At 48.6% G+C, this 57671-nt stretch carries 55 protein-coding genes and 2 pseudogenes (2 of these 57 running past the window's edge); 33 read left to right on the top strand and 24 right to left on the bottom strand.

Annotated elements, in window-relative coordinates; all coding sequences use genetic code 11:
• The 6 genes from RUDLU_RS0124405 to RUDLU_RS28155 all read left to right on the top strand — a co-directional run.
• Positions 1 to 130: the 3' portion of an ISAs1 family transposase gene (locus tag RUDLU_RS0124405; RefSeq protein ID WP_169578073.1), read on the top strand. It extends 968 nt beyond the left edge of the window; only the last 130 of its 1098 coding nucleotides appear in the window; its start codon lies off the left edge, out of view; the stop codon is at positions 128 to 130.
• Positions 131 to 1205: 1075 nt separating this feature from the next.
• Positions 1206 to 1613: a hypothetical protein gene (locus tag RUDLU_RS0124400; RefSeq protein ID WP_044129685.1), complete on the top strand. Its 408-nt coding sequence runs from the start codon at positions 1206 to 1208 to the stop codon at positions 1611 to 1613.
• Between the two features lie 259 nt (positions 1614 to 1872).
• Positions 1873 to 2310 (top strand): response regulator, encoded by a 438-nt coding sequence (locus RUDLU_RS0124395; RefSeq protein ID WP_019991073.1) that lies wholly within the window; start codon positions 1873 to 1875, stop codon positions 2308 to 2310.
• Positions 2311 to 3640: 1330 nt separating this feature from the next.
• The gene (locus RUDLU_RS0124380) at positions 3641 to 7969 is read left to right on the top strand and encodes a PAS domain-containing protein (protein ID WP_019991070.1); all 4329 of its coding nucleotides are present in this window, start codon (positions 3641 to 3643) and stop codon (positions 7967 to 7969) included.
• Positions 7970 to 8405: 436 nt separating this feature from the next.
• Positions 8406 to 8567, top strand: a complete 162-nt coding sequence (locus RUDLU_RS29410; RefSeq protein ID WP_019991069.1) for a transposase — start codon at positions 8406 to 8408, stop codon at positions 8565 to 8567.
• 151 nt (positions 8568 to 8718) lie between these two features.
• Positions 8719 to 9012, top strand: coding sequence for a hypothetical protein (locus RUDLU_RS28155; protein WP_157580420.1), 294 nt, complete (start codon positions 8719 to 8721; stop codon positions 9010 to 9012).
• On the opposite strand, the pseudogene RUDLU_RS30645 reads toward RUDLU_RS28155, so the two are convergent.
• Positions 8990 to 10223 (bottom strand): annotated as a pseudogene (locus tag RUDLU_RS30645) (IS256 family transposase). The gene RUDLU_RS28155 and the pseudogene RUDLU_RS30645 overlap by 23 nt on opposite strands.
• A 53-nt stretch (positions 10224 to 10276) precedes the next feature.
• Between RUDLU_RS30645 and RUDLU_RS29810 the strand changes: the two are divergent.
• Positions 10277 to 10420 (top strand): annotated as a pseudogene (locus tag RUDLU_RS29810) (IS5-like element ISCaa9 family transposase); the annotation flags it as partial.
• Between the two features lie 413 nt (positions 10421 to 10833).
• Here the strand turns inward: RUDLU_RS29810 and RUDLU_RS0124360 are convergent.
• From RUDLU_RS0124360 to RUDLU_RS0124345, 5 genes are all read right to left on the bottom strand, one after another.
• Positions 10834 to 11631 carry a hypothetical protein gene (locus RUDLU_RS0124360; protein ID WP_019991067.1) on the bottom strand — a complete coding sequence of 266 codons (798 nt, stop codon included), beginning with the start codon at positions 11629 to 11631 and terminating at the stop codon, positions 10834 to 10836.
• A 452-nt stretch (positions 11632 to 12083) separates the two neighbouring features.
• Entirely contained in the window at positions 12084 to 12275 is a 192-nt protein-coding gene (locus RUDLU_RS29805; RefSeq protein WP_152127065.1) for a hypothetical protein, read from the bottom strand.
• 131 nt (positions 12276 to 12406) lie between these two features.
• Positions 12407 to 12775 (bottom strand): DUF3846 domain-containing protein, encoded by a 369-nt coding sequence (locus tag RUDLU_RS0124355; protein WP_019991066.1) that lies wholly within the window; start codon positions 12773 to 12775, stop codon positions 12407 to 12409.
• Positions 12776 to 13044: 269 nt separating this feature from the next.
• Positions 13045 to 13674 carry a hypothetical protein gene (locus RUDLU_RS28145; RefSeq protein ID WP_019991065.1) on the bottom strand — a complete coding sequence of 210 codons (630 nt, stop codon included), beginning with the start codon at positions 13672 to 13674 and terminating at the stop codon, positions 13045 to 13047.
• 88 nt (positions 13675 to 13762) lie between these two features.
• Positions 13763 to 14050 (bottom strand): hypothetical protein, encoded by a 288-nt coding sequence (locus tag RUDLU_RS0124345; RefSeq protein ID WP_019991064.1) that lies wholly within the window; start codon positions 14048 to 14050, stop codon positions 13763 to 13765.
• Between the two features lie 269 nt (positions 14051 to 14319).
• Between RUDLU_RS0124345 and RUDLU_RS0124340 the strand changes: the two genes are divergently transcribed.
• From RUDLU_RS0124340 to RUDLU_RS0124285, 12 genes are all read left to right on the top strand, one after another.
• Positions 14320 to 14979 (top strand): ParA family protein, encoded by a 660-nt coding sequence (locus RUDLU_RS0124340; protein WP_083940637.1) that lies wholly within the window; start codon positions 14320 to 14322, stop codon positions 14977 to 14979.
• Positions 14980 to 14983: 4 nt separating this feature from the next.
• Positions 14984 to 15343, top strand: coding sequence for a hypothetical protein (locus tag RUDLU_RS0124335; RefSeq protein WP_019991062.1), 360 nt, complete (start codon positions 14984 to 14986; stop codon positions 15341 to 15343).
• Between the two features lie 64 nt (positions 15344 to 15407).
• Positions 15408 to 15839 (top strand): hypothetical protein, encoded by a 432-nt coding sequence (locus RUDLU_RS0124330; RefSeq protein WP_019991061.1) that lies wholly within the window; start codon positions 15408 to 15410, stop codon positions 15837 to 15839.
• Between the two features lie 233 nt (positions 15840 to 16072).
• Positions 16073 to 16378 (top strand): hypothetical protein, encoded by a 306-nt coding sequence (locus tag RUDLU_RS0124325; protein ID WP_245581718.1) that lies wholly within the window; start codon positions 16073 to 16075, stop codon positions 16376 to 16378.
• Positions 16379 to 16380: 2 nt separating this feature from the next.
• Positions 16381 to 16713, top strand: coding sequence for a hypothetical protein (locus RUDLU_RS0124320; RefSeq protein ID WP_019991059.1), 333 nt, complete (start codon positions 16381 to 16383; stop codon positions 16711 to 16713).
• A complete protein-coding gene (locus RUDLU_RS0124315; protein ID WP_245581717.1) occupies positions 16670 to 19126 on the top strand; it encodes a VirB4 family type IV secretion system protein in 2457 nt (818 codons plus the stop codon). The genes RUDLU_RS0124320 and RUDLU_RS0124315 overlap by 44 nt, the downstream gene beginning before the upstream one ends.
• Positions 19127 to 19139: 13 nt before the next feature.
• The gene (locus RUDLU_RS0124310; RefSeq protein WP_019991057.1) at positions 19140 to 20294 is read left to right on the top strand and encodes a hypothetical protein; all 1155 of its coding nucleotides are present in this window, start codon (positions 19140 to 19142) and stop codon (positions 20292 to 20294) included.
• A gap of 3 nt (positions 20295 to 20297) precedes the next feature.
• Positions 20298 to 20930 carry a hypothetical protein gene (locus RUDLU_RS0124305; RefSeq protein WP_019991056.1) on the top strand — a complete coding sequence of 211 codons (633 nt, stop codon included), beginning with the start codon at positions 20298 to 20300 and terminating at the stop codon, positions 20928 to 20930.
• Between the two features lie 52 nt (positions 20931 to 20982).
• A complete protein-coding gene (locus RUDLU_RS0124300) occupies positions 20983 to 22017 on the top strand; it encodes a DUF4138 domain-containing protein (protein WP_019991055.1) in 1035 nt (344 codons plus the stop codon).
• Positions 22001 to 23329, top strand: coding sequence for a conjugative transposon protein TraM (gene traM, locus RUDLU_RS0124295; RefSeq protein WP_019991054.1), 1329 nt, complete (start codon positions 22001 to 22003; stop codon positions 23327 to 23329). Before RUDLU_RS0124300 ends, traM begins: the two co-directional genes overlap by 17 nt.
• Entirely contained in the window at positions 23326 to 24552 is a 1227-nt protein-coding gene (locus RUDLU_RS0124290; protein ID WP_019991053.1) for a hypothetical protein, read from the top strand. The genes traM and RUDLU_RS0124290 overlap by 4 nt, the downstream gene beginning before the upstream one ends.
• Position 24553: 1 nt before the next feature.
• Positions 24554 to 25249, top strand: coding sequence for a hypothetical protein (locus tag RUDLU_RS0124285; protein WP_019991052.1), 696 nt, complete (start codon positions 24554 to 24556; stop codon positions 25247 to 25249).
• Between the two features lie 77 nt (positions 25250 to 25326).
• On the opposite strand, the gene RUDLU_RS28140 is transcribed toward RUDLU_RS0124285, so the two are convergent.
• The 5 genes from RUDLU_RS28140 to RUDLU_RS0124265 all read right to left on the bottom strand — a co-directional run bounded on the left by RUDLU_RS28140 (position 25327) and on the right by RUDLU_RS0124265 (position 29190).
• The gene (locus RUDLU_RS28140; RefSeq protein ID WP_019991051.1) at positions 25327 to 26148 is read right to left on the bottom strand and encodes an HNH endonuclease; all 822 of its coding nucleotides are present in this window, start codon (positions 26146 to 26148) and stop codon (positions 25327 to 25329) included.
• A 126-nt stretch (positions 26149 to 26274) separates the two neighbouring features.
• Positions 26275 to 27912, bottom strand: coding sequence for a nucleotidyltransferase domain-containing protein (locus RUDLU_RS28970; protein WP_019991050.1), 1638 nt, complete (start codon positions 27910 to 27912; stop codon positions 26275 to 26277).
• Between the two features lie 12 nt (positions 27913 to 27924).
• A complete protein-coding gene (locus RUDLU_RS28965; protein WP_052316761.1) occupies positions 27925 to 28722 on the bottom strand; it encodes an SMODS-associated NUDIX domain-containing protein in 798 nt (265 codons plus the stop codon).
• Positions 28723 to 28753: 31 nt separating this feature from the next.
• Entirely contained in the window at positions 28754 to 28912 is a 159-nt protein-coding gene (locus RUDLU_RS29800) for a hypothetical protein (RefSeq protein ID WP_157580408.1), read from the bottom strand.
• A 53-nt stretch (positions 28913 to 28965) separates the two neighbouring features.
• Positions 28966 to 29190 (bottom strand): DUF2188 domain-containing protein, encoded by a 225-nt coding sequence (locus RUDLU_RS0124265; RefSeq protein ID WP_019991048.1) that lies wholly within the window; start codon positions 29188 to 29190, stop codon positions 28966 to 28968.
• Positions 29191 to 29301: 111 nt separating this feature from the next.
• Here RUDLU_RS0124265 and RUDLU_RS0124260 point away from each other — a divergent pair, with 111 nt between their 5' ends.
• From RUDLU_RS0124260 to RUDLU_RS28120, 7 genes are all read left to right on the top strand, one after another.
• A complete protein-coding gene (locus RUDLU_RS0124260; RefSeq protein WP_019991047.1) occupies positions 29302 to 29976 on the top strand; it encodes a sigma-70 family RNA polymerase sigma factor in 675 nt (224 codons plus the stop codon).
• Positions 29966 to 31243 carry a hypothetical protein gene (locus RUDLU_RS28125; RefSeq protein WP_019991046.1) on the top strand — a complete coding sequence of 426 codons (1278 nt, stop codon included), beginning with the start codon at positions 29966 to 29968 and terminating at the stop codon, positions 31241 to 31243. Before RUDLU_RS0124260 ends, RUDLU_RS28125 begins: the two co-directional genes overlap by 11 nt.
• Before the next feature lie 17 nt (positions 31244 to 31260).
• Positions 31261 to 31854: a DUF4186 family protein gene (locus RUDLU_RS0124250; protein WP_019991045.1), complete on the top strand. Its 594-nt coding sequence runs from the start codon at positions 31261 to 31263 to the stop codon at positions 31852 to 31854.
• Between the two features lie 7 nt (positions 31855 to 31861).
• On the top strand, positions 31862 to 32866 hold the full coding sequence (locus RUDLU_RS0124245; RefSeq protein WP_157580405.1) for a hypothetical protein: 1005 nt from the start codon (positions 31862 to 31864) through the stop codon (positions 32864 to 32866).
• Between the two features lie 77 nt (positions 32867 to 32943).
• Positions 32944 to 34083, top strand: coding sequence for a hypothetical protein (locus RUDLU_RS0124240; protein ID WP_169578072.1), 1140 nt, complete (start codon positions 32944 to 32946; stop codon positions 34081 to 34083).
• Positions 34080 to 34613 (top strand): ASCH domain-containing protein, encoded by a 534-nt coding sequence (locus RUDLU_RS0124235; protein ID WP_019991041.1) that lies wholly within the window; start codon positions 34080 to 34082, stop codon positions 34611 to 34613. Before RUDLU_RS0124240 ends, RUDLU_RS0124235 begins: the two co-directional genes overlap by 4 nt.
• A gap of 4 nt (positions 34614 to 34617) precedes the next feature.
• Positions 34618 to 35145, top strand: a complete 528-nt coding sequence (locus RUDLU_RS28120) for an AAA family ATPase (protein WP_019991040.1) — start codon at positions 34618 to 34620, stop codon at positions 35143 to 35145.
• Here RUDLU_RS28120 and RUDLU_RS0124225 read toward each other — a convergent pair.
• The 5 genes from RUDLU_RS0124225 to RUDLU_RS0124200 all read right to left on the bottom strand — a co-directional run bounded on the left by RUDLU_RS0124225 (position 35134) and on the right by RUDLU_RS0124200 (position 38959).
• The gene (locus RUDLU_RS0124225) at positions 35134 to 35562 is read right to left on the bottom strand and encodes a hypothetical protein (RefSeq protein ID WP_019991039.1); all 429 of its coding nucleotides are present in this window, start codon (positions 35560 to 35562) and stop codon (positions 35134 to 35136) included. The two genes, RUDLU_RS28120 and RUDLU_RS0124225, sit on opposite strands and share 12 nt — an antisense overlap.
• A complete protein-coding gene (locus RUDLU_RS0124220) occupies positions 35534 to 36061 on the bottom strand; it encodes a hypothetical protein (protein WP_019991038.1) in 528 nt (175 codons plus the stop codon). The genes RUDLU_RS0124225 and RUDLU_RS0124220 overlap by 29 nt, the downstream gene beginning before the upstream one ends.
• Entirely contained in the window at positions 36061 to 36636 is a 576-nt protein-coding gene (locus tag RUDLU_RS0124215) for a 3'-5' exonuclease (protein ID WP_019991037.1), read from the bottom strand. Before RUDLU_RS0124215 ends, RUDLU_RS0124220 begins: the two co-directional genes overlap by 1 nt.
• 169 nt (positions 36637 to 36805) lie before the next feature.
• The gene (locus RUDLU_RS0124205) at positions 36806 to 38722 is read right to left on the bottom strand and encodes a nucleotidyltransferase (protein ID WP_019991035.1); all 1917 of its coding nucleotides are present in this window, start codon (positions 38720 to 38722) and stop codon (positions 36806 to 36808) included.
• A gap of 15 nt (positions 38723 to 38737) precedes the next feature.
• Positions 38738 to 38959, bottom strand: a complete 222-nt coding sequence (locus tag RUDLU_RS0124200; RefSeq protein WP_019991034.1) for a hypothetical protein — start codon at positions 38957 to 38959, stop codon at positions 38738 to 38740.
• A gap of 204 nt (positions 38960 to 39163) precedes the next feature.
• On the opposite strand from RUDLU_RS0124200, the gene RUDLU_RS0124195 reads away from it, so the two are divergent.
• The 4 genes from RUDLU_RS0124195 (at position 39164) to RUDLU_RS0124180 (ending at position 43087) form a co-directional block, all read left to right on the top strand.
• The gene (locus RUDLU_RS0124195) at positions 39164 to 40111 is read left to right on the top strand and encodes a hypothetical protein (RefSeq protein WP_044129681.1); all 948 of its coding nucleotides are present in this window, start codon (positions 39164 to 39166) and stop codon (positions 40109 to 40111) included.
• On the top strand, positions 40074 to 41180 hold the full coding sequence (locus RUDLU_RS0124190; RefSeq protein WP_157580399.1) for a hypothetical protein: 1107 nt from the start codon (positions 40074 to 40076) through the stop codon (positions 41178 to 41180). Before RUDLU_RS0124195 ends, RUDLU_RS0124190 begins: the two co-directional genes overlap by 38 nt.
• 82 nt (positions 41181 to 41262) lie before the next feature.
• Positions 41263 to 42255, top strand: coding sequence for a type IV toxin-antitoxin system AbiEi family antitoxin (locus RUDLU_RS0124185; protein WP_245581716.1), 993 nt, complete (start codon positions 41263 to 41265; stop codon positions 42253 to 42255).
• Positions 42248 to 43087: a nucleotidyl transferase AbiEii/AbiGii toxin family protein gene (locus tag RUDLU_RS0124180; protein WP_019991030.1), complete on the top strand. Its 840-nt coding sequence runs from the start codon at positions 42248 to 42250 to the stop codon at positions 43085 to 43087. Before RUDLU_RS0124185 ends, RUDLU_RS0124180 begins: the two co-directional genes overlap by 8 nt.
• An 86-nt stretch (positions 43088 to 43173) precedes the next feature.
• Here RUDLU_RS0124180 and RUDLU_RS0124175 read toward each other — a convergent pair whose 3' ends face one another.
• Positions 43174 to 43980 carry a DUF7829 domain-containing protein gene (locus RUDLU_RS0124175; protein ID WP_157580396.1) on the bottom strand — a complete coding sequence of 269 codons (807 nt, stop codon included), beginning with the start codon at positions 43978 to 43980 and terminating at the stop codon, positions 43174 to 43176.
• A 141-nt stretch (positions 43981 to 44121) separates the two neighbouring features.
• The gene (locus tag RUDLU_RS0124170) at positions 44122 to 47223 is read right to left on the bottom strand and encodes a Tn3 family transposase (RefSeq protein ID WP_019991028.1); all 3102 of its coding nucleotides are present in this window, start codon (positions 47221 to 47223) and stop codon (positions 44122 to 44124) included.
• A gap of 160 nt (positions 47224 to 47383) precedes the next feature.
• Here RUDLU_RS0124170 and RUDLU_RS0124165 point away from each other — a divergent pair, with 160 nt between their 5' ends.
• On the top strand, positions 47384 to 47953 hold the full coding sequence (locus RUDLU_RS0124165; RefSeq protein WP_019991027.1) for a recombinase family protein: 570 nt from the start codon (positions 47384 to 47386) through the stop codon (positions 47951 to 47953).
• 81 nt (positions 47954 to 48034) lie between these two features.
• Here RUDLU_RS0124165 and omp85 read toward each other — a convergent pair whose 3' ends face one another.
• On the bottom strand, positions 48035 to 49486 hold the full coding sequence (omp85, locus tag RUDLU_RS0124160) for an Omp85 family outer membrane protein (protein ID WP_211220226.1): 1452 nt from the start codon (positions 49484 to 49486) through the stop codon (positions 48035 to 48037).
• A gap of 92 nt (positions 49487 to 49578) precedes the next feature.
• Here omp85 and RUDLU_RS0124155 point away from each other — a divergent pair, with 92 nt between their 5' ends.
• Both RUDLU_RS0124155 and RUDLU_RS0124150 read left to right on the top strand, forming a co-directional pair.
• Entirely contained in the window at positions 49579 to 50253 is a 675-nt protein-coding gene (locus tag RUDLU_RS0124155; RefSeq protein ID WP_019991025.1) for a response regulator transcription factor, read from the top strand.
• Complete coding sequence (locus RUDLU_RS0124150; protein WP_019991024.1) at positions 50241 to 51557, top strand: sensor histidine kinase; 1317 nt, start codon at positions 50241 to 50243, stop codon at positions 51555 to 51557. The genes RUDLU_RS0124155 and RUDLU_RS0124150 overlap by 13 nt, the downstream gene beginning before the upstream one ends.
• A gap of 73 nt (positions 51558 to 51630) precedes the next feature.
• Here the strand turns inward: RUDLU_RS0124150 and RUDLU_RS28115 are convergent, their stop codons facing one another.
• The 5 genes from RUDLU_RS28115 to RUDLU_RS0124125 form a co-directional block, all read right to left on the bottom strand.
• Positions 51631 to 52323, bottom strand: coding sequence for a DUF6035 family protein (locus tag RUDLU_RS28115; RefSeq protein ID WP_019991023.1), 693 nt, complete (start codon positions 52321 to 52323; stop codon positions 51631 to 51633).
• A 12-nt stretch (positions 52324 to 52335) separates the two neighbouring features.
• Positions 52336 to 53667 (bottom strand): ImmA/IrrE family metallo-endopeptidase, encoded by a 1332-nt coding sequence (locus RUDLU_RS28960; RefSeq protein ID WP_019991022.1) that lies wholly within the window; start codon positions 53665 to 53667, stop codon positions 52336 to 52338.
• A gap of 229 nt (positions 53668 to 53896) precedes the next feature.
• Positions 53897 to 55819, bottom strand: coding sequence for a type IV secretory system conjugative DNA transfer family protein (locus RUDLU_RS0124135; RefSeq protein ID WP_019991021.1), 1923 nt, complete (start codon positions 55817 to 55819; stop codon positions 53897 to 53899).
• Between the two features lie 73 nt (positions 55820 to 55892).
• Complete coding sequence (locus RUDLU_RS0124130; RefSeq protein WP_019991020.1) at positions 55893 to 57083, bottom strand: DUF5712 family protein; 1191 nt, start codon at positions 57081 to 57083, stop codon at positions 55893 to 55895.
• 76 nt (positions 57084 to 57159) lie between these two features.
• Positions 57160 to 57671, bottom strand: the 3' portion of a protein-coding gene (locus tag RUDLU_RS0124125; RefSeq protein WP_245581715.1) for a hypothetical protein. The gene runs 16 nt beyond the window's last position; only the last 512 of its 528 coding nucleotides appear in the window; the start codon falls outside the window, past its right edge; the stop codon is at positions 57160 to 57162.

The raw sequence follows: 57671 nt of genomic DNA, 5'->3' as shown, positions 1-57671 counted from the left end.
GGTATCGAGCCTGTTAACGGTTGGGATCAACTTACTGCGTGCTGAAGATCGAAGGGGCAACCTGCGAGCCTACTGGGAAGACTGCACGGCCAGTCGAGAGCGGGCAATGGCTTGTTGGAAACCCAGTTAATCGTTTTATGAAAAAGCCCTGCTTTGTATATTTATTGCTTTGTCTTTCTGAATTATACTTAAAACGTGCGTTGGGACAGTCCAAGCCAGTCAATTTCTCTCATGAAATTACGCAGTACCGAGCTGAGTTGACCCGAGCAAAGACCCAGCTATTCGCGCAGAGGTATTTTTTCGACTCATTAAGAACTACTTGTTGTTCCGAAATTGTACGGATCACTCAAAGTGAATCAGACCCAGTTTTACTCCGAAATACTTAATACGTGGGATAAAGGTTTATTAATCAGAAAGCCTGACATCAAGGACGTCAGGCTTTGCCAGCTACTTTTGATAAATGTTATTTCCCTTCAAGTGCTATCTTAAGATAGACAGTCGTAAAGAATGTATGCTACTTAAAATGACATTGACTACAGAATAGACAACATGCCTTTGAAAGGTATGCATGTAAATACTTTGCAAATATACAGTTACAGTCGATCAGAAACTATATACTATTTAGTTTTCTGTTACTTTTAGTAAACCGATTAAGGTGATAAAACGTGTTCATTTTCCCTTTTAATAACTCTTTTCCTGCAAAATTGTCAATGTATTCACTTTGGAAATTGTGTATTATAAAAAAACATACAATTAAGTATTATTAGCTATTTCCTATAGACAAAAAATACTATTTATAAAAGCAGAAAACCCACTCAAGCAAGCGGGTTTCTAGTTATACAAACTTCTTTTACTAAAATGATAAATTAAAGTTGATCAGCTTAGTAGTGAGAAGATATAATATGGGTTAGGGTATGCAGGTAATATAAGAGGTAGCTTGCTTTTGCTGATAAACTACTTAGAATATGTGTAAAATTAGATGAATGGATTTAATATGCAATTAAGGATAAAGAAAATATTGTCAATGCTTAATGTCGTCATTTTTGAGTAGTAACCAATCAATCGATTTACGAATAGATCAATAGGAAATATCTATAAGACGACAATATCTTTATGTGATATTGTCGTCTTTTTTAGTGAATAATATTGTGAGCATTTAATCGGCCTTTCTGATAACTATTAGATGTATGTATTTAAATACCCGAATGATCTTTTTAATCATTGATAAAAACTTTGAAACTTTTAGGGCAATCAAAGATGCATTGCACAAAGTTGACGCTCAAATAAAAATTTATACGGTAGGTAGTCGAACGGAGTTAGTTACTCATCTGGAGAATGCTATTAAACTGCCGCCAAACCTACTTATACTGGATACAATCCCGAATAGCAAACTCGATAGGCTTCCGGTAGCTAATCTGATCAGAACCTATGATTTAACGCATTTGACGCCTGTTATCGCTTACACGTACGAAGGGAATGATCGGTTCGTACCATCTCCATGTCAAAAATATGGAGATGTGTTTCGTCAAATGCCCAAAGTAATAGAGGAATGGGAGAATACGGTAAACTATTTGGCTGGTATATGGAGGATTGACTCATTCCCACTTGCTTGAGTCAATCCGGAGCAGTGATTGCACTATACAAGTCGTGGAATAGAACTGTAGGTCAGATAGTTATCCACCGGACTGTATATTATAACTTACTGATGAGTAAATATCAAATGTCTGTCAGTAGTTTTACACTTGCATCTCATTAGTGTTATTTTTAAGTGTAAGTAGTGAGTAAATCCGCCTTCGCCTTTGAAGGCGGATTTCTGCTTACCGTTAGACCTATTGCTGGTGCATGCTTCACAACTAAGTCGAAAGCGAATATATGAACAACGATAAACAACTTAGTATTTTACTGGTTGAATCTGACAGTAATACTGCACAACTCATAAGGAATACTCTGCAAACGGTTGACCCTATTTCTGTTTTAGAGGTAGCTAGTAGCCAGGATGAATTAGTAGCCATTCTGGATAAGGCCACGCTACCTTTTTTTGACATACTTCTACTAGATTTGAAGTATGAGGCTGAGTTAAACGGACCCTTAGTAATCGACTTAGTTCGGAATTACCCTTGTACCCAATTGATGCCCATTGTCGCCCTAGCCTCTCAGGAGGACTTTCAGGCTGCAATGGCCTCTCATCACCCACGCGTTAACTCTTACTTGCCAAAACCAGAGACATTTGAAGGGTGGTCGCATACGTTGAAACTATTTACCGACTATTGGAAAGAAACACTGCTGTCAATTCGAGTATTGATGATTTGATTAGAATATTCTGATTGAAAGGTGATCTATACAGATACAAGGATTAAGGGAAATGGATAAAGGGAAAATCCCGACCTCTTTGAAGTTGGGATTTTTTGTACACATTGTGTTATAAGGGCCGTTTAATCATGTTTATGGCCATCTTGATGCGGTAGTAAGTTCTAGTCTTGTGAAATGTAATAGTCAATAACTCAATCAATCGTGAACCTTCCGCTTTGTGTTAGGATGGCTGGTATTGACAGGATGGGGCTAGGCGACTAAGCCGAATTTGTTATCACGTTTATCACTGGAATACCTGGCTTTTATATTAACTAGCGTTTAGTAAACTCACCCTTCGATGAAGGGTGAGTTTCTTTTTGGGACTGTGCACCTAAAAAGTCAAGAGGGGATCTATTTGGGGTTTACGGTTATTGGTATCGTTGGCTAACTACCAGTTCTGAATAAGTTTTGTGTAGGCCTGCCTTTTATATGGGTACTCTATACCCCCTGAGAAGATACGGGCTGACCCAGAGTCACCCAAAAGTAGATCACCGACGTTAGGCAGTAGAGTTGGGTTGAGAATCTCCATTTTGAATAGCTCCGGAATTCCCAAAGGGTCGCGGGTTTCGAGTGCGATCGTAGCTCTATCTGTACAGGGTATTACATCGATGATTCGTGCGTCGAGGGACATACTTTTTTAGTGCAGCTAAAGTTAAAGGTAAAATTAAGGTTAAGGTTTTCATATTTTACTATATGCAAGTAATATAAATTATTTTGAAAAGTTGCATCATTAAAAACGGTTCAAAAGCTAGGTTTCTCGATAGTACTTAAATTTTACTGACTAGGCGTTATTAAATTTCAACGTATTTCGCTCTCATTGTTCTGTCGTCAAATGCCAACTTGAACCAACATAACTCTTCCGCTACAGGGTATACCTGTAAATGCTAGGACGGTTTATAACTAATTTCGTCAGTGGTACCATGATGGATCCTAACAGGTGCTACTAGAATCGGTATGATATTCAAACGAGATAGCAGGGCGTTCAATTTACTCCAGTCGCATAGCCATTGTTAGTCGTAGTGTACGAAAGATTTTGTGAATTAATATATACATGAGTATGTATTTTAAAAAACGAATCAATAGCCATAAATACCATCGGTTCGTTAATGTGTTTAATTTGCCTGTGCTGCTCATATGGCATCCGCCAAAGTGTAGATTCTTAGCCGTTCGGCATATCACATATAGTCGTACCAGAACAATCTTTAACTTTTATCCTACGAAACACTGCGTTATTAATTTTACCTATACCTTTAAGAATCAGTAAATAACTTCAAAATAGTTACTATCTAAAATGCCGGCCAAGAAGATACCACTATCAGACGAGCGCTATACTGCCAATCAATTATTCGACAAATCACCTCTCGCTATTGCTATAGTTAGTCATCCTTCTGGGAAATTGATATATACTAATCCCATATTTGACAACGTCTATGACCTGAAGAGTTCGACTGCAGGGCAAACTGTAAAAGATGTATGGACAAGTGACAGTCAAACAATACTATTGAGTCTTATCGAAGAGACATACCTGAGCGGCCAACCAGCTATGCTGGCTGAGTATCGAATGTATAATAATAACGAGGGTGTAAGTCAACGTGAATGTTTTCAATGGACGGCAACGCCTGTTCAAACAGCTTATAGTCAGGATATTCAAATACTTCTTCAAGGTGTAGCCATTAGTCGCTACGTTGAAGCCCCAAAACTTAATGATTCAAATAAGTTCGTTCTAAATCCAACAAACGATTATTTCGCTTTAAGTATAAATGCCGGAAATGTAGGTACATGGTATTGGGAAGTCGAAAAAGACGAGCTTACCTGGAGCCAAGAACAGTTGAATATATATGGAATAGAACCTGCCGAATTTGGAGGAAATTTCAGTAGTTTTTTTTCTTTTCTGTTTGAAGAAGACAAATCTCGCATACTGAATTTGACTGAATGCCATAATACGTCAGCGGGCGAGTATGAGTATCAATTTCGTATACGTCGTAAGGATGGCTCATTACGTTGGATTCTGGCTCGTTCACGTACTTGTTTTGATCAACATGGAAAAATAAAGTTCATTATAGGCACTAACTTCGATATTACCGAGCAGAAATTAACCGAAGAACGATTACGCCAATCCCAAAAACGGGTACAATTCGCTATGGAAGCCGGTAGTATGTACTTTTGGGAGATTGATTTGCAAACAGGTCAATCTATATGGTCTGACAATACAGCCCGCATCCTTGATATAGCTTCTGACTACCTACCCAAAACGTTAATTGATGCTCAACGATTTAATCATCCTGAAGATAGTCATGAAGTCCAGGAGTTGTTCAGTCGCGTATTGAAAGGAGAGGTAAATAAAATCGCATACGAACAAAGAATTATTCACCCTATTAATGGGTCAACAATTTGGCTTCAGGTACAGGGAATTGTAGAATATACAGAAGGTAACGCAGTTAGACTCATAGGTGTATCCGAAAATATTTCCCAAAAAAAGGAAGTTCAACAAGCCTTTTTAAATCAACAAAAATTCACCCAAAGTGTACTGGAAGCATCGCCTTCACTAACATACATATTTGATCTAACTACGCGCTCCAATACATATGTATCTAACCAAATTACTGACATACTAGGATATACAGCTGAAGAAATCTCCGCAAAGGGTGACGCCCTCTTGTCTACTCTCTTACATCCTCAGGATATATCGGATGCTAATAAGCGTTTCCAACAATTCTTGGAACAGGAGGAGAATGATGTTCTGTCCGCTGAATACAGAATGCAGCACAAGAGTGGTAATTGGATATGGTTGTATGACCGAGCCCGGGTTTTTCAACGAGATATTCAAGGAACTCCAATACAAATTTTGGGTGTAGCTACGGACATAACCGAACGAAAACAACTTGAGAAGGAATTACAGGAGCAGTTCGACGAACTTCAAAATATTTATCAGAATGCCCCCATCGGCTTGGCTGTCGTTGACAGAGAGCTTCGGTTTATTCGTGCGAACGATAGGTTGGCTGAAATCAATGGATTATCTATCGAGGAGCATTTGGGAAATACAATCACTGATATTGTTCCAGACTTAGCAGGACAGGTTAGCACCATTTTACAACACGTGTTTCAGACTGGCCAACCGTTACTAAACATAGAGTTGAACGGTTACACAAAAGCGGACCCCAACAAGGAGCGCTACTGGATGGAGAGTTGGTATCCACTTAAAAATGGAAAGGGTGATACCTTTGCTGTATCTGTTGTAGTAGAGGAAACGACAGAACGTAAACGTGCGGAAGCAGAAATCAATTCTCTTCGTGAACAACTGGAGCTTACCATTGAAAATATTCCGGCAGAAGTATATGTATTCGATGCTTCCCGACAAATAAGACTAAGCAATCGGGCTGCTCGCGAAAATATACATCAACTGACAGGCGAGTACAACGAATTAGGCCCTGGTCTGCCATTTCTAAAAGAAATGGCAGACCAGAAATTCTTATATTTTGACGAGAATAATAACCCTTTGTCTAGCGACCAGACATGCACCTCCCTGGCCTTCCAAACAGCTAGAGAGAGCCAAGCAGTCGTTAAACGAGTGGAGAAAAATAACAATGCCACAAAATGGCTTATGTTGCATTCCACTCCCCTTTTAGATGAGACTGGATGCGTTCGTTTAGTTATCACCACAGCTACAGATATTACAGCAACGAAGCAGGCCCATGTTTTAGTTGAAGAGAGCGAAGCGCGTTTTCGTATTGTTGCAGACGCTACACCAACGATGGTTTGGGCCTTACACCCGGACGGGACATCCAAATATGCGAACAATTGTGTGCTGCAATATTTTGGAATAACTGAAAAGCAATACTACCAGGCTTCCCAGCTGGATTGGGTGCACCCTGATGATATCCAACAAGCGCGAATAGCCTTCGCTAATGGGCTTCAACACCAGCAAGCTTTTGACGTAGAGTACCGTTTGCGTCGCTATGATGGGATATATCATTGGTTTTTAGTACGAGTTCGCCCCAGTTTTTATCCTACTGGTGAATTATATGGTTTTGTGGGTTCGTCAACTGACTTTACAGATCAAAAACAGAGCTCTCTCCGCCTTGAACTAGCGCAGAAAGTGGGGCGGGCGGGTTTTTTTGAGTGGAATCTTTTGACAAATAAACTACACGTCACAGGCATTCTAAAAGAGCTCCTGAATACGGTTACTGGTTTGGTTAATCTTACTGATTGGACGGGTCGCCTTGTTCCAGAAGATTATGAACGAACTAGAACGGTGCTCGATGAAGCTATCGCCCAAAGAAAAACGCAGCTAACCTACGACCTACGTGTACAAGTTGAAGATAAAATTAGGTGGCTAGCTGCTGAAGCAACTATAAACTATAATACGGAAGGCAAAGCTATTCAGATTGTAGGAATCAATTATGATGTTACAGATCGCAAACAAATAGAATTGGCCCTCCAGGAAAGTGAGGCTTTATTCCGACGAATGTCAGACGATTCTCCTGTTTGGGTATGGCTAGTTGACAGCCAAATTCGGGCAAATTATGCCAACTGGTCTATGGTGACTTATTTAGGACTCTCAAGTCCGCAGGAGTTCTCAGGGTACATCTGGGAAGGGTTAACTCATCCTGATGATCTGATTACAGTTTATGAGACTTTTACAGAAGCTGTTAAAAATCAGCAACCTTTCTCATTTGAGAGTAGGGTAAAGAACTCCGCAACGGGTCAATATGAGTGGTGCCTATTTAAAGGAGTTCCTAATATCCATGAAGGGAGCTTTATTGGATTTATTGGGACGGGCATTCATATTCACCACCAGAAAACATTTGCCGAACAGCTTGAAAAAGAAGTGACTCAACGGACGGCCGAACTAATGAATGTTAATGGTGAGTTGCGCCGGAGTAATGAATATCTCCAGCAATTTGCCTACGTAGCCAGTCATGATTTGCAGGAACCGTTACGAAAAATTCAGTCCTTTGGGGACATCTTAAGTAAACAATTCGGGCAGGTATTAAGTGAAGATGGGTTGGATTTGCTTTACCGAATGCAGAACGCTGCTAAGCGAATGTCCCAGTTGGTAAAAGACCTGTTGTCATATTCCCGCTTAAGTACTCATCAGCAACCCAAACGCCCTATCGCAATATCAGAGTTGATTAAATCCGTTTTGAGTGACTTTGAATTGCTAATCGAGCAAACCCACGCATCTATAACTGTTCGGGAATTACCTACGATTATAGCAGATCCTTTTCAGATACAGCAGTTATTTTCTAATCTAATTGGCAATGCACTTAAATATGTTGCGGAAGGAACGACGCCTGAAATCGTTCTGAATTGCCGACTGATTCCTGTTGAGCAAATAGACCTTACCTTAATCTCTTCCCGCCCGGATACACACCAGCTCACTCCCTGCTATTACGAATTTACTATAACTGATAACGGCATCGGATTTGACGAACAGTATCTTGATCGGATCTTTGGCATGTTTCAGCGTTTAGTAGGAAAATCACAATATGAAGGCAGCGGTATGGGATTAGCGATCTGTAAACGGGTAATCGATAATCATGGAGGATTTATCACGGCCCGTAGTCAACCAGGGAAGGGAAGTACTTTTATCGTATACCTCCCTCAATCTGATGATTAACTATATGGCTGAATAAGAATCCAAACGTTTGGTAGGATTACGAGTTATAAATTATTAAGGCAAAACATATTAATATATTTTGCCTTAATAATTTAAGTATACAATGGGTGTTTCACCGGCTTATCCTATTGTGGAGTTTCTTAATGTCAACGGTACTTAAGCTACAATATATTTCATAATCCGCTCAAGTAAACTCGTTTGCGGAAACACTTTGAACTATTTATCTGGTAATCGCTAAACTGTGGAGATAATAATTCACTATTTTAGAGACTGTCTAAAAATGGTATTTTGAATGAAATAAGGAGCTAGCAAGTTAGTCGATACAACACACGACCAATGTATCCTACTTCCCTCACTGACTCCCACCGGGCAGTCGGCATTGTGGCAATTTATCTAAGAACTGCTTATCCATCAACGAAAACATAAACTGCACTAAGTGCTCAATGCCATTTTCTATGTGGTCAAAGGGGGGAACCCCTGGTGGTTGATGCCCACTGATCTGCCGCCCTGGAAAAGCGTCTACTATTACTACGCCAAATTCCGCAAAGCGGGCATCTGGCGGGAGCTGAACGATACCCTGCAGGCGAAAACCCGCTAGAAGGCCAAGCGCAAGCTGAGTCCCTCAGTGGCTAACCTCGATAGCCAAAGTGTGAAAACCAACTAGTGTGGTCGGCCAACGGGTTTTTGATGCGGCCAGTCAAAGGTCGTAAACGCCACATTCTGGTGGATACACTAGGGCTACTACTGCGGTGGTGGACTACCGAGCCAACATTGACGAACGGCAGGGAGCGGGTTTTGTTTTGACACAGCTGTGGAGCCGCAAAGCTATGTTTCCCTGGCTGGCGGTCATCTTTGCAGATGGAGGTTATGGTGGGGAGTTTGAAGCGGTGGTCAAGAAGACGTATGGGTGGGTGTTACAGATTGTGCGAAAGCCGTTTGGGTTGAAAACGTTTGTGGTGTTACCCAAGCGGTGGATTGTGGAGCGTACGGGAGTGATTTTTAAACTGTGTCAGGCGGGCTTTAGTCGAAGCGATGCGGTTTGATGCGTTCTTCAAAGATACTTGTCAGGTCGTTGATGACCTCCTTCCAGTTGTAGGTTTTTGTTTCCCACTTTGTTTCCAAATTCTGAATCACCAGATACACCAGCTTTTGCAAAGCTACGTCAGAAGCAAAAGCTCCCTTCGTCTTGGTCACCTTGCGGAGCTGGCGATGGTAAGCTTCCACCGTGTTGGTGGTATAGACCACCTTGCGAAGGCTGGCGGGGTAATCGTAAAACGAGGATAGCAACGACCAGTTGCTCACCCAGCCTGCCAGTGCTTGCGGGTACCTACTGCCCCACTGCTCTTGCATCCATTGTAGATTCTCCCAGCCCTGCTCGGCAGTAGGAGCCTGATAAACGGTTTTGATGGCCTTGACAAACTCTTTCAGATGCTTATCAGGAATAAAGCGGAACGAATTACGTAACTGATGCACAATGCATAACTGGACCGTTGTGCGGGGGAAAACCGTGTTGATAGCCGTATCAAAGCCTTTGAGCCCATCCACACAACTAATCAGAATGTCTTCTACCCCTCGTTGTTTTAAGTCCGTCAGCACTGTTAGCCAGAAGCGGGCCGATTCGCTCTCGGCTGTATAAATGCCCAGTACCTGTTTACGACCTGATAGCGTCAGCCCGATCACGCTGTACAACACACGCGTGACCACTTTACCGTCCTGACGAACCTTGTAATAGATGCCATCCATCGGACCGCCGAAGCGGCCACATCAATACATACAAACTCGCCAGGGGCCGGTTTTGCCAGTCCCGCATGGCGGGCAAAACCTTATCGGTAATGCTGGTTAGCTCACTATCAGAGAGTGAGTAACCATACATCTCCTGGAGATGCTGACTGATGTCGGCGTAGCTACAGCCGCGCCCATAGAGCGAAAGAATTTTAGCTTCCAACTGATCAGTGAGTACCACTTGGCGCTTGGGGACGAGTTGCGGTTGATAGCTGCCCGCTCGATCACGGGGCGTGGTCAGCTCCAGTAGCCCTGCGCTACTCTTAACTGTCTTGGTGGTTTTGCCGTTGCGTCGGTTGGCTTGGGGGCGTGACTCGGCTAAGTGGTTCTCCATTTCCCCGTCCAAAGCTGATTCTAAAAAGTGCTTGAGTAAGGGAGCGAACAGGCCGTCCTGGCCGGTAAGGGGCTTGCCATCATAAAGGCCCTTGATGGCCGCTTTTTTGAAGGCTTCGTAGTCGAAGGAGTCAGTCATGAGTAGGAAATTAGGAAATTGTTTTCTTCCCTTCTATTCAAACCCAATCTTGACACAGTTTAAAAAGCAGTCTCGAGCGTACGTTTACCTGGCTGAGTCAACATCGGCTGTTGAGTGTGGATTACGAGCGGTCGGTCAAATTCTCAGAAGCCATAATTCAAATAGCGATGATCCGAATTATGCTTAAACGACTTTAAATCCCATTTTTAGACAGCCTCTAACATTTGAATTAATTCTGAAATTTCAGTTTCCGTTTGGGAAAATATAAAACATATGTCTTCGACAGGCAAAAACTCAATGTGATGAAGAGTTATAGATAGATTTTTGATGTTACGCTGCAATATGTCAAGTAGCTGTTCTCTATCTTCTCGGGTAGGATTGGCGCTTAATAAATGAAGTGTGCAACAAACGACACTACAAATGCTTTTAAGATCGTGTACTATTTCCCTTGACGAATAAGTATTCATATTCTATTATACATTTTGATCCTGCTTATTCGAACAGGATATAAGGGACAGTTTGAGCACGAGTATTATACAAAACTTGCAAGTTCAGTGTGTCGCTAAACCGGACCACCTCAGAGCGCGGCATTTTATCAATATGCACTCTACTATACATCTTCCGTAAAATAGCCTGGATACAAAGTCATTATGTAGTGAAAAACAAGTTCTGACGCTTCTAGTGGATTAAAATCTATCAGCCGCTTATTCAAGTCCTCATAACGAGTCATATTCTTTTTTTGAGACACTTTTAAGTGTGTGAGGTCGTTTCTCAAATCATTGATTCTAACAATCTTATTATACTTTTCGTTAAACTGGGTGTAATAGTCAAACCCACTAATAACAGGCATGACGTATCGAATCTTCGAGTTGAAATCAATCCATTCAAGTTGATTCTTTGTTAGTGGACTGCCTGCTTCATCCAAAAAATACCCCTCAGGTACCATTTGAATACCCTGATCAAAAAAGCCTTCCAGCGTCATAACCAAGAAAATTATACCCTGAGATACTTCTTCAAAGTAGTTGGTCAACAATCCAAAATAGTTATCTACTCTGTTCCGGCTGCGAATCATATTTCTTAATGGTTGCGCAGCCTCTAAATGTTCATTGGCAATTTGCAAATAAAGGTGAACGGGATTAGGTTCTTGAAGTAAAATAATCTGCCCCTTGTTCTGTGATGAGTTAAGTACGCTCGTTATAACAGCTTCATTCTTCTCATCTCCTGTCTTAACGGCCACGATAGCCTCACCGAACTTTTTTATAAATTTAAACGCTTCAGTAACACGCCGTTCTGCTTCGTCAGGAGGTAGATCATTTAGATCGATATGTTTAACTTCCGAAATTTTCAAGTTCAACGAATTGAGACTCGTCAAAGGATCGACTTTAATCTTCCTAAATACTTTACTCATAGGATTACCGTTTTGAGCTTCATTTAAAAGCCTATATACCAGAAGCTATAACAAATTCTCGCAATTTAAATTTCCCAAGATCTCAGCCTATAATTAACCTCCTCCCACGAGCGTAGTAGTCGGCTATGTTTTTGCCGGCCTCCGTCCATGAATATATTGTCGGCTAGTACCTCCACAACGTACCTGTTGTGGAGTTTTTGCTTTTGTATATCAATGAGTAGGAACAAATTGGCTTGCCCTCTGGCCCGGCAATAGCCATCAAGATAGTACGCTCCCTACCGGTCATATTCGCACCGATAGCAGTTGGTTATAAATTCGGCTTGTGTCCGGGCTGAGCCGGGCGGCCGGTGACGTCGTTTTACATCGACAATGATACGCTTATCGGGTACGGGCAGGTCGATTCGGGCTTGGCAGGGTAAGCCCATTCGTTCATCCGCCCAGAATTGCACCTGCTACGACTGGCGTAAGCGCAACAACCGGCTAAACAAGGGGTCGTTACATAGAACGTCGAGCATACGCCGGATAGCAGTGGCTCTCTTGCCGTTGGGTATGGTTTCTGTATCAAGTAGCAGGAAATCGTGAAAGCGGGTGCCGAACTCCTGGGCTGGATAGACGATGGGGTAAGCCCAAGATGTGTTTTTCAATTCGGTAAGATCGCTATTGGCGATGCGCGGAAATCGGCGGTACTTGTCTATTATAAAGAGGTATTGATTTAAATGGAAGGGAAAGAAAAAGCAATAGCCGGGCGAAGGTACAACGCCCGGCTACTTTCAAATCAATCCCACGACAGTACGTTTATAATTGGTTCGGTATGAATGTCGCCTAAAAACTTGACCAGATTTTGGACGTTTTTCAGGGTCAGTTTTGGCTCGACGGTACGCCCTCGGTTATTGTTTCCCACTACGAGCGCGATGCCATGAATCGGGTAGCTGAAGTAAGCAAACTTGAACGCGGGCGGTTGCGGCTCCGACAACAAAGCCTCGTCGTCAACGATCAGCGCGTCGCCATTCGGCATCCGGCACACAAAGTCGATGGTGCGGCAATCAATGTGCCTGTAATACGCTGACAAACTGGCTTCTATTTCGATTTCATCAATCGTTCGTTTCTTTGGGTCAATGCTAATGGCTTTAATCGTCTTTTTCATAGTGGTCCGCCACTGCGGTTGTTTACTGTTCTTGTTGTTTACTGCTGGTAGTCAAATGATTTGAAATCAACCGCACCGGCGGCCCGGGTCGTCTGTTATGATGACAATGCGATTGCCTTTATCGTCCCACGCGTCAAAGCAGTACATTCGGGCTATCTCACGTGGACTGAAAGCAGTGCAATACGGTAGCCTATCGTCAGTTTTGGTAAAAGCGTACATCGTTGAAGGAAAAAGCAGACCGGAGCGGGTTGCCCCGGTCTGCAAGTGAGTCAATGAAGTTGGGACATTGGCTGCGGCTCAGAAGCGGCAAAGCCGTAGCGGTGTGAGGTCTTGAACCGGGCAGTGTCTGCGAGGGTCTCTTGTCGGAAGATGCGATTATCAGCAGCAAACTCCTGTCGTTGTTTGGTCAGATCAGCATCGGCCAACTCATAGCGAAACTGCGCGATGTAATACACCCCTTTGGGCTGAATCTTCGTGTTCTCTTTCCGTTCGGCGGTAGCAGTCAGTACAACATCGGCCAACGTGCGGTCGTCGTAGTATAGTGGCTCGATTTGACGAAAAATGTTATCGACACTGTACCCGTGAAACAGTATACTGGAAACACATCTCTGGTCGTCAATAAAAAACAGTTCGGCCCATTGCTTCGCGGGTTGACCCAGAATACTATCAATAAAGATGCGCCAGGCAATCGGTTGAAACGTCAAGCTACGACCTAACTTCTTCTCACCATTAATCGAGAATACGCCTTCCTTAGCGTCAAAACGGTAGTTGCGGGGATGGCCCTCCAGATACTTGTATCGACTGATAACGTCGCCGTGGGTCTGGTCGATTGTTTGCCAGCTTTTCAGGCCGGTTACGGGTTCCAATGTGGTCGGGTCAAGTACGCGGGCTGTTTCCATTAGTTTGAGAATGTTGGAAGTCATAGAAAATGCTTGTAATAACAGTGGGGTATGAGTGGCCCCGGCCTGACGGTCGGGGCCAGGCTCGTTAAATGATGGAGAATAACACGGCTTCACGGTTGAGAACCGGTGTCCATTCGCGGGTTGGCTCTGACTCTGTCTTCGCTAAACCCAACCGACGCAAAGCGAATTGTTTGATGTCTTTGTACTCCTGCTCTGTAATCAGCGAGTTACCCGTTTGCAAGGCCCCGCTACTGCCTTCGTAGCGTTCCACCCGTTCACGTCCGGCAACGGTGCAGCACATTTCTACCTGCTGTGTAGTTAGGTCAAGCGCGTAAAAGAAATTAGCTGTGTGATGCTTCAGATAGATAGTCATACAGAATATGGTTGCTGTTGTTTAACACTATAAATATACGACAAAATACCAATATTGTAAAATATTACAATATCACAAATGATGCTTTCTTGCGTAAGCCTACCTTTTTCTTCCCTTCAATTCACCTTTTTCATTGATTAACAGGGCATTGCTACTCTCACAATCAAACAGCACGTGGGTGCTGTTTGATTGTGCTGATATTTTACTCAACTCGCTATGCTACAATACTGAAATATTTATGTTATTTGCCGCCAGAAACAAGCATCTACATGGAAGATTTACGCATTATATCTGTCTGCTCCCAAAAAGGAGGGAGTGGAAAATCAGCGATAACGGTCTGGTTGGCTAACAGCCTCCGCCGGGAAGGGAAACGGGTGCTGGTACTGGATGCCGATGGGCAACGTACCATCGCTAAACTAAGGAGTCGGGAAGTTGAGCGTCTGGGCACACCTGAACAAGCCTGCGAGGTGATGGCTACCGACGACGTAACGACTGTACTCGATGAACGCTACGAAGACTTCGACGTAATTTTTCTTGATTTACCCCGGATGACCGGACCTGATGAAGCCGTGATGGCACTGACCTTCTGTGACAGCATTCTGGTGCCTATTCGCCTGGGCGACTCCGACGTACTGTCGGCATTTGAGTTTATTAATGCCGCCAAGAAGATGGGCGACATTCGGAAGCAAAAGGGCTTCGACTTCAACATCTACGGCGTTCAGAATTTTCGGCAACCGAACCTGCGCGAAAACAACGACATTCACCGGTACGCCGAAATGCTCGACATCACCATTTTTGACAACGGACTACCCAACCGGGCCGACTTTATGCGGGTTGGCACCATCGACTGCCCATCCGACTACGCAAGCATTGCTGAGGTTTATAATTCATTCTATCAGGAGTTTAAACAGCGATACCAGATCGCTTAACGTTATGGCAAAAAATAAACGCCCTTTCTCTACGTTGCTACAGGACGCAGATGCTAAAAAAGCTGTGCAGGAGGCCCTTCACGCGCCCGCTCAACTGCCCGATCAGGAGCTAGCGGCTCCTGCTGCTCCTGCCGTTCAGGTTGAAGCAATTGTTACACCACCTGTAAATCCGGTGAGTGAGCCGGAACCGAAAGGCAAACGGACACAACACGACGATTTTGTGCAGCTTGCTGTTCGTCGGTCAATTCATCCGTACCTGAAGATGGCTTCCAACTTTTACAATATCGAAATCAGAGAGTTAGCCAGTGAAGCTATCGCTAACGATCCTCGCATAAAGGCAATGATGGAAATGATGAAAAAATAAAAGCCGAAAAACGTCTCTATAGTTGTTACTTTTTTCAGTTTCAGTTTTTAGATTTGCACTCAGAATGACACTGAACACGACTTCAGAGGTAGCATTGCTGGGTGCAATCTTTTTTTTGGCCTTTTTACTATTGTTATTTTATCGACATAGTAGTAATAAGCGACTAACCAGAAAAGAGGCAAAGGTGCCGCTCCGTGTAAATCGTTCAGGATTATTAGCTGAACAAAAACGCCAGGTTTCCCTACGGAAGCAGAAGTTGGCCAACGCATCGGATGCAACTACCGCCCGAAAGCCAAAAACAGAGACAGCAGCTTTGTCTTCCTCGGATACCAGGCAATACGAACCGGCTGAAGATGGTTTTGGCGAAGACCTGGGCGCAGCCCTGTCACTGAGTCAGCAGGTGGATACCAAACCAAAGAAGAAGTCACGGTTTTCCTCGCTACAAGACGCTGCCGATCAGTTCAAAGAGATATACAACCGTAATAGTCAACTATGAAAAAGATCGTACTTCTCACTTCGCTCAATTGCTTTAACTGAACGACCTTCCGACCAAGTCTGGTTTAAAGCTTCATTTTAGAAGAGTCCATGAGACGTATATACCTGTACGTCAGGGAAACTATTGCCCTTTCTCTGGGCATTTACCGCGCAACAATCAACCAATTATATAACCTAAGAAAGCCTGCTATTGCGGGTACATGACTTATGAAAAAGTCGGTAATCTTTACCACTATGGCCTTACTGTGCCTAAGCTCGTTCGAGTTGTTTGCTCAACCGGGTGCGGCCGGTCAGGTATCGCAAACCCTAACCGGGTATTACAACACGATTGTTACCATCGGTAACGTCATTTTCAGCATTCTGATGGTGTTTGGGGTCGTTAAGACTGTATCGGCGTTCCTGACCAACTCAGGGGCGGGGCCTCGCAACCTGATCTTTCTGGTGCTGGCGGCTGTCATCTGGTTTGGGTTCAACCTGATCGTCAACGATGTACAGTCAGCTTCGGGCGGTTCGACGGGCGGTTACACCATGACGCGCTAAGTATGAAGGTTCAAAAATCTCTGGAAAAGCCCACGCGGATTCTGGGGATGCGGATGCAGGAATTGGGATTGTATGTCTGTCTGCTCATCGGCCTGGTGACCGTGGTGTCGCTGGCCCGGACAATACTCCCAATTCCCCGCCCCGTGTACGTGGTCATTCTGGCCACGCTCGTCGGCTCCTGGCTACTGCTCCGCTGGGGCGAACGGTATAAGCATCCGTCATTTCTGATCTCGCTGTTGTCGTGGGTTTTCTTCCAGCCAAAACAAGTCATTTACGTTAAACCCAATCTACGTGGCAAAGTCGGTAAACTACGACGCAGTATTCCCCGTCTTTAGCATCGAGCAAACAACCGATGGACGACCCGTGGCGATTCTGAAAGATGGCCGGGTGGCGGTGGGTTACCGGTTCGAGGGCGTCGAGACGGAAAGTATTACAGGGAGTGAGTTTGACGCGCTGGGGGCCGCTTTTTACCGGTCCACGCGCACCTTGCCAGTGGGTACGGTCATTCAACGATTCGATACATATTACACCGAACGGCACCGCACACCAAAGGGAGTTAAGGAACGTACTGACGCGCCGTTCACCCAACAACAGCATCGGCACATGCAGGAGCGTCCCGTACTGCACCATGCGGCTTATCTGTTTCTGTCGTTTGGCCCAGAAAAGCAGCCCCGTACCAACGCGGCCAATACACTTTGGGCTAAGCTGGGCTTGCCCAATCTGAAAGATCCGTTCGCCGACATCGAGCGGCTGGTCGAGCGGGCCGAACGGGCAGCAGACGAGTTCACGCAAAGTATTTCGCTGGGAAGACTGACGCTCACACGGCTGACGGCCGACGAACTGGAAGGGCTTTACTTCCAGTACTTCAACCTCGATTTCGGACGTACTCCCTCAGCCCTGAACCGGCAGGTTCAGCCTGACGTATCGTTCGTGGGCATTGGTGAGAAAAAGGCAAACATCCTCACCATGATTGGGCAACCCTCGGTGATTTATAACACCGGGCCCGGCCGCACCGGAGTTGAGGGGCCGTTTGTAAGCACCCTGGCGTTAGACCTTCAGGTGCCGCACGTACTGGTAACGAGTTTCCTGATCGAAGATACCGAAAAGGTGATCGGCGAGCTGGAGTTCGAACAGAAAGTCAACCGCAACTTAGACTTCCTGATGACCCACGAGAACAAGATCAAAATGCTTGAACTCGAAGATTACATCGACGGGCTGCGAACCGATAATAAGAGCCTGATGAGCGTAAACCTATCCCTGCTGGTCTGGCATGTAGACGACAAAGCGCGAGAAGGACTGATTCAGCGAGGTATTGCCGCTTTTCGGACGATGGGCGGGGCCGACGTGTTCGTCGAGACAATGGACACGACAAACCTGTTCTTCGCGCTGGCTCCGGGCAATGGCTACCAGAACTACCGCTGGCTGTTGATGTCGGGGGATAATGCGGCCTGTTACCTCAACTGTGCGACGAACTACCGCACGGCCAATCAGGGTGAACTGCTGGCCGACCGCTACGGTAATCCGGTGTTGGTGAACCTGTTCAACACCGACCTGAACAACCAGAACAGCGTCGTGGTGGGGCCAACCGGGTCGGGTAAGTCGTTCACGATGGGCTATTTCATGCTACAACGGTACGAGACGGGACGTCGGCAAATCATCATCGACGTGGGCGGAACGTACCTGTCGCTGATGACCGCGCTGAGTGGCCGTTACTATCAGTACGATCCGCAGCAACCCATCAAGTTCAATCCGTTTGGCATTCAGCGCGACGGTGTCGGCCACTACGTACCCGATGGCGACAAGATCAACTTTCTCTCGACCTTATTGGCGATCATCTGGAAGGGCTACAAACGCCCCGTGCGTCAGGCGGAACGGTCGGTACTGGTACGCCTGATTCCGATGTACTACCAATGGTATAACGCTCAGATTGATCGTGATGCCGACAACCCACCGACACCGGTGCCGAGTCTGGTTGGATTATACGACTTTCTGTACCAGTACCTGAAAGACAACGAAGGCACGGAAGAACTGACCCGCTGGAACAAGGCGTTCGATTTCGCCGAGTTCTTTACCTGTCTGGAACCCTTCGTGGTGGGCCACTACCGCGACGTACTGGACGCGACGGATAACGAAGACATCAGCGCGTTTCCGCTTGTCTGCTTCGACATGGCGCGTATTAAGGACAACGAGCTACTGAAAGCGGTCGTCACGATGCTGATTACCGAACTCTCGCTCGACGTGATCCGGCGTTATCCGAAAGATGTGAAATACCTCTACATGGATGAAGCCTGGTCGATGCTGTCGGAGGGGATGGGTGATTTTGTCGAGATGATGTACCGGACGATTCGGAAGAATAACGGCTCGATGTGCATCATCACACAGGGGGTAAAAGAGATTGAAGATTCGGCAGTTGGGCCAGTGATCGTGGCCAATGCCGATACCAAAATCATCCTGAACCATCAGGACACGAAGCAGCTTGACCGTGTGGCCGCCGTGCTGGGTTTCACCAAACACGAGCTGGACAAAATGCGCTCGATTCGGGTGGCAAAAAGCTGGCGCGAAATCTTTATCCGGCAGGGCGAATACGGTAAAATCTTCCGGCTCGAAGCGGCTCCGAACATTTATCCACTGCTCACGTCGAAGCCCGCCGAGCGGGAACACCTGCGCGATCTGACAAAGTCCTATGGCGGCAACATCGCCTTTGCGGTGCGGCAATTCAATGAAGACAAAGCAGAGGGTCTGATTTAACCAACCGTATTGTATGAATGAAACCTCGTTTGGCTTTTTGATGGCCAACAATGGCGATCTGATCCGCACGAAGGTACTGGGGCTGGCTGCTGCGCTTATGGTGATAAATTTCATCTGGGCAGTGGGTCGAACATTCCTTGTCTCGTCAGATTTAACGACCGACTACACGCCCGTCGTGCGGGCCATTATTCTGACTATTGTTCTAACACTCTACAGCGATCTGCTCTGGATTGCCGGGGGTATGATCGACTACGTAGCGGGGTTATTTTCCCCGAAAGACCCGCAGGAAGTACTAGCGTCGCTAAAGGCGATGACCGCCAAAGTGGATGGTGCCTTCACGACCGCTAATGCCAACCTCTGGAAAGACTTCGACCTGAGTTGGGACACTGACCAGATGAAGAAAGACCTCGAAATCGTGCTGGGCATGATGAACAACGCGGTTGAGATGATTATCCTGAAACTGGTCAGGCTGGTAGCCGAGGGGCTGACGCTGCTGGTGCGGGCCTTCGTGGCCAAGATGCAGGTGCTTGTCGTCGTGTTTCTGGGCATTACCGGCCCGATTGCCATTCTGATCTCGATGATTCCGGGTTTTCAGGGCGCAATGGCCTATTGGTTCCGAAATCTGCTACACGCCAAATTCTGGGCCATGACCATCGGTGTTCTCGACAATATGGTGAATTTCTACGTGGACAATCTGGTCGATACCCACATCGACAACATGATGAACAACGCCACGCTGGAAGAGCGTTTCGGAGCCATTTTCAACCTCGTTGTCGTGCATTACTGCGTCATGGGCGCGTACCTGGCTACTCCCTTCCTGACCAACGCCTTTATCGGGGGCATCACCTCGGCGGGAGGTCTGGCAAGCTGGGCGGCTAACAAAGGGGCCAACTTACCGGGCGAAGCAGCCCGTACCACGCAGTCGATGAGCCGCAGCAGTTCGGGCGGTAGCAGCCGTTCCCGGTCGGGCAGTAACACCACGACCGACACGACGAGTAAAGCCACGAAAGATAACAGCACGAGTACGTCGCGGGCCGAACGCGAAGAAAGCTACGAAGCACGCATGGGCCGTCAACCGGAGCCACAACCAAATTACGACGCGCTCTCACTGGCCGAAGGGCAACGCCGGGCCGACGACGACCGCTACGACGACTACGACATCGTATAAACCATGATTCAACAAGCCAATAACGTCAGTACGTTAATCAAATCGCTCAAAACCATCTGCCTGAGTCTGGTGATAGCTTTGGCCCTGAGCAATATCGCCTGGCTGTACGCCTACGTGAGCGAAAGCAGCCAGAACGCCGAACGGGTGTATGTGGCCACTGACAACGGTACAACCTCGGCCCTTGCGGCCGGGCGCGTACAACCTACACAGTATGAAGCCCGGAACCTGGTTCGCTCGTTTATGGATCTGATGTTTCAGCACGATGCCAGTACGTTCCGCGAACGGGTCAACCACGGCATGAAGCTGATCGACCACAACGACGGCCGAGCCATCTACGAGACCTTCAAGCGGGGTAAGGTACTGGAAAACTATCACCGCTACAACTCGCACACAAACTGGACCTGCGACTCGGTAACAGTCGATATGAGTGTCGAGCCGTATCAGGGTGTCGTGTGGGGAGCGCAGGAGGTGGTGTATGACAACCAGATTGCCGTACAGCCGGTAGCTGCCCGTTTTACGCTCTCCCGCCAAATCCGCTCGGACATTAATCCCTACGGGCTGCTGATCGACGGGTTCAGCTTCATCGAGTACCGACGTGCCTTGCCTGATGGCTCCCGGCCTGTGGCAACCCGATAAGTCATCGGCTCTATTTCCAAAAACAACAAATCAACCGCACTGGCGGATTTCCATGAAAAAGCTCTTTATCCCACTTCTGCTGGCCCTCGGTCTATCTCGGCTCGGTCATGCACAGACGTATCTGCCCGATACAATCCGGGTCAATCGGCTCACGACCACGTACCTGATTTTCCCAGGTAAAGTGTCGCTGGTGGACATCAGCCCGGAGTATCTGATCAAGATCGAATCGGGCAACATCGTTTTTGTGCGCCCCCGACTAACAACGGCCCGCAAGACGCCTATTTTCGTCCGTACCGACAACGCGACGTACCTCGGCTACTTAGCTGTTTCGGGTAAAACTCCACCGGCCTTTGTCGAGGTGAGCAAACTCCTCAACCCGGTCGGTAAACCGGCCGACCGTCTGCCAAACACTGAAACGGCGGTTGCTGCCGGGCGCGGGGTTCTTTCAGCTCCCGTTGCCTCTACAACGACGGCGGCTTATGCTGGTCCGCTGCTGGCTTCGCTCAATCCGCTGGCCGGTGTACGGAGTATAGAGGAAGAACGACCAACGACGACGAAGGACGTAGTTCGGGCGGCTAAATCGCTGCTACAGATTCGTATGGATTCGTTGCTGAGTGGCCCGGCCACGCACCACGCTACTGAGCGAAACAGCGGGATTTCGGTGCGCCTGACCCACCTCGTACACGACACAACCAATACGTACCTGCAACTGACGGTCGGCAACAAAACGGCTATGCCGTTTCTGCTCGATCAGGTTAGTTTCTGGTATCAGCACCAGGCCAAAAAGCGCAAAGGGGCTTATCTGGACGGGGAAACGTACCCAATGGAACCACTTGCCGAAACGGCACCAGAACGGATAGAAGCGGGTCAGACTGTCAGTCTTCGGTTTGCCCTGCCTCAGTTTGCTCCACAAAGCCGCAGCAGCTTCGTCATCAACCTACGCGAGAAGACCGGCACCCGCAACGTAACCATGACGCTGCCGATGCGCGAAGTGCTCTACGCCCGGCCCCGAAAACCCCTGCTGAAAGGTCGCTTTTTTGAAACCCAATCACTGATTTCCTTCCTGCGCCATGAACCGAAACGATAAAGATGCCCACCTCGACGACAATGTCTTCGGTAAACCCGGAGCGACACCCTCCACAGACGATTCACCATCCGACGAGTTGACCGAAGAGGAGTTTCAGGACGAAGAAGACGAGGACGACGAGCTGGCCGAAGAGGATAACCGATCCCAGCCGGGCAATACTGAAGCGTCAGCCAAACGAAAACGTACTCTGATCGTGCTGAGTCTCGGCCTGCTGGCCATGCTTGGTATCGGCTGGTTTCTTTGGAAAATGAGTTTTGCAAACAATGCTTTCCGTGCTCCTGTCCCCGCCGAACCCATCGACGTAGCCGAACGGGAAAGCAACCGCAAGCAGCAGCCAACCGACTACGCCGATGAGGAACAGATGCGGACGATGGATTACGGCAACGTCAACAGCATCTACGGTCTGACCCTCAAGCGGCAGGAAGCCAACCGGCTCAATGCAGCAAAGGACTCGGCCCGGCTGGGTACGTCCCGCCTGAATCCGGGCGTTCAGAACGAAATAGCCCGGTCAAGGCAACTGAGTTCGCAACGCACGACGTACCGTTCCCCGGCGTTGGCGGGTGGCTCGGCTTCGCAACCACGGCGGTATCAATCCGAATCGTATGGTTCCGGCTCAACATACAGTGGCCGCAGCTCAACCTACGGCGACCCATATCATGCCAACCCTAACCGTGACGACGTGCTGCTCCGGGCTGGCTTCAACACCGTAAAGGCCGAAGGGCAGAACAGCAACGCATATGCCGATGCTCGGACGTTACCTCCTCCATCACTGGCTTCGCTGGAGACTGAACGCAGTCCGGTCGAGGAGAATGAGCCAATACCGGGCGTGGTGAGTGGCGATCAGACCATCATGAACGGAACGCGGGTCATGTTCCGTACCCTGGCCGACGCCAAGATCAAAGACCGATTCGCGCCGAAAGGATCGATTCTGGTCGGCTTTGCACAGGTGGGCGGAAACCGGGCTGTATTCAACATCACAACCCTCCGGCTCCCAACGGGCGAAGCCGTACCGGTGCGTCTGCGAACCCTCGACATGGACATGAACGAAGGGCTGGCCCTGCAATCCGACAAACCCGCTAAACAACAGGTCGATCAGGCGTCGGGCAGCGCGATCAGTCAGGCCGCAACCCAGGCCGCATGGTCGGCGGGGTACGGCATTAATCAGGCGACCCGGTCGGCCATTGCCGGTAACGCGATAGCCTCGCTGGGGGCTGGGCTGGCCAATGCCGCCACAACAGGCCGACGTCGGGAGGTGCGGCAGAAGCTGAATTTACAGGATGGTTTCAAAGTATTTTTCGTACCTCATAAATGAAAAAGACACTCATTTTATGCCTGTTGGCCGGTTTAGTCATTGTGCCAACTCCCGGTAGTAGTCAGGTAGAAGCTCTGCTGGTCGATGCTGCGTTGTCCTTGCTGGGACTTAAAAGCGGAGACAAATACGGCAAAGCACGGCTGATCGAGTTGAAAAAAATCCTCGACAAGAATAAAAAGGAGTTGGCGAAGCTGGCCCGAATTGAAGAGAGTGGTCAGGCGACGGAACTCTACACCCAGGCGCAACTGGAAATTGCCCGGAGCATCGAAGAACTGATGCGCTCGACCGGCGAACTAAGAGCCATTCGCTCGGCTGATGGTACGATTCGGTTCAACGATCTGGTTGTGTTCAATCAGATTCAGCAGGAAGTAAACCAATACCTGAGTGGCCACGTACCCGCTCAGTTCCTGCGACAGTTGGAACGGCAGATTGCCGATGGCGCGGCCCGTAATTACCCGCTGGCGGCAGACAATGGGGGGCAGATTTACGATATGTTCTTTGGTCGGTCGGGGCTGGATGTGCGTCAACCCGCCAACCTGACCGATCTCGGCGCGGCACGGGGCGAAGAAGCGCAACACCTGTTGCAGTTTCAAACGGCAGCCCAGAAAAAGAAAATCGTGCAATCGCTGCTGTACTACAAACTGTCTGACGAACTCTACGCACAGTCGGTGACGCTGAACAACGCCCTAAACGATGAGCGCAATGGCGTAGCCCTCGATCTCGCCCGACGTATGCAGCGTAATGTGCTACAACGCATGTCGGGTACGAGCATTGATCAACTGTTAAGCGATCCGACCAATTTGGGCATGGGCCTCGACCTATTGTCGATGGGTAGCCCTGCCAACTTGCTTAACCAACTTTCCGAAGAGCTAAAGGGACAGTTTCAACAGATGGTCAACGAAATCAACAGCGAAGCACAAAGCTTTCTGTCGGGACTCGAAGGCCCTTTTGCTACTGTAAACCTGGGCGCATCGCCAACACCCGACATGGGTTATTTCGCCGATGCAAACGCCCCGCGTGGCCTGCACCTGACTACGGGCGAACGGGCTTCTTTACAAAAAGCGGCTATGGACATGGCTTCGCAATCGGTAGAGTACCGGCAGAAGGGCGATAAGCTGATGGAAGAAGCGTTGGAGAAGACGCCCCTGCAACAAGTATTGGAGATGAAGCGGGCGCGGTCGTACATGCAGGAATCGTACCGGTATTTAGACCTCTCACTGTAACATGAAAGACAACCAGAATGGCGGATCGTTGAACGGGCAGCTTCCGCCCCAAAGCCCAAACGGAAGCGCGTCGGTCCACAAAGTGAAAAGCAACGGACAGGCCAGCAAACGCCCTTCGGAAGCGGATACCGCGAAGGCCGAACGCCCAAAAGCAGCCCGGCCAGTCAATGCCGACCAACGTCCCTCGCCCGATCAGGGCAAGACGGACCGACATAACGATACACTAACACCAGCGCAGCAGTTATCGGAAAAAGCAACAACACTTATCGGAAAATATCCATTGCAGATCATCGGCGGCTTGCTGGCGGTACTGGCCGTGATTGTGCTGTTCAAAACGTTTTATCAGGGTAAAAACTGGAAGGCCAAACGCATGGCCGAAGAAGCCTACTACGTGGCCAATCAGTACGCCCGCAACAACAGCGCGAACCTGCAACCGTATCTATCGCGGGCCTTCCGGCAGCAGGTACGTCAGTTACCGGGGCTGCTACCCCTCTCGATGCAAACAGCCACCCGGGGCGGCACCGTCACCGCAGCCGAATCGGTGAGCCTGCGCGAGATCACGCCCGACTCGGTCATCGTTGAGCTTAACGTCCGCTTCGACAATGAGAGCGGTGCGACGGTTCGCGAAGAAAGACGGTATCAGCCGCTGGTGTATGAGAAAGATCAGTGGCGGTTGGGGTTGACGTATAGTCGGTGAGGCGACTCTGTTTTACTGTGTAAGTAGGCTATTGTTAGGTATGTCGAATACGCACATAACAATAGCCTACTTACAAGTCATGTCTTCATTCTTATTGGTTGAGGTACGTGTTTAGCGAAATTTTTGCTTCTATACAATGGAGAATCATTGTCGTTCTCCTTAAGCCAATCTACATAACCATCCAAATTAGGCCCTCCAACATTAATTGTAAATTCATAACCTTTTAAAGCCAATGTAAAATACAGCTCACCATGACGCGTGTATAAAAAATCAGATTCGAATACCATGTCCACGTAGCTCCCATCCGGGTAAAAGAACTTTTCATCCTCAGCATAAATTTGACGAACATTATAGTTCCATTTAGTTACGCCGAGATTATATCTGACGTAATTTCTTAGCAAATCAAATTGATTATCGTTGATCCACTGTTCTAACCACTCTTCATTAACCAATAGACGTTGTGCAAACGATTCCAATGTCACCTTACCTAAGAATCGAGCAATGTGCTGATTATTTTTTTCAGGTTTTGGTACATATGGAATAATTAAGTGATCAACCTTTCCAGTAGACACTAACTCAAATGACTCTGAGTTTAGCAAAACTATTGCAGGTTGTTGTTTTGTAAGTAGAACATCAGCTTCGTATAACGTTTCCGGTACTATCACCTTGCCCTTAGGTATTCTTCCGCGCTTAGACTCTATCTTATTTCGATGTCTAAAGTTTTTAAAGAACTCCTGCTCAAGAAGAATTTTTTCAATTTTTAAAGCGAAATATTGATTGCATTTATCACACACGATGCCCGCAGGTAAAACGTACGACTTATTTCCAAGCGATTCAGGAACAATATGCTCAACGCTTTTAGAGCCGGAGGATTCTTGCTTACAAAAGATACATCTCATAATTCACATTTATGGTTAGAGTAAAAGACATGCTGTCTATTCAATGACTACTGTCTGTTAATCAATTCTCGGGAAGGTACCTTCCCGAGAATTGATTAACAGAGTTATTACAATTACGCATTCAGTTTAGTGCGTGAATTCTGCCCCTTCCCATTTACCCGTCAGCTTCCATAATTCGTAACATACTATCCATTCAGCGATCCACGGAATCGTGTAGGCGGCTACTGATGTATGATGCTTCCAGTTGATGTCCGGTGGGTAGTGTAAGCACAAAGCACCGTTGCTGTACATGTGAATACGCTTACCTGGGTTTATGCGGTGGCTATTGATGAAGACTTGTGGAGGTGCACCCGGTACGTACTCAATGCAAATGCGGTATTCGTCGCAATCGTCGGTTGGCTTAATCTTCCCCGTGCATGTAAGAACACCGTTTCGAACAGTACAAGTAAATACGCCGGGGTATGTTTCATCAATCCAGCGTTGTTGTAGATAATTTGTTCCAGCAGAAAACTGGGTAGAATGTAGTGGAAATGCTTTACCCCCGAACCGCCGAGCGGGCTGGTTTTGCACAGGAGCTGGTTCAAAAGTCGGCTTCACAGTTGCCGTAGTATTAAGCGTACCTAATCCGGCTGCTTGTGCAATCGGGGTGAGTCGCTTAGCTTTCTCAAAGCTATCTCGGTAATTGCGTTGTTCAGCTACCAGCCGCTTAATCCGATTTTCGCCGAAAGCACTCTCCAATAGAGATTCTCGAAGGGTTGGATTAGCACCCACTTTAAGGGCTTCCCAAGTCCTTCGTAGATCGGCTATGAACTTCAAAAATGCGACGAAAAGCTTACGGTCTTCAAACCACTTTTCGCTAAAGTTCTCTTTAGGGTTAGCCGGATTGGGAATTACGAAAGGCTCAATACCTCCCCAGAGATTCCGAGACTTTTGCTCAATGTGAGTAATAATCCGGTCAATAGTCTCAAATACGGATAACTCACCATTATAAGCTTCAGCAGCTAATGTTGTCAAGATGATACTTGACGTTGCTAAGTCTTCCTGACCGTAAAAGTACACATCCCGACCACGTTTGAAAATCTGGACAGCCCGTTCAAGGGGCGGCTTTAATTCATACGGAAGCGTTGCTGGTAGATTCTCACTGGCCCGAATCTCTAAATTTCGTGCATTGTAGGCTTTTTGAAGTATTTCTTGGCGCTTAGGAGCTAACTGTGCTCTTCCTGTAAACCAATCACCGTAACCAATTGGGTTGCTTGCCGTCCAATTCTTCGTTTTACGATCAGGCACGATAATTCGGTTAGGCTCATAGTAAGTCTCCTGACAGCCTACCATGATATCCATATGGAAATCATTGGCGTAAGTAATCCGAATGCATCGGTTCTTCCGCTCAATCATGCCTTTGTACGTATCATTTTCGCGCAACCGCCTTTCCAACTGGTTCAGGACTTCCATGGGATCGTAATTCTTCCCGGTCAGAAAATCGAGATGGACCACAAAATCCAAGTCGAATTCATTTCGTTTATACGGCTTGGATGTGGTTCTGATTCGGAAAGAGCCTTGCGCATACACGTTCAAAAGAGCGGTCTTGAAAAATGCCTCGTCACGCTCAATCCAGTCCGCGACGGTTTTGTAGCGTTCTTCCGCTAATCGTCGGCGAGTCGCATCTAATTGCAGACTTTCACCCAAACGGTTTAAAAGGTCATCCAGATCGCTAATCTGGAAGTCAGAGCCTGACGGTGTAACAACTGGGATTGTAGGTGTCATTACAGTGGTTAATTATTGGTTAAATAGTTTGTGATCTTTACTAATCAGCAGACGAGCGTGTTCACCTATTTGGAATGGCTTCCGCTTCAAACGTTTGTCATGCCCCAGCATTAAGATACTCCCTTCATCAACCCAAACGTATTGATCGGAAGGCGTGTCCCTTAAGTGTTTCATTGCCTGTTCTTGCTGGGGACTTAGCTTCACGTCAAACACTTCATGATAAAGCAATTCTTGGCACTGAAAATGGGGCGAGAAGTGGAAGGTTGGGACCGTGTACCGGTACTGAGTTGTTACTGGGGTAAAAAGATTGGCGGGTAAAAAGCCAGGTTTGATTAGTTCTTCGACAAACTCACGCTGCTGGTCAACCTCACGGTCTTCGCGGCTTTCGTACCAGTTTAAGAATTTTAATAGCTTACGAGCTGGTACGCGAACGCGTAAATCCTGTCGGCTCACGTCATCTATCTTCAGACAATCGTCGTCGAGTATACCCAATTCAGACAGAATTTTCGCTGAAGAATACACCTTTCGCACACCTCCCACTGGTTGATACTGATCGATTCGATGCCCTTTAATTAGTAAATATTCACCATCTAAATAGATGCGGTACAGATAAGCGATAGAAACCCGAAAGTATTGATTAGGACTTGCCAGTAATGAAGCTCGCCATAAGGCCCACCGTTGCCTAGTCGGAAGTCGGTCGGAGAGAAAAGCGTCTAAACGGTTCGACAGAATATTTACCGCTATACTGGAGCCAGTTGAAAAAATAAACTCAGATATTGGCATTATTAAATGAGAAAAAAAGTGGAGCATGGGGTAGCAGTAGTGCTACCCCGGCCATAAATTAAAAGCTGCGTGCCATGGCGATTGATACAATCAATAGGCAGATCACAACAGCTAAGGTTAGTAACTGCCCGTTTTGTCCACGAGCATCAAATGTTACCGCGTTCAGCATTCTTAAATGGACGCCATCAACAGAAGCATTAGCAACAGAATTGTTCATTTTATTGACTTAAATTTAGTATGCCACCTTCTTAACCGCAGGTGGCTGTACGGTTAGCCTTTGGGAGGGTAAGGGTCGTGTCCATAGGAGTCGCGTCGATTAATCTGACCGTCCCGGCCATGAATTATCAACTCGACCTGCTGATGACGCGCAATGTCGCGACCGACATCAATAGCATCCTGTTGGGTGTCGACCAGGCGTGTAGCCCGTTGCCCGTTTGCCCGTTGAACCGCCCACTGATCACCACGGGGTACGATGTGTACGTTAGTTTTTGCCATTTTTAGAAGCGTTTACATATAGAAGTACGAACCGTGACAAGAGAGGTGTCACGGTTCGTACTTCTATATGTAAAACACCCCCCGCTCAAATGTGAATAACGAATCGTCTATATGACTAACAGCGTATCGGACCTTGAGCTACTTAGACTCATATCCCACCAACATGATGAACGTAGCCGACAGCAGGCGTTCGCAATCTTTTACAATCGCCATAAAGACTTTCTATGGCGTGCATTAACCAGCGTTTGCTATGGTAATGGGTATGATGACGAGCTTAAGTGGACTGTTCTCAATAACACGTTCTTGAACGTATTTATGTACAGTGGCTCGTTTCAAATGGACGTGAACGCTTCAGCAGAGGTAAAGATTCAGAAAGTCCAGAATTGGATTCTGACAATTGCCAGACGGGAATATAAACTGTTATTAATTAATGGTTACTATCCTCCCGATTCGCTGTTTGAGGATGAACTACCCGAGACCTTCGATAACGGTATTGAGTCGTCAACAACTTTTAGTGAAGAATTAACCCGCACGGCCATCGAACAGCTTAGTGAACGAGATCAACATATCATTCGTACCTACTGGCAGTACTACGAACCGGGTAAGGGAAGCCAAGCTCTTAACTTACCGGATAAGGTCTTAAATGAGTTAGCCGCTCGGTATAATACAAACAATGATAATATACGTCAGATCATTCGGCGAAGCAAACGAACTATAAAGGCGTACCTTGACAAGCATTTTGACCAAACAAAGCAAACTTTATCTCATAAGCACGATGAACAATAACCCGCTCAATGATTCTCACGAGTCGGATTCCGATGCTTTCGAGCAAATGTTCCATCGGTCGCTCCAGCAGCACGGATTCATTTTCCCTGAGACTGAAGAAGGCATTGAAGCACTTCGTCAGCGAGCTTTGACATCCAACACACCCGTTCCTGACGATCTGCCGAACGCTGCCACTATCCTTGCTCAAGGTCGAATCAATAGCATTAGAAGTTGGGATTTTGCACCTCAACCTGAACACGATCTGACTATTAAGTGGCAGACTTTATTAACCAAACTTAAACAAGCTGGCTTCACCGAAAAATTTGTCAAGCAGCGATTAGTACCTCAATGGGCAGGAAACGTATTAAGTGACTTCGATTCAAAGCACGAGTCGTACCAGACCGCAATAAAACAACTTTTGGACCGGTTGACTCGAATCTTTGCCATCCCCATTGAAGATATAGTTAGTTCGCAACCACTGCCTGTACCTGCGTATCAGTCTATCAATACTCGCTATAAGAAACCTGTAAACACAGATTTAGCCAATATTGCAGCATACACGCTTTACGCAAAGTCGTTGGCTGCTATTGTTCTTAAAGCAAGTGCTTATCTACCAGTGCAGCCGATTCCGACTGACTATCGCGAATTTCGGCTACAAGTGATATCCTTGTACGAATCGCTTACTTTCGAAAACACATTAAGGTATGTTTGGTCACTGGGTATACCGGTTCTACCGTTATCTGATTCCGTCAATTTCCACGGAGCCTGTTTTCGATTTAATAATCGTAATGTGATAGTGCTTAAGCAGAACACAATGTCGGCGATTCGATGGCTCTTCGATCTACTGCATGAGGTTAAGCATGCATCCGATTATTTAGAAGAAACAACACGTGAAGTTGTTGAATCATCTGCTCTATTTTCACCAGAAATGAATCTTTCTGACGAAGAGAAAGCCGCTAATCAATTCGCGAATGATGTCGTGTTGGACGGCAGGGGAGGAGAATTAGCCATAAAAGTAGTAAATGCCGCAGGTGGTCGCGAACAGGTGCTAAAAGCGAAGGTTATCGAAATAGCCAGACAAGAGGACGTTGATCCAGGGGCTTTGGCTAATTATTTGGCATACCTGTTGAAAGTTCAGCAAGGCCGCAATTGGTGGAGTACAGCCGTAAGTCTTCAGTCTACTAATACAAATCCTCGGATTATCGCAAAAAACGTTCTAAATGAGTACATTCGCTTGAATGCACTGACTGTGCAGGAAAAAGATATGTTAGAAAGTGCGCTTAGCTAAATCGATATAAAGTCCACATGGCTAATGACGATCAAATAGTATTACCTAAAGTCACCTGCACCAGCACCAAGTGTGATGAAGGCTTACATTGTTTCCGGCCCAAAAAGGGGAAGGTCAAAGTAGAAGATTACCAAGGAGGTAAATGCCAGGCTTGTGATGCTGATATAGTGGATTGGAATCGGATTTATAGCCGTGATCTTGATGATGTCGATACGCTCTTTGCGGCTTTACGAAAAGAGTACGTTCGGCATGTTTTCTGGACAATTCAATTGGATTTGAAGGTTAGTTGGAAGAAATTTCAGACGGGGCGTGTAAAAATGGAAGAAGCTGTCTATAAACGGCTTCAACGGTCAGTGAGTTGTTCTGGCAGAGAATCGATTTGGGATGGAAGGCAAACCCCAATGACCCCCAAAAACATCATATACTGCGCCCAACATGCTACCGCAACCTGTTGTCGGAAATGCATTCGTTACTGGCACAATATTCCTTATGATCGCGACCTGACAGACAGCGAACTTCAGTATTTAACTGGATTAGTAATGCACTACATCGATATTCGGCTTTTTGACAATCCGCCAGTAGGCACTCAATTAGTACTCCCCCTTAGCTGATATACCAATGGCTCTCATCAATACGGAAGAACATTCTGAACAGTTACGCAGAAAAGGTATCATCCAGGAAAGACAACAGGTGTTGATCACTCAGTTTCCTGGTAGTACTCAAAGTAAGGATTTGACGTTGCCTTATAACTGCTCAGGTTTTGGCCGAATTCATCATTTCCATAGAGAGTCATCGCCTGGATTTCCTGAAAACCCTTTGCCAATCGATCCGGCGCATCATGCACTGCAACTGCCTTTTGAAAATCTGGTACGCGTTCAAGTATTTCAGAATGCAGTCTGTAGCTGGCGGTGCTGGTACTGTTTTGTCGATTATAATTTGTTAAGTGGTAACCTCAAACACGCTGCCTACTTGACTGCTGACGAACTCTTAGACTTATACCAAGCTGAGGAGCAGCCCTTACCCATTATCGATTTATCCGGTGGTCAGCCTGATTTGGTTCCTGAATGGACACTTTGGATCATTGATGCCATCCGGCGAAGGGGATTAAAAGGGGAGGTGTACGTATGGTCTGACGATAACCTGAGCAATGACTACCTATGGAGTAATTTAACAAAAGAAGAAGTTAATCGGCTGGCTGATTCCACGCTCTACGGACGAGTTGGCTGCTTCAAAGGTTTTGACCCAGCTTCTTTCTCTTTCAACACGAACGCGGTTTCGGCTTTATTCGACTACCAATTCGTAATCATGAAACGGCTAATTGAAAGCCGAATTGATATGTACGGCTACGTGACCTTAACGGCACAGACAGCGGATGGCTTACGAGACAAAATGGTTGACTTCATGGATCAAATTCAGGAGCGAATTCACCCCAACTTTCTTCTGCGGACCATTCCACTGCCGATTAAAGAATTTACGCCAACCTCACTACGGATGAATGACTCCCACCATCAAGCAATTAAGATTCAGCAAGAGGCCGTGGCTGTGTGGAATGATGAATTGCAAAAACGATTCACATCCGAAGAACGCTCTAAACGTGTATTTGAGCATAGGATATGGTCTTGACAGGCATACAGGAGACATCTGATGTTTCTTACCAAAAACGACTTATACGCCGGTTGCAAAAAGTGCACCGGCGTTCTTTGGGGAAGCAGCTATCTTTAGCTGATTACATTCGAGAAAGTTTAGGAGCGTTCCCGATTGATATTGAGCGAGCGCTTAATAAGGCCAATATCCCTTATGTAACCAATGCTGTAGGTAATTTATCCACCCTTTCCCCACATCCGCAATTGGCAGAAAGCACTGCTTTCTTACCAGATGAGCATCCTAATGATTTTGATTGGCGCTTTACCCACCATACAATCAATAGTTTGGCAAGACGCGTTAAGCGTTATTCTGCCTCGAATCAATCTGTTGCTCTATTTGGTGTCAAAACCCTACTACCTGCTTTAATCGAGCATGGTATAAAAACGGTCCTCTACGAACGTAGCCTGTCTCTCGTACAGGATTTTCATAAAAACGGATACGCTGCTTCGGTCATTCAGCAGGATCTGTTATATCCATTACATGATAGTCGACCGACTTACGAATTAGTCATTGCTGACCCCCCTTGGTATCTCGACTACTACGAAGCCTATTTGGATAGGGGAGCTGAACTCTTAGCTACAGGTGGTGAATGCTGGCTTAGCGTTTTACCTGCCCTAACTCGGCCTTCTGCTTCGTCAGACCGACGAGCTATCGGTTTAATGGCTGCTCAACGTGGGTTTGAACTCGTAAAAAAAATACCCAGGTTGTTAGCGTACCAGACACCCGCGTTTGAACGGCAGGCACTGGCAACTAACGACGTACATCTTGACATTTGGCGTTTAGGGGACTTGTGGATTTTTCGGAAGATGGCCGATACTTTGATAGCTCCGCAACATCCTTTACTTTTGGACCAAGACGCTTGGACTGAATACCGGATTGGTAACAAAAAGATACAAGTGCGAAAGGCTTTAGAGGCAGGATACTTTGACTATTGGCCAACCCAGGCGGAAGGAAAGTATTTTCATTCTGTGTCTCGTCGGGCTACTGAGCGAAATCGCATAACTATTTGGACATCGGATAATATAGCTTTTACAGCCATTGCATCTCAAAAAGTAAGTCCATTTTTACATTATCTTCAATCCGGGCATTCTTTGTCAGAAACGTCCAAGCTAATTTTTAGTACGCAGACGCTTACTCAAACTGAGAAACATAAAATCGTTGCGCTACTGATGGCACTTGACCTTTTTGTAGAATGACACGTCACACAGACTCTATTTTTATATCGTATCACCATAATGATTCTCTTCGAGACGCACTGATTGAATTACTACAAAACTCCTTTAATCATAGTAGCTTTTGGTTAAATAAGTTTGAGCAGTTAACTAATGACTCAACGGTTCGTTTCCACTTGGGCATCTTCGTTGAGCCTTTTTTGCAATATATTCTTGAAGGAAAGAAGACTGTGGAGTCAAGGTTTTCAGTTAATCAATCGGCTCCGTTTGGTAAGGTGCAGTCGGGAGACATTTTATTGCTAAAACGGTCCGGTGGTCCAGTGATTGGACTTTGTCACATCACACACGTTTGGTCATACCAGTTAACTCCAGTGGTCTTTGAACAGGTGCAGCAAACATTTGCTTCGGCCTTGTGCTTAGAAGGGTCCGATTTTTGGCATCATAAGAAAGAAGCTCAGTATGCGACATTGATGGCCATTGATGAAATTACCTGCTTCGATTCAGTCATTTATATTGATAAACGAGACCGTAGAGGGTGGGTTGTCTTAGACTAAAACCATGACTATAGCTTTCTCAGGCAAAATAGGCAGCGGTAAAACCACGTTAACAACCGCATTAGCAACCCGGTTAGATTGGCCTCGAATTAGTTTTGGGGATTATGTTCGTTCATATGCAATAGAACATCATATTGAGCCAACCCGCGAAAACTTGCAGAATATTGGTGAACGGTTACTTGACAATGATGCTGAGCAGTTTTGTGCCAGTGTCCTTAGCCAAGTCGTATGGCGCTCTAATGGCAATCTTATTATTGATGGAGTACGCCATATAAGTGTGCTGAACATCATTAAAAGATTAGTAAATCCGTTTAAATTTATTCACATACACATTGAGGTAGATGAACGTACCCGAATTGAGCGGCTACAGTCACGTTATTCATCTGAACAAGTTCTAACGATAGACAATCACTCGACTGAACATGATGTAAAAGCTCAATTAAAACAAGAAGCTGATATTGTTCTATCCACTGTCTTGACTACCAATGAAATGATCGACCAAATTGTAGAGGTATTGGGTTTAATTAATTGATCTCAAATCCCCCAACGCCACCTCCTTCCGCACTCTCAGCCGGACGGGTAAAGGTGCCGTTGAGCTCTGGTTCGTCGCTTCCGTCGATTGATAATCCTGTCGGCGTTTTGCACCAGTCTTGTCGATCAGGCCCACTTCGATAATCACGCTCTTCGCTTTGCTCGACGATAAGTAGCCTTCCAGCACCCGGTCGGCGGGTACGTTGGCGTATATGGTCGTGTCGTATTCGTTGGTAAAGTAGATGGTCCGGTTCGTCAGAATGCGGGTGGTTCCGTCCTCAGCGCGGTACGTCAGGGTGTCGAAGCTGACTTCGTTACGCGGCTGGTTTAGGTCGGTGGGTTTGAAGACCCGAAATGAGTAGTATGCTTTCGTTGGCGGGAAAGTCGGTTCAACGGAAGCGTTTGGCTGACAGGACATTGCGCCAATGAGCAAGCCAGGCAGAAAAAGACGTTGTATTTTTTTCATGACGTTGTTCTGGTTCATTGTAAACCGGTTCTACAGGCTTTTGCCTGGCATAGGCGACGCATACAGCACAATTGATTGTCTCCATGCCTGAAAGCTTATAAGCGGATAGTCGGTGATTCCCCTCACCTACAAGATAATAGTCCTGGGTTCCGTCAATTCGGGCCAATTGAAGACGTGACGGATCGGTGGCCAGCAGACCGGGCATTCGGTCAGTCCTAAAATTGCTGCGCTTTTTGGCATAGGTCAGCATTTGCAGCCAGGTTAGCTTATTGCCATAGCTCTCGTGGTCGGTTCCGACAACCTGTTCAAGCCGAACCGTCTCGACGTTCTCCTCACCTGTGTTGTAGGCGTGATAATCGAAATAGCGAATCGTCTCATAAGCCCAGCTCGGAATTGGCTTACCGGGGAACAACAGGGCAAAATGCTCTTCGGCTGGTCTGTTATCTAACATCAGACAAAAATGCTTCTACGCTTCAACTCAAAAAAACAACGGGCGGTGGCCAGCATGTCGGCGGTCGCGTCGTGCATCCCCATCATACGCTTGCCCGTTAGCAGCCTGTACAACTCTTCCAGTTTTACCGGCTCCCGGTTAGGCGTCACTTTTGCGCTGGCATCCATCGTGCAGATAACCGGTCGGGCCGGAAACTCACCTACCCGACCGGGCTTCGCTTCATTGGCTCGTATAAACTCCGCTCCGATAACACCGTAGTCGAGGTCGATATTATGCCCTACCCAGGCATCAGCCCGTTCCAGTGCCGGCCGTAGCTGGTTCAACACATCGACCAACGGCTGCCCTTTTATTTCGGCTTCTTCCGGCGTGATACGATGAACCTGCTGGGCTACCTTGTTCCATCGGTATCCATCTGGTTTCACCACTGCATACTGTCGGCCTAACTCTTTGCCCTGCTCATCATACAGCCCCCAGGCAACCGAAATAAGTCGTGGCCAGTTGGTCAGGTCAGTAACGGGCAAATGATAGGATTGCGGCAGGCCGTTGGTCTCTGTGTCGATGATTAGGTAGGTCATTAAATGCGTTTCAGATACTGTTTAATTCCTCCATATAGAACAAACAAAAACGCCAAAACGAGCACGAAAGGCAATAAATTTAAGTCATTTGGGCCTGTTCCAAACCAGCCTGTTTCTACTCCCGATGCTTGTGTAATATCTGGGTAGGATAGCATCTCGATACCGTTGCTCATCGTTTCATTCCAGTTGATTCATTGGCAAAACTTGGCAGGTCAAACTTCGGCATCATCTTCGGACCTTCTGCCGATTGCACCATCTGCTGCTTCGCTTCACCGGGTAAGGCTGGTAGCGTCAGCTTCTCGTTTCGCTGGAGGTCTTCGGTGAAATCCTTGTGTACCGGCAACTTCAACGCCACCACCTCGTTCAGCCCCTTGGCGGCTACCAACTCGTTTTGGGTACGTACCAAGTTTTGCCGGGTGTTGGGCATCGAAATCTCGAACTCGGTGCGGCTACCTTGCCAGCCCCTCACATTAATACGTGCTGTCGGCTCGTCCTCCGGCGAATCCACGCGGGGGTCGTTCTTATTCAATGCCGCCGAAAACCGTTCCGTTAGCTGCTGCACCTGTTGCTTACCCGTCGCCTGATCCGGGTAGCTGACCGATACCGTTAGCCGTAACTGGCTGGGCGTCGGCATAGCCAACTGCGCCTGAATGTTGTTGCTCTCCTCGATGCCCGGATACCGCAACCGACCAACCAGGTTGATATTCGTCCGAAAACCGCCATTGTCATTATCATTCGCCATCACGATCTGCTTCGGCTGGTAGCGGTCAATCAACTTCTGCACCGTATCGGGCGCACCCGAAGACAGGTTGCCCGCTGTGCCGATGTACAACCTTTTTTCCCCTTCTACCGGTGGTTTCAATTGGTGAAAGCTCATCGCGTCGATGGGATTTTCAGCAATCACTAACCGATCCAGACGACCATCGGAACCTATCACCTTTGGATTGGAAATCCATACCCCATCTCCACGCGGCCCCTCGACCATTTTTAAGCCGTCGTTCCGCACAATGATGGCGATCGTTCCCTGTTCATTTTTAATTGGAAACACGGTGTTCGTGTACTGCTTACCCCGGCTCCGGTCAAAGTAAGAACGATTGAAAACTGTATTTTCAAACTCCGGTGCGTTTACCGTAGCGGGCGACAGCCCACGGCCACGCAGGTACGTATCGTCGGTCAGCGGTTTCAAGTCGAAGCTCCGCACGACGGCCTGTTCACGAGTAGGTATCTGTTGATTATCGGGAGGTGGGGCGGGTCGCGCCGGGCGTTGCTGCTCGGGCACCTGACCGATATAGCGTTGCAGGCTTTCAATAGTGTCTTTCCACTCGCCCGTACCACGCCGGTGCTGAAACTGTACTACCGTTCCCTTATCGGCTCCGTCGTTAGGATTAAAGTAGATGTCTATGCCGCTCCGCTGATTCGGGTACACAACAATTTTGTCCCGGCCTCGGGCATCGTCTTTGTAGAGCGTTACCGAATTACCTCCGCTCCGTTGCCGGTCTTTGATGTAGCCCTGATCCATTGCGTACTCGACCAGGTTGATGCGCTGCTTGAACTCATCGAAGTCCACTTTGCGGGCGGTGCCCCGCTGGGCTTCATAAGCAGGTTTATCAGTACTTCGGGTGCGTTCGGGTTGCCGGGTAATCCCCATAACCCGCTCCTCTATATACGTTATGTCCTGCAAGTCTTTGGGCCGGCCAGCGGCTTTCTTACTGGCCACCAAATCATGAGGGGATACGACGCTGTAATCGGTACCGTCTTTGGTGCGGGCTGGCACACGGTTTGGGTAATGGTCGGCAAACTGACCCAGACCCGGTACGTCCTTGTGAATATCGATTCGGTACGGGTTTCGCCCGAAATACACGATTTTATCGTCGGTAAAATCGCGGGGGTGCATGTTGGCTCCGAGAAACTCCTTCACCGACGATACCATCTTATTGGCATTTTCGGCCGATGGGTTGATCCATACATCAATGTCGTCGGCCTTGCGGGTACTACCGTATGATTGGACTGCCTTTCCCCCGATGACAACATACTCCACCTGGTGCCGATTGAGCACCTGCAAAAACTCCTCCTGATCGCGGGTCATTTGTTACACTTCCTATTACTGCTTCTCCTCTTTTCTGTCTGCTTCAGCCTCCTCTTCTTTCATCAGCGTGAAGTCTTCCCGGGTCACCTTGCCAATAATCCAGGGTTCGTCGGCGGGCTTCTCGGCAAAGCCGTACCGTTCAATGGTTTCGTTGCGGATGGCGTCAAAATCCACTACCAGCCCTTCTGGTGTTACCTCGACGTGCGGCCCTAATTTTTCTGGTTGATTATTCTCCATTTACTCTATCAATTTAAAACTCAAATTTACCGCTTTTGAGAGACGTTTCTCGGTTTTTCACCCAAATTATCTATCATCCGGAGCTAATCATCTGTTGCGGCCATCGCCTTTATGAGAGTTCCTTTTAAGGTTAAAATGCATGTCTATTTGATATATTTACAATTCCATCGGCTTAATATACACAAACCATTTTTCTTGATCCTCATGAAAAAGTATGTACCCAAATTGATCCCTAAAGAGCATCTGGTTCTTCCCGACTACTTTAAAGAATCGATTGAAACGACGCCGAAAAAGGCTGAAAATACAGGTGATCTATTGTGGAATGTCTTATCCCTCCTATCAATACTGGCCGCTATTACTGTTTTCAGCTATCATGTAGGATTCAGTTTGTCGTTTTTGCTCTTTGCTTTTTTTGCTTCAAGCTGGGGGAAAAATCGGCTCGAAAGGTTACTAAAATTCCGGTTCGTTCCAACTCTAAAACTATGCACACTTGGGATAATGTCCTTCATCCTGATTGGGAACGGCTTTCAATATCGAGACCGTATTAAGCAGGCGGAGGAAGACAAAAGGATAGCCGCTCTTGCTGAACAAAAAGCAGAAGTTGAAGCAAAACGAAGAGAAGTTCAGCGCCTTGATAGTGTACGAACGTACCTGTCTAAGGCCGATAATCTCTTAGAAAAAGGTGCTTACGCTAAGGCAATCTATTTTTACAACCAATCCGGTCGATTTGTCTCAACTGACGAAACAGACACGCAACACCGGCTACACGAAGGACTTGCAAATAGCTACGTGCGAACGAAACAGTATAAACTGGCACTTCAACACTACGATGAACTGTCCAGAACTAGTTCGCTGAATGGTGAACAGTTGTATCAACAGGCACTTTGCTATCAGCAAGTAGGCCGGAAAACAGAAGCCATTGCCGGATTCCGTCAGGCATCCGAAGCCGGTCATCGTCAGGCAACCAAGCTCTACGACAAGCTCAACCCGTTAGTCCGTAAACTACTTTACTACCAAACCGTTTGCTGTGATGGCAGCTACAGTCCCTCGAATGCTAAAGGCAGAGGTGCCTGTTCTCATCACGGGGGCGTATGCAACTGGAATAAGCCAATTTATGAAACCTATAGAAAATACGATGTCAACGGCCTTTGAGACAAGACCCTTGAGGTCGCTGAGTTTGATGCAACGCCTACTCCGGCAGCACCCTGAGGAAAATGCTATTATTGAAGTTAACAACCTCCTGGCCAACCGCCCAATCAGAACGATCACCCGGCATGATTTAACAGATATTGAGCAACGATATGGCTTTCCACTAAGCCGGTTCATGCTAAATCTGGAAGAATTTTACGCTGTCCATCTTAATTATAAACTGTCTGATAAACAGTTGGGAACAGATGGGTTGTCCGATCTCGAGCATTTACGAACATTATTTAACTTACCGCCCTCAACGGTCGAGATGTTACATGCTCAAATTGGCAAATTAGCCTATAAGCAGCGGGCAGAAGACGCTATTAAAGATGGGCATATATCTGAGACCGATAAAGTGGCTCTGTCGGCATTACAACAGCTTATTCCTATTCCTGTCGATCTGACTGACAGTATCTATAAGGAAGTATGCCAAGATCATTTAAATAAGCTTGCTCAAAAATATTCATTCAACGCCCGTATCTCTCCCGAAGAGGAACATAAAATTCTGACCGTAAGTAAGAATTTGGGTACCAAGCTTAGTGCCAATACCCGACGTCACATGGAAAGGTACATGCGCTATTGGGCTATTGAAAATTCAGACTTACCCGTAATCGAGGTAGCTATCACCCTTCAAAAGTTGGAAGTGTGCCATTATCAGGCCAGCGATGTGCAATGGTTTGAGGAACGCGTAACCGTTCGCCGAACGAACTACACCGACCACTTTGAACATCGTAAAACGCTTGATGTTGTCGATTTAACATCGAATGTCCTTCACAACCATCAGGACACGTTTGACATCATCAAACTGATTAGCAGCGGATCTCTCTACGTTACTAACAAGAGACTTATCTTCGAAAGCCCAAATAAAACTACGTCTATCAAGATCGATTCAATAATTCAGGTCAAGGCTTATAAACAAGGTATATTAATTGATAAAGTAACTGGCAAGAGTATGCTCCTTCTGATAAACCGCGACAGCGATACCTTAACTTTAATTTGCCGGCGTCTGCTTACTCTCAAATCGTCCTTTTAGCACCTAAGGAGTCTACGTACTTGCTCTTGATAAAAATGTTCAATATATTTGATTGTTCAATAAAAATGAACTATTTAAAATTTTGAACAAGTTTGACCGTATTGCTGATCAGGCAGTCGAGGGATTGCGTGATGCCACTGGCTTGAAAGTTTTGTGGGAAAACACGGCTACTACCGGACTTGATGGCTTTGTGGTTATCGATACCGGGAACAACACCATTCGCCTGCCTACTCAGATCAGGCAGCGGGCAATGGCTCATCATGTAGATGAATTAAGACAGTTGGGCAAACCCAACACGTTGCTGCTGGCCGAACAGATACCTGATTCGCTCAAACAAACGCTGCGGCAAACCCAACAAAATTACCTCGACGGGGCCGGTAACTGTTACATACACGTTGGTAGTATGCTGCTCATTGTGCAGGGGCGTAAGCTGGCTCCAGCCCCGGCCGTAGCGAAACAACCCTTCGGTAAAAGTGGCCTGCGGGTCCTGTTCTCCCTACTTATACTGCCCGACGCTATCAACCTAAGCGTACGGGAACTGGCGGAACAGGCTGGCGTTTCGGTCGGCACAGCACAACACACCATCGACTACCTCAAGAAGTCGGGCTACGTCATCTCGGTAGATAATAAACGAAAGAAACTAATTAAGCTCGATAAGTTACGCGAACAGTGGGCCGGCCGGTATGCTGCGGCCCTCAAACCGAGCCTGATTATGGGCTGCTTTCGACTACCTAAAAACCTCTCCCCTGCCGACTGGCGACAGGTAGCGTTACAACCCGGTACGTATTGGAGTGGGGAGCCTGCTGCGGATGCCCTCACGAACGAGCTGCGCCCGGCTACGTTGACGCTTTACACCAATGAGGATAAGGCGGGTTTGCTTAAAACGTATAAACTACTGCCCGACCCCGATGGGCCGGTGGAGGTTAATCAGGTATTCTGGAAAGACTTTGCTGACACGTCTAACGTACCTACCGTACCGCCCTTGTTAGCCTACGCCGACTTACTATCCATTGACGACCCACGCACAACCGACATCGCCCGGCGCATTTATCAAGACCATATTGCTAATGCATAGAATCACTTTTGAGCAACTTCGACAAGGCAACCTCGGCGAACTGTTTGCCGTGCTGGAAAGCGAGCTGGTTACACTGGGTGTCGATTTCTACCTGATTGGAGCCATTGCCCGCGACATCTGGCTAACGGCCCTACACGACATTGAGCCGGGCCGCGTCACCCGCGACCTCGACCTGGCTGTATTGCTGGCGAATGAAGAACAATACGGGCACCTGCGCGACCGCCTGATCGGTACGGGGCGGTTTATTGCCCGGCGCGACAACGTCTATACGCTCGTCTTCGAGGACGGGCGGCCTGTGGATTTGCTGCCGTTTGGAGCCTTGTCGATGGAGCAGTCAGTCAGTGTAGCGGGGCAGGGCCTGACGACTATTCGCGTGGATGGATTTCAGGAAGTGTACGAAGCAGGCACCGAATCTGTCGAAATAGACAATCAGCCGTTTCTGGTCTGTACGCTGGCCGGCATCGTGCTACTTAAATTCATTGCCTATGACGACCGACCCGAACACCGCTCGAAAGACATCCTTGACATCGGCGCAATTCTGCGGCATTATTTTGACATTACCGAAGACGACATCTACGAAAATCACAACGATCTATTCAGCGACGACGAGTTCGACATCACCCTAACGGCCGCGCGAGTGCTAGGTCGTCAGATGGCTCCCATCGTTGCCCTCTCCAATGCACTCCACCAACGTATCGACCAGATCATTGATCAGCAAATCAGTTTAGGTGAGCAAAGTCCCGTCGCTGAATTACTGGTTCGTGATAGTCGCTGGTCGGTCAGCTACGCGCTGAATCTGCTACGGCAGTTGCGGAGGGGGATGGGGGAGTAGTAGTGTAGAAAAGACTTTTCATCAAAATCCGTCTTTACGGTGAGTTGAGACGGATTTTGATTGACAAGAACGTATTGACAAAATCATCACTTTAAATCAAATAGCTCAGGAAACAGGATCTTAAAAACGTCGTCATAGCTGTGATCAGGCTGAATGTTTTTTTGCTTAAATGCAGCAATCTTCTTAGCCAGTTTACCACCTGAATGGGCATCCTGTTGAATTAAAGCTGTGTTGGGCCAGTGTTCAAGTGCCTGTAAGAACAAGTGCGAATACGTCTCTTTACCAGGGAAAACAGTATGAGCCACTTGTATCAATTTACTAAATTTTTGCCCAACCACGCAATTCAGTTTAATGGATAATAGAGCCAGAACAGGACCTTGTACCTTCTTCAGGCGATGAGCTTTTTGGGAGGTTTTCAATTTTGTCAAACAAGTTACCAAGCATAGGCAAGTCAGTAGATCATTCCGCTCCAGATGAGAGCGGTTTGCCCGTTCCTGCTCAAAGGCTAACCTTAAAAAGCTTTTGTCTAAGTCTGTTAGTTGATAGCCCTGCTCTTGCCCAAACAGGTCGAATAAATTCCGCTCAGTTTCATGTGAGAATACAGCAAATTCACGCAACAAAGGACTACGTCGTTCAGGATAAGCATCAATTTCATTGAGCGTTTGATGAACTGACAAGCGGGCAAGGGAAACCCCTTCTTCCAGCTGTTCTTCATAGGCTTGTTGGCGTTGCTCATACGTTTGTTGCCGTGCCGCTAAATCACGTTGTCGCTGCGTTTCCGTACGCTCTTCCTCGTCGATTTCTTGTTTGATAGCTTTTACCGCTCCCTCTACATCGAAGAAAAACACTTTGTAAGTAGCATTATCAAACGTCAGGTCATGTAGGTCAACCATCCGTTCCTTCCACCGATAGGCTACCTCTTGACCAATCCTATAAGGCTCCCTATACAGACATTTAAGAACAAGATCTTGCCGATGTTTGGATTCTCTGATAGCCTCTCCGTCGGGTAGTTCTGCCGTTTCGTACAAAATCCGTCACTTGAGCACTTGGTTGTGGCTACGCGGGCGGGCCAGGGGCAAGTCCATCAACATCTTCAGGTCGAAGGGCGACGGTGGCATCGTTCCATCCGAGAAATCGTATTCACCCGCCAGATTAATGTGGTGCCACGTGTGCGTGGACGACTGGAGAATGGTCGTTAGCAGTTCCTCTCGTTCGGCGGTGGTTTTACTCACCCGCAGCTTTTCGGACAGATACAGCAGGTTGTAGAAATTAATGGCATTCATAATCAGCATGCGGCAACCACTGGCCGTATCCCGGTCAGCCTGCGTTGGCCAGTCAAAGGAGCCATTGTTCCCCAGCGTAACGGCGTTGCTGAACTTGTTACTGTGCTCCACTTTGCTGAGCATGCCTTCAATGCTGGCCCGCAACCCGGCATCATCCACTACACGTAGAATCAGATCGGTTTTGTAGAGTCGCCCCAGATCGCGCAGCGCCTTGTGAAGCGGATGCTGCTTGGCATACGAGTTCAGTCGTTTCAGTAGGGTGGAGGGGCGCACGTAGCCTAACTTTTGGGAGGCCACGAAGCGCAGAATATCATCCCAGTAGGCGACCAGATGCTCGTAATCCACACGCGAAGACGGCACGATTTTGTAGCCCTTCGATTTGAACGTCCCCACGGCGTCTAAGCTGTAGAGCTGCTGGCGATGCGGCTGCACGAAGCGCGGGCGAAAATCAATGCCTAGCAAGCCCATCACCGCAAAGTTGATTTCGGAGAAGCCGTGCATGTCCGTCGCGTGGGCCTCAGTTTGCAGCACCGGATTGTGCAACACAACATCCAGCACATAGCCTGATTCCCGCTCGGCTGCGTTAATGACAACCGTGTACAACAGTTGACCGGCTTCGTCCAGTCCTGAATACACGCAAACGCCCTCCCCGTTGCCAAAATACTTGTAGGAGGCCGAGGCTCGTAGCGACGGCACCGAGACATCGTATTTCTGTCCGTCGCTGCCCGTCATGACAAAGCCTTCTTTTCGGCGAAACAGATCCGTCAGCGGTAGGGCATTGCTATGAGCCACGATACAATCGTTGGCTTCCAGCACCTTCTCGGGTGAAAAGTACTGGGTCGCTACCGTTTCGAGGGTGTGGACGGAGATGTCTTTGGAAATCAGTGCCATCTTGCGGATACCGATGTTTTCGCCGTAGCCAATGATGGCCGCCAGCAGCAGTCGAACATCCGGCCGAGTCGGTTTGTGCGGGAAGCCCTGGTGTTGAAACTTGCCCAGAAAACCGGTTAACTGCTCAATCTGTAACAAGACCTCGCGCAGGGTGATGACCCGGCTGACGGGGTATAGCTGACGAGTGGCCTGCTGAGTTTCGCTTTCATCAGCCCGGTAGCGGTGAAGGTGCCAGCCCCCGTGTGCGTCGTAAAAGACCTGCTCATTGGTATCGAGTCGTCCGTTGGTCTGCTCGAACTGACCGTTGACTCGCTCACCCAAGGCCATTAGCGTGGGGGCTGGTTGGCTAAAGGCCAGCAGACCCGCCCGGCGCAGATACTCTTCCCGGTAGGCTCTCCACTGGGATCGGGGAATCTGGTATTCATCGACCGAGCGATACTCGTAAGACGACAACACTGTCAGGGTACCATCGCGCAGGCCATCCCGGATGGCCCGGAAGAGCAGTATCTTGTAGAGCGATACGCGCAGCTTACCTTTCTCGGTAAACACATGCTGCCGCTGGGCCATATCCAGAAAGGCCAGCGGTGGCTTAGCCGATGCGGTCAGTTCACCCCGCTGCTGCTGGTAATACGTAATGGCTTCGATCAGGTGGGGATGTGAACTTTCAGCATCGAATTGCAGCACCTGCACGATGGCCGTTACCCGCAGTTGCAGGCGAAAGGACGCTTTCTCCAGGGCCTGGTAATAGTCGGTCCGTTCATCGATGGGCTGATTAATCGTTTTCAGGTCGGCCACCCGCTGCTTATCGGTCAGCAACTGGGATGAAGTGAGTCGCTTGCGCTCCAGAATCTGGCGAATATAGCCCACCTTCTCGTCGCTGGTCCAGTCGGTCTTGTCAATGGTTTGCTCGATCTCGGTCAAGGCATCAATATGCACGTCAGCCCGACGGCTGACCTGACCAACAAGGCTGGCCGTAGCCTGGCGGCTCTGATAGTATTCCTCTTTCATGCGGTCGTCACAATCAGTGAGGACACCCGAAACCGCTTTGTGCAGCGTCAGGATCAGCGCGTCGCCCACTGAAAGGTACTGGTGGGTAATGAAGGCCATCAACCGCAAATAGCGTTCATGCACCCGTTCGGCCAGGCGCACGCTCCGGTTATCGAGGACGTACTGGGCATAATAGCGGATCGTATCGTCGGTCAAATCCAGCCGGGCGATCAACGGGGCCAGGGGTATGAACAACGTCTTCAACCGGTTGAACAGGGCGACTCGCTCAGCGATGGCTTTGGGTTGCATCGACTGGCTGATTTGTTTAAGGTCCGTGAGCGGGTAGCGACCCTTGCCTTCGGGCGCGGGGGGTGAGTTGTCCACCAGCCCGTCGAGCATGGCTTGATCCGCAGCGGTCAGGTGCTGTTGAATGATGGTCTGGAGGTGCCCGTCAAAGGCATCGAGTGCCTGGGTGATGATGTCGCGCAGCAGACTATAGGAGGGTGTCTCGATGCGCTGCTGACGCAGATAATCGACTAACGCATCCAGCATCTGAGCGGGCCGGGTTTGCAGGTGGGTGAGCAGTTGGGCTTCCCGTCCCAGCTCCTGTCGGTGCTGCTCGTCGAAGGGCTGATAGCCTAACTGCGCCAGAATCGTCGTCCGATGGCGATATAGGGTACGACTGACGCCGTAGGCCGCCAGATTGACCTGATGGCGCGGAATGAGTAGCTGCCCGCATACCCAGTCGATATCGGCTTGGGTGAATCGGTCCGGTACGAAGAATCGCGTCACCACCCGAAAATAACCTAATTGCAGCACAAAGCCAACTTTGGCTGTGGGCGTATGAATGGCCGCCAGGTACGTTTCGGCCCAGTGGGGTAAGTCGAGCAGAATCAGCCGTTGGCTACTGTTGAGTGGTGGGGGAGCGTCGAAACGCGTCCGTTCCTCGGCAGAGAGATAGTCACGACGGGCCATGGGTCAGGTCGCAGGGTTTAGGGGCCAACAAGTCATACCTTTCCGAACCCTTCCTTAGCTCCCCCCGCTCCCGCTGCACGGCTACTTAAAGCAGGGTTCAGAAAGTAGGTCCTGAAAGAAAGCGGCTTTCGCGTTTATGATACTAACTTTTTGACACTTAATGAACAAGATTTTTGGCTACGCCCGGGTTTCCACCCTGGATCAGAACGTAGACACGCAACTCGATGCGCTGGGGCGGGCGGGTTGCGATGAGATCGTCCAGGATAAAATTACAGGCGTGAGCACCAGCCGACCGGCTTTGGACGCTCTGCTGGCCCAGCTACGCCCCGGCGACACGGTGATGGTGGCGCGGTTCTTTCGACTGGGTCGGAGCCGGGATCATCTGATTAGTTTGCTGGGCGAGTTTGCCCGGCAGGGTATTCACTTCAAAGCCCTGGATCTGGGTGTGGACAGCAGTACGCCGGCGGGTAAACTGGTGCTGCAAATTTTCGCAGCACTGGCCGAGTATGATCGGGAAAGTATTCTGGAAAAGACGCGGGCCGGTCAGATGCTGGCTAAAGCCAAGGGTAAGCACATTGGCCGACCGAAAGGACTGGATGCCGAAAAGTTTGCCAAGGTTAAGAAAGCGTTGGAACGCGGGTTGTCAGTGGCCGAAACGGTCAGTCTGACGGGCATTAGTACGTCCAGCGTAAAGCGGTATCGAAAACGTATTGATAAAGGCTTGTCGTAGCCAACCCCTTTGGGTCTCTCGACCATGACAAGCCTTTCCAATCTCTTGCCCTGAGTGATGAGGGCCTACCCTGATAAGCCCTCAAAACGCCTGGCCGATGCCGAAGAACAGCAGCCGGTCCTCGCGCGAGAGACCGTAGTCGAGCGACAGGATGGTCGATTGGTTCCAGGCGATGCGCAGGCCCATGCCATAGCTGGTGCGCAACCGGTCGAAGCTCAGCTCCTGCCAGCGGTCACGCACCGTACCCACATCAAAGAACGGAGCCACGGCCAGGGCAAACCGCTGTTTGCCCCAGCTCGCTTCGGCCAGGCGGGCGCGTACCTCCCAGTTGGCAAACCACAGCGAGCGGGCCAGAAAGCGGTTGGCGCGGTAGCCCCGCAGCGACTGCCGACCACCCAGCGCGTTGATGCTGCCCTCCGGGCTCCACTGGTCCTGAAACTCGAAGAACGGCGCGTTGGCTCCGAAGATGTTGCCGATGCCCACGCGCCCGGCCAGCACCGTGCGCGGCCCCAGGGGAAGCTGCCGGAAGAAGCGTCCCTGCACGAACAGCTTGTTGAAGTTAAATTGCGAGCCGATGACGGGGTTGGAAAACTCGTTGGCCACCTCGAAATAGGCCCCCCGCGTAGGATCGGGGTCGAAGTCGCGCGTATCGTAGATCAGGGCCGTCTGGAGAATGGACACCCAGCCCCCATTCAAGCCCGTGATGCGTCCCTGCTCAAAATCGCGCCGGAGCAGCGATGTCCCGTTGGGCGCGGTGAGCGTCTGTCCCGTGGCCGGGTCAAGGGCCGGGGCGTTCAGCCCCTCGAAGGTGCGGTAGCTCAGGTGCTGGATTTCGTAGCCGCCCATCAGCCGCCATCGACCCTGGCGTCCCAGGGCGTAGTCGGCTTTGAGGTTGAGCATGAACTCGGTTTCGCGGAAGCGATTCGAGAGCGCGTCGGTCACCTCGTCGGCTTCGCCCGCCCTTCCTGGTCGCAGGGTCTGGCGCGCCTGATCGAAGGCGCGGTAGGTGGCAAACGTAGGGCCGCCTTCAGGGGTGGCGGGCAGCCGCAGCGGACCCAGCGTGGTCTCGGTCAGGCCGAAGTAGAGATTGGCCGGGTTCTGCTGCGCCTTGAAGTCCACCCGGAAGCGCCAGCGCGTACCTTTGTAGTAGGGCATGTCAAGCGAAAGGGCCAGTTCGCGAGCGTTGGAGGTGTAGTAAGCAACGTTCACCTTGAGCTTGGCCAGATAGGGCGTGTAGCCGAACAGGGGGTTCTGGCGGGTGCCGTTCCAGTAAAAATTACTGCGCAGTCCCACGCCGAAGCCCGTGACCGGGTCCGACGATGCATCGGGCAGGCCCGTCACGAAAAAGCCTTCCCGTTTCTTGGCCAGGTCGGCGTCGGACAGGCGTTTGGAGCGGATGAAGCGCAGACTATCCATATCCTGGGCTCCTACCAGCAGCGGGGTGGCCAGCAAAAACAAAACGCAACGAAGTGGTTTCATAACGACGTGAATTAGTATTGACTGGGTAAAACAACCCCCTGATTTGGCAGACATTTTGAAGGCGAACCGTTGGAAGACTGCCCGCTTCTCCACGCCAGCCAGCGTCCTTCAACTTATCTACAAAAAGCCCTCTCTACCTTAGCAGCATGAAACTATTGCTCATCGAAGACGAACCGGAGTTGGCCAGCAGCATCGCCGAGTATCTGACGGCCCAGGGCTATGGTTGCGAACGGGCCGCTACCTACCGGCAGGCCGTCGATAAAATCGAGGGTCATGCCTACGACTGCATCCTGCTGGATCTGATGCTGCCCGATGGCAGTGGCCTGCGGCTGCTGGAGGAACTGAAAGCACAGGGCAAGAGCGACGGCGTTATCATTATCTCGGCCAATGGGTCGCTCGATGATAAAATACGGGGGCTGCAAATCGGAGCCGATGACTACCTGACCAAACCCTTTCATTTGGCTGAACTGGCCGCTCGGGTACACTCGCTGATCCGACGGCGGCAGTTTGGAGCAGCCAACTTGGTTAGTCAGCACGAATTGGAACTGGACCTGCTGGCCAAAACCGTGCGGGTGCACGGCCAGCCGCTGGCACTAACCAAAACCGAGTATGATCTGCTGTTGTATTTAGTGGGCAATAAAAACCGGGTCATTTCCAAAAGCACCCTGGCCGAGCACCTGTCGGGCGACTGGGCCGACCTACTCGACAGCCACGATTTTGTGTACGCCCACATCAAGAACCTCAAGAAGAAGCTACAGGCCGCCGGTTGTCGGCCCTATCTGAAAACGCTTTACGGAACGGGCTACAAATGGGAAAGCTAACGCCCCTGCTACGCCGGACCCTGCGCCCCTTCGTGCTGTACGCGCTGCTGGTGCTGGGGGCGAGCATTCCCGTGTACTATTTCTTAGTGGATGGTATCTGGCTGCGCGAACTCGACGAACACAACCGGCTGCTGGCCGACCGTACCCAGCACGAGCTGAACGGCGAACCGGAGGCAGGCCGGTCCATCGACCCCCGCCACTATCCCAACCAACCCGGCACGACCCTGGAAGCCTACCGGGGGCCGGTGCTTCCCTCCGACAGCACCTACACGATCCGGCGGCAAAACCCCTACGTCAGCTACCCCGACGAGAACCGCTACCGGGGCTTGCGTCGGACCCTGCGAGTGGGGAACCAGCTCTACCGGCTCACGGTGGAGACCAACGTCGAAGAAACCGAAGAAACGGTGCTGGCCATCGCGCTGGTGACGGTGGCTTTTTTTGGCCTGCTGGTCGTGGGCCTGCTGCTGCTGACCCGGCGGCTATCGGTGCGGCTCTGGCAACCCTTTCGCCAGACGCTGGCCCAGCTTCAGGCGTTTAATTTAGACCGGCAAACGCCCATTGCCTTTTCCCCGTCGGATACGGCGGAGTTTGCGGAACTGAACCAGGCCCTGACGCAGCTCATCGAGCACAGCATCGCCGTGTATCGCTCGCAGCGGGAGTTTATTCAGAATGCGTCGCACGAGTTGCAGACACCCCTAGCCATCGCCACCAACAAACTGGACCTACTGTTACAGCAGGAGGGTCTCACCGAAGCGCATTACCAGCTTATTGAAGCGGCCTACCGGTCCCTGACCCGCATCAGCCGGCTGAACCGTCATTTGCTGTTGCTGTCGCGGCTGGAACACGGCGGTTACGCCGACGAAGAAGCCTTAGAGGTGGGGGGCGTGCTGGGGCAGAGCCTCGACCTGCTCACTGACCATGCCGACCAGCGGGCACTCCGCCTACGTACCGAGTTGACGCAGCCCGTTTGGGTAAGGGCCAACAAAGCCTTGCTGGAGGTGCTGCTGACTAACCTGCTGGTCAACGCGCTGCGGTATACGCCCCCCGGTGGGGAGGTGCTGGTGAGGCTACAAGCCGGTGAGCTACGGGTAGCGAATCCGGGGACGACGGCCCTGCAAGCCAGTGGCCTGTTTGAGCGGTTCGCCCGCGTGAGTGCCGAGCAGGTCGGTAGCGGGCTGGGACTGGCCATTGCCCGGCAGGTTTGCGAACGCTACGGCTGGTCGATTCACTACACCTTTGACGCGCGTCTCCACCACTTCTGGGTTAACTTCACCGGCACTCAACCCATCCGTGACGAACGCTGAGTGTACTCCAGCCAGCGGGCAGTCACTAAATCGGCTACTGGTCAAGTGACGGTTTTTGTACAAAACGGCAAAACTACCCTCCGTCGAAAACAAAAGCATTCTGATTATTACCATAAAAAACGTCTTTTTCAGTAAATCGCTGCTTGTCAAAGTCATCAGAGAAGGACTTGAAAAGCCAGATGATATATGTTTGATTTTGTTGGTAAAAGTGTTCACGATCTGCGATCACACTCAAGAAAGTTGTCGAAAGTTGAATCTCAAATACAACCGAATACGATTTGTAAACCGCGCTGACATCGGGTTTACGCCAAGTCATCATTCCCGAGGTATCTCGCTTAACGGATTCCATAGCCACCTTTGACACACCCTTCCCTGTAAGTCGGTTTTGTTCCAGCGAGGTTGCTACTAACTCTTTTGTACGGCGATGTAATTCGCTTTCTTTCTGTCCGTTGTATTTGACAGCCAGCACTTGGTGAGTTGTCAAGTGCTGGCTCGTTTTGATTGGACAATCCTCACTATCCCGTTGGTGGGCAAAGTGCATTCGCTTCAGCTTTGTTTCGTTTTCGGTTTTCCCTCGAATTTTAATAAGCTGATTGCAGTAATAGCACTTAAACTTAGGGTCGCACCGGTTACGGATGGCATCTTCTAATTGTCTGCGTACCTCGAAAATAACCACTTCATCTTGTTTGAAGAACGCACTGGCAAACACTTCTTCTCCTGTTTCGCAATCCAAGACTGAAGGTATAGTGAACTGAACATTTTTCATCTGTACGATAAATCACCAGGGTTCTTGTAGTAGATCAGGATAAATTTCCCGAATGAGTTGGCCTACTGATTTCAACCGAGAATTGATCTTTATCATATCCAGAGCATTAAGGCGATAAATAATGCTTGTCTTTGTCGTGAAATAAAATCTGGCCAGGTTAGCAATAATTGTATTGAAGGCGATTCGGTTATCCAACTGATCGTCCAGATAAATGGGCTTCCCAATTTGAAGCCCCTGCTTATATTGCTCTATACCCAGACGATATAAAATTGACTTACGTGGTAGCAATAGACTGGCTGCGAACTGATTCGCCTGCCATTCAAGCCACGTCCTTGGATTATTCAACTCATGGCGATTGATACTCAAATTATAAGCTGAGTCACTGAATGATTCGTATTCACGTTGGTTGAGGGCAATTCGGTTGTGTAAAAAGAAATGACCCAACTCGTGAGCAAGAAGAAAGGGAGCTCGATTGGTATTTTCCAAAGTCTTATCAACTTCAATGGTCTTAGTCAAAAACGAACAGTGACTAATAATTCTATGACCACGACAGTCGAATCCATCCATCGAATCGAACGAAATTGTTAGCTCATACACCTGCGAAAGAAATATCCCAAATTTTTCCCAATCAAGCCTTCGTTCTCCGTTGACTACATCGGGATTATAAGCCATTAGAATTGAAGATGTAAACTCATCAATTTCTTCAGCGGACAAAATTGGAACATCAATTTCCTGTCGCCTATACGAATTTGCAATTACTTGATAAACGAATATGCTTAATAATTCTTTGTCAATCTTTCGCTGGATTTTACGAAAGATCATTTGTTGAATAATAGGATCTTCGTTTTCAATTCCAGAGACGTTGTAAGAATACTCTTCTTCTATTTGCCGTTGGCGATTTGCTTTGTGTAAGATGATGTTGAGGGAAATTAAGTCGTTTACTATTATCAGCATCATACCAACGGATTTAGCGAAGGTAAAAGCCCCCTTCTGGAAGCCATTATTCGTAATAAAAATACCTTTCACATTAACGTGACCGACCTGACTGATTTTAGCATAAAACTCCTCGACATCGTCAACCGGGACTTTCTTGGCGTAATTTTTACATTCGATTAAATTAAGAATAGCATAGTTTTTTGACCCCTCAGGCCACACTTCTATAGCTATGTCAAAAATGATGTTTCTTTTTCGGAGCGATGAGTAATACCCTTTCTTTTTAAAGACCCGACAATTACTTGGTATTAACCCTAATTTGTAGTCATTGAGTGCCTTTTCGATTAAATGCGCGGATAAATTCTCAAATTCATCGCCCTTTTTTACCGTGTTTAAAGGCTTCTCATTCATGGATGGATGATTTCTGATACCGGTCTCAAATTTATAACCGCTTGCCACAATGTTTGACGATTTTTCCAAATAGGAATGATGACTTATTACGGCCCTGCGATTCTATCAGCTAAAAATAGTAAATTAGATACACACTTGTGAGCCTGAAAAAAGTAAACTGACTGTTCTATAATCTAGGCCAAGAAGTCTGATTGAAAACATCTACTCCATGTAGACACAATATTGTCTTTCAAGGAGTCTCAACAGTTCCGACAGCGGAAAGCAGCTTCTCAACCGCCGTATCCTCCAACCCCAAAATCGTCGCGCAATCGAGTACAATGCTGTCCATGTTGGTCTGTAAGTCGTGCTGTGTCGAGAACTTGGGCAGATTTTTGACCGGCTGCACCTCCGGTTCCAGAGCAATACGGCCCCAGAATCGGCCCTGCTTCGACTCGACGGTGAAGCCAATGAACTCACCTTTATCAAACTCGTGCAAGTCCTCCGGGTTGACGATAGGGCGTTCCTGCTTGCGGTAGGCAATGGTACGGCGGTTCCGCTGCGGCTGGTGCTTCGCGTCGAACAAACTACCGATGTCGAATGCCGGGCTATTATCACGGGTTTCCTCCGGGGTGATAACCTCATGCTTACCGATCAGTTGGCTTACGTACTTGGCCGTCTCTGCACTCGAAACGGCTCCGTAAAACTGATTACTCAACGTACCCAGAATCATCTGGCTTTCTTTCTCGCCGTAGTACTTACGTACCTGCGACAAGTCCTGGCACATATACACCGTCGCAATTTGCGAACTCCGACCCGTCGCCGGTATTTGCTCAAAATTGGGTATGTAGATCGTCGGGGCCTCGTCCAATAGCAGAATAGAATGGTGCTTGCCCTGCCGGTTCATCCGCTTTACGGCTACCGTTGTGTATAGCCCCAGCAGCGGCCGTAGAGCGTCGATCAGTTCGCGGTCACCACCCAGACAAAGGAAGATCGGATTTTCGGGGTTATTCAGGTCCATACTGAAACCTTCGTCGGTGGCCGACATCACCCAGAAGACCTCCGGCGTGGCCAGCTTGGCCAGTATGTTCTGTAACGTACCGATCACACCCGATAGCTGATCGGCAGACTTGTTGCCAATAGCTGTAATTACACTCATGACGTAACTCAAACATTCCGAGTCGCTGCCGATGAGGGTCATCAATTTGTCGTAGGGCATCTTCGTGATCAGCGTCACGACGTGAGGTAAGGTACACTGAGCCGGGTGGTGCTTGCGTAAGTACCAGATCAGGCCCGTCAGCACGGCCGTGCAGGAACGTGACCAGAAGTCCTGTTTCTCGATGATTTCTTCCTGAAGGTTCTTCAGCAAAGCCAGCGCGTATTCCTCGGCGTAGGTGATGCTTAACAAGTTTTCCGGCGCAATAGGATTAAGCCGGTGCGTCCGGTTCATATCCTGAAAGTTCAGCACACAGAAGCGCGAGGTCGCATCAGGGTTTTGTTTCCGGTAGTGATAGGCGTACTTGGTCAGTTCAGGAAATTTTACGTCGTACAGGATGCCGCAATAGTCCTGCTCGATGGCCTGCCGGATAAATGGTTTAGCTAAAGACTCCGACTTGCCCGATCCGGGGCCACCCGTGATGAAAACGCCCCGGAATGGATTCGGCACTTTGATGTATCCTCCTGTAGTAGTGCGGAACTCAAATCCTTTTTTTGCGACACCCGCTTTCTTGTCTTCTACGATAGGGCGTTTTGGCTGCGGCCGTAAGAGCCACTGGCCAACACCGATACCAAACAAGCTACTTAGTCCGGCTCCAACTGGCACCATGTAAGCGAATTGGTACGGAAAGCGATGCGCTACAGCCAATAAAAGCGCGCCCACCACGTACCCAGCCAGCACACCGAGTTGCACTTTTAACGGGGGGCGTTTATCTCGGCGCAGTTCCGCCGGGCGGCCGCTGCCGAAGCTTTTGGTATCGTCGGGCAAGGCAAAACTCAGCGGTACCAGCGCGGCAAACAACAGCCGAAACAGCCAGCCACCCCTTGAATAGAGGTTCAGCAATTTGACGTACCACCCGGCATCTTGCGGGGCTATGTGCAACAACAGGTAATATTCTCCTGCGGCCAACAGACCGGCCACAGTAGCCAGTAGCAGTACAGCGTTACGATTCTGATTCATGATATGTAGGCCTTGTTGCTATTGCAGCATTTTACAATTGCAGCATAACAACATTTTGATATTATGATACTACCTAACGTCGGCGTTTTATGCGTCGCCGGTAATCATCTTCCTGGTTACGGGCCTGATCGCCGGTTTCTGGTACACTTTCAAACCGAAGTGCTTTCAGCAACGGGCTTAAGTCAACCCGGCTCGGTTTGTCATTTCTGCTTGCCTTGCTCACAGCTTTATCGTGCGTTGTCCTGACTTCGGGTCGGGTAACATTCTTATCAACTTCCTCTGCCTTTTCTATAGCAGGTATGTTTCCTGCTGGTAGTACCGGGCGGGTGGATTCGTCAATTCGATTTGGTCGTCCTTGACCGGGTGCTTCGTAGGTACGTAGTTCCTGCTCCCCTCCTACCCTGCTCTTGTTTATCTTTTGCTTCGGTTCAACGGTCTCCTGTAATCGCTCGTAGGCTTGATTGGCTGTGAATACCTTCCCCTGTCTGACTTCCCGTTCTACCTGCCCCATGCCCTTCCAGAAATCGGCTGAGTAGGCATGGTGCTGACCTACGAGTTGTATCCGTTCCCGGTCGAGGGAAAGCCCTGCCCGGTCAATTCGGGCGATTTGCTTATCGAGCCGTTCCCAGTGCTGCTGTTCGCTGATTTTAGTTTTGTAATCATACGTCCGCTCAAAATCATGTTGGTTTTTGGCAAGCCAGGTCTTGTAATTGAAGCGGCTGCTTCCTGCGTCGGGGTGCAACGACCGGCTCATACTGCGGTCACGCGCCGACACGATAACATGCACGTGAGTTTGTTCGCCCTCCTTTCGCTGTCGGGGTTGTGCCTCTCCCGTCTGTACCGCATCGTCGAGGCCGGAATAGTGGCGGCTCCTGTGAATGGTTGCGTACCATACCAAGTTGTCACTCGTCAATGGCTTGTGTCGTTTTCCGCCAAAGTTGACGGCATAGTTTTCCATCACTTGCCGCGTGTACTCGATTAGTTTGTTCGGGTCATCGTTCAAATGTCGTAACTCATCTTGACTTGGCGCGATGACAAGCGAGTGAAAGTGTGGTTTGCCTTTCTGCAACCCAACGACGTTTTCGTCAATACGTTGCTGCACCTCTTCTCGGCCGATACCTTCCCGACCTTGGTCGAAGAAAATAGCCCGATCAGTTTGCCCGGTTTCACGAGCTTCATGTTCGAGGTACGTAACCAGAAAGCCCGACGAACCCACGTTGGAATAGATACCACCCTTACTGGCGGGTAGAATACGAACAATCATTTATATATGCTTACAAAATTTCCACATACTACTATTGCAAAATTTCAGTATTCCTATATTTTACAATAACAATATCTCAACCTTGCTCGTATTTCTCCATAAGCTCATCATAGCGAGCTTTGTAGCGTTGGCCTGCCCACTCCTGAATTTCAGCAAGCGCGTCAGGGTTGTCACGGTATTGGTGAAATAGCAAATTCAGGACGAGGTCGCTGGTCAGGTAAGAAAACAGACTCATCTCTTTGATAAATTGAAGATCAGCTGTTGACTCCGCTGATCCACTGGGGCCAAAAGTATCCTGCTGTTCTAAACGTGCATCAACCCGCTGAAGGTGCAGCTTCACAGGTTCCATGTACCACTTTTCGTGGCTTTGCAGGTAGGTGATAATCCGGTCGGTAGTCCGCACAACGGTTTCCTTCAACGGGTTCTTGTCTTCGTCGCGGGAGGGGTCGTAACCAAGCTCAATGTAATGGTCAATGGCTTTACTAAGGAACTCACCGAGGGTCACTTTAGATGGTTTTGATGCGCCTTTCTTTCGGGCAAGCCGTTGGTTGATTTTCTTCACTTGTTCACGAGCACGTTGGGCTACGT

This window comes from Rudanella lutea DSM 19387 (assembly GCF_000383955.1).
Classification (GTDB): Bacteria; Bacteroidota; Bacteroidia; order Cytophagales; family Spirosomataceae; genus Rudanella; species Rudanella lutea.
The sequence above is the reverse complement of the archived record's forward strand: the minus strand, read 5'-3'. Positions and strand labels throughout refer to the sequence as shown.

Coding starts and splice junctions, on each gene's coding strand:
- RUDLU_RS0124360 (WP_019991067.1), bottom strand. CDS start 11,631: ATGAGTAAAGTATTTAGGAAGATTAAAGTCGATCCTTTGACGAGTCTC.
- RUDLU_RS0124260 (WP_019991047.1), top strand. CDS start 29,302: ATGACTAACAGCGTATCGGACCTTGAGCTACTTAGACTCATATCCCAC.
- RUDLU_RS0124215 (WP_019991037.1), bottom strand. CDS start 36,636: ATGACCTACCTAATCATCGACACAGAGACCAACGGCCTGCCGCAATCC.
- RUDLU_RS0124135 (WP_019991021.1), bottom strand. CDS start 55,819: ATGAATCAGAATCGTAACGCTGTACTGCTACTGGCTACTGTGGCCGGT.
- RUDLU_RS0124345 (WP_019991064.1), bottom strand. CDS start 14,050: ATGACTATCTATCTGAAGCATCACACAGCTAATTTCTTTTACGCGCTT.
- RUDLU_RS0124265 (WP_019991048.1), bottom strand. CDS start 29,190: ATGGCAAAAACTAACGTACACATCGTACCCCGTGGTGATCAGTGGGCG.
- RUDLU_RS0124380 (WP_019991070.1), top strand. CDS start 3,641: ATGCCGGCCAAGAAGATACCACTATCAGACGAGCGCTATACTGCCAAT.
- traM (WP_019991054.1), top strand. CDS start 22,001: ATGAACCGAAACGATAAAGATGCCCACCTCGACGACAATGTCTTCGGT.
- RUDLU_RS0124325 (WP_245581718.1), top strand. CDS start 16,073: ATGGCCTTACTGTGCCTAAGCTCGTTCGAGTTGTTTGCTCAACCGGGT.
- RUDLU_RS0124175 (WP_157580396.1), bottom strand. CDS start 43,980: ATGGTTGACCTACATGACCTGACGTTTGATAATGCTACTTACAAAGTG.
- RUDLU_RS28970 (WP_019991050.1), bottom strand. CDS start 27,912: ATGACACCTACAATCCCAGTTGTTACACCGTCAGGCTCTGACTTCCAG.
- RUDLU_RS0124235 (WP_019991041.1), top strand. CDS start 34,080: ATGACACGTCACACAGACTCTATTTTTATATCGTATCACCATAATGAT.
- RUDLU_RS28960 (WP_019991022.1), bottom strand. CDS start 53,667: ATGAATGAGAAGCCTTTAAACACGGTAAAAAAGGGCGATGAATTTGAG.
- RUDLU_RS0124130 (WP_019991020.1), bottom strand. CDS start 57,083: ATGATTGTTCGTATTCTACCCGCCAGTAAGGGTGGTATCTATTCCAAC.
- RUDLU_RS28115 (WP_019991023.1), bottom strand. CDS start 52,323: ATGAAAAATGTTCAGTTCACTATACCTTCAGTCTTGGATTGCGAAACA.
- RUDLU_RS28145 (WP_019991065.1), bottom strand. CDS start 13,674: ATGGAAACAGCCCGCGTACTTGACCCGACCACATTGGAACCCGTAACC.
- RUDLU_RS0124330 (WP_019991061.1), top strand. CDS start 15,408: ATGACACTGAACACGACTTCAGAGGTAGCATTGCTGGGTGCAATCTTT.
- RUDLU_RS0124245 (WP_157580405.1), top strand. CDS start 31,862: ATGGCTCTCATCAATACGGAAGAACATTCTGAACAGTTACGCAGAAAA.
- RUDLU_RS0124205 (WP_019991035.1), bottom strand. CDS start 38,722: ATGACCCGCGATCAGGAGGAGTTTTTGCAGGTGCTCAATCGGCACCAG.
- RUDLU_RS0124220 (WP_019991038.1), bottom strand. CDS start 36,061: ATGTTAGATAACAGACCAGCCGAAGAGCATTTTGCCCTGTTGTTCCCC.
- RUDLU_RS0124165 (WP_019991027.1), top strand. CDS start 47,384: ATGAACAAGATTTTTGGCTACGCCCGGGTTTCCACCCTGGATCAGAAC.
- RUDLU_RS0124285 (WP_019991052.1), top strand. CDS start 24,554: ATGAAAGACAACCAGAATGGCGGATCGTTGAACGGGCAGCTTCCGCCC.
- RUDLU_RS0124225 (WP_019991039.1), bottom strand. CDS start 35,562: ATGTCCTGTCAGCCAAACGCTTCCGTTGAACCGACTTTCCCGCCAACG.
- RUDLU_RS0124180 (WP_019991030.1), top strand. CDS start 42,248: ATGCATAGAATCACTTTTGAGCAACTTCGACAAGGCAACCTCGGCGAA.
- RUDLU_RS0124200 (WP_019991034.1), bottom strand. CDS start 38,959: ATGGAGAATAATCAACCAGAAAAATTAGGGCCGCACGTCGAGGTAACA.
- RUDLU_RS0124400 (WP_044129685.1), top strand. CDS start 1,206: ATGATCTTTTTAATCATTGATAAAAACTTTGAAACTTTTAGGGCAATC.
- RUDLU_RS28140 (WP_019991051.1), bottom strand. CDS start 26,148: ATGAGATGTATCTTTTGTAAGCAAGAATCCTCCGGCTCTAAAAGCGTT.
- RUDLU_RS0124190 (WP_157580399.1), top strand. CDS start 40,074: ATGAAACCTATAGAAAATACGATGTCAACGGCCTTTGAGACAAGACCC.
- RUDLU_RS0124150 (WP_019991024.1), top strand. CDS start 50,241: ATGGGAAAGCTAACGCCCCTGCTACGCCGGACCCTGCGCCCCTTCGTG.
- RUDLU_RS28965 (WP_052316761.1), bottom strand. CDS start 28,722: ATGCTCCACTTTTTTTCTCATTTAATAATGCCAATATCTGAGTTTATT.
- RUDLU_RS29800 (WP_157580408.1), bottom strand. CDS start 28,912: ATGAACAATTCTGTTGCTAATGCTTCTGTTGATGGCGTCCATTTAAGA.
- RUDLU_RS0124300 (WP_019991055.1), top strand. CDS start 20,983: ATGAAAAAGCTCTTTATCCCACTTCTGCTGGCCCTCGGTCTATCTCGG.
- omp85 (WP_211220226.1), bottom strand. CDS start 49,486: ATGTCTGCCAAATCAGGGGGTTGTTTTACCCAGTCAATACTAATTCAC.
- RUDLU_RS0124305 (WP_019991056.1), top strand. CDS start 20,298: ATGATTCAACAAGCCAATAACGTCAGTACGTTAATCAAATCGCTCAAA.
- RUDLU_RS0124310 (WP_019991057.1), top strand. CDS start 19,140: ATGAATGAAACCTCGTTTGGCTTTTTGATGGCCAACAATGGCGATCTG.
- RUDLU_RS0124335 (WP_019991062.1), top strand. CDS start 14,984: ATGGCAAAAAATAAACGCCCTTTCTCTACGTTGCTACAGGACGCAGAT.
- RUDLU_RS28125 (WP_019991046.1), top strand. CDS start 29,966: ATGAACAATAACCCGCTCAATGATTCTCACGAGTCGGATTCCGATGCT.
- RUDLU_RS28120 (WP_019991040.1), top strand. CDS start 34,618: ATGACTATAGCTTTCTCAGGCAAAATAGGCAGCGGTAAAACCACGTTA.
- RUDLU_RS0124290 (WP_019991053.1), top strand. CDS start 23,326: ATGAAAAAGACACTCATTTTATGCCTGTTGGCCGGTTTAGTCATTGTG.
- RUDLU_RS0124170 (WP_019991028.1), bottom strand. CDS start 47,223: ATGGCCCGTCGTGACTATCTCTCTGCCGAGGAACGGACGCGTTTCGAC.
- RUDLU_RS0124195 (WP_044129681.1), top strand. CDS start 39,164: ATGAAAAAGTATGTACCCAAATTGATCCCTAAAGAGCATCTGGTTCTT.
- RUDLU_RS0124340 (WP_083940637.1), top strand. CDS start 14,320: ATGGAAGATTTACGCATTATATCTGTCTGCTCCCAAAAAGGAGGGAGT.
- RUDLU_RS0124155 (WP_019991025.1), top strand. CDS start 49,579: ATGAAACTATTGCTCATCGAAGACGAACCGGAGTTGGCCAGCAGCATC.
- RUDLU_RS0124250 (WP_019991045.1), top strand. CDS start 31,261: ATGGCTAATGACGATCAAATAGTATTACCTAAAGTCACCTGCACCAGC.
- RUDLU_RS0124320 (WP_019991059.1), top strand. CDS start 16,381: ATGAAGGTTCAAAAATCTCTGGAAAAGCCCACGCGGATTCTGGGGATG.
- RUDLU_RS0124395 (WP_019991073.1), top strand. CDS start 1,873: ATGAACAACGATAAACAACTTAGTATTTTACTGGTTGAATCTGACAGT.
- RUDLU_RS0124355 (WP_019991066.1), bottom strand. CDS start 12,775: ATGAAAAAGACGATTAAAGCCATTAGCATTGACCCAAAGAAACGAACG.